This is a genomic window from Streptococcus sp. SN-1 (assembly GCF_041154385.1).
Lineage (GTDB): Bacteria > Bacillota > Bacilli > Lactobacillales > Streptococcaceae > Streptococcus > Streptococcus mitis_CT.
Genome location: NZ_AP028929.1, coordinates 807,401 through 865,071, shown reverse-complemented (window position 1 = coordinate 865,071; position 57,671 = coordinate 807,401). Strand labels below are relative to the sequence as shown.

Sequence of the window (57,671 nt, the reverse complement as noted above, 5' to 3'; positions counted from 1 at the left end):
AAAGATTCTGGATGGTTCAAAGTATAAACAACAGTATAATCGTCTGTTGCTTTTACACCAACAGTAGAAAAATCCGTTGTTTTCCCATTTACATAGTCATCCAATCCTTTAATTGATTCCTGTACCAAATAGAGGGCCTGTGATTTTTTATTTGCTGCATGCTTCAGACCAGTTACAAAGTCTTGAGCCTTGACTTCACCATACTCTTCCCCCTCATTGGTATACCATTTGACACCCTGACGGATTTTATAGGTATAGGTCAAACCATCTTTGGAAACAGTCCAATCTTCTGCAACTGATGGAACAAGATTCCCATATTGGTCATTTTCAAGCAAACCGTCAATAACGTTACCTGTGACCTGTTTAGTGCTGACATTTCCAGAAACTGTATAATCCAGAGTCGAAGGATCTGATGAAAATACATAGGCATAAGTAACTGGTTTTTTTGCTTCTTTATTAGCATTACCAAATGAACACGCTGCTAGGACAGCTGCCGAGAGTACAGCAACTCCTGCTGCTAAGAAAACACGTTTTTTCATAAACAAACTCCTTTGCAATTTGTATAAGATTATTATAGCACTTTTATTAAGTAAATCAATGAAAACATTCTTAATATTATCATGAAAAGAATGTGGAAAATCTCTTGCCAAGCTTGATTTTTTCATACTAGCATTTTTGTGATATAATAGTCTTATCTTTATATAGAGGTAAAGTTATGAAAGAAACTGTTTATTTTGGAACTTATACACGTCGTACTTCTCAAGGGATTTACAAGGCAGACTTTGATACAGAAACTGGTCAGCTTTCAAATCTAGAACTTTTTGCAGCTGAACCAAGCCCAACCTACCTTGCCTTTGACCAGCACCAACATTTATACACTGTTGGTAGTCAAGACGATAAGGGAGGAATTGCAGCCTATCAAACTGACGGGACTTTATTAAATCATGTCGTTGAAGAAGGAGCTCCCCACTGTTATGTTGCCGTTGATGAAAAGCGTAATTTGGTCTATGCAGCCAACTACCATAAAGGACAGGTCCTTGTTTATAAACGTCAGGAAGACGGTAGTCTTCTACTTAGTGATGTGGATCAACACAGTGGCCAAGGTCCACATGAAAATCAAGCATCTCCTCATGTTCACTTTACAGACTTAACACCTGACCACTATCTAGTGACCTGTGATTTGGGTACTGACCAAGTCATCACCTATGACCTTGATCAAGAAGGAAAATTATCTAAGCTCTATACCTATCATAGCCAGCCAGGAGCAGGCTCACGCCATATTATTTTCCATAACCATTATAAAATCGCTTATCTCATTTGTGAACTCAATAGCACTATCGAGGTTCTAATCTACGATGGTGTTGGCGAATTTGAACGCATGCAAATCATTTCAACTCTACCAGACGGTTATGAAGGCTTTAATGGTACTGCTGCTATTCGTCTCTCTAAAGATGGTAAATACCTCTACGCTTCTAACCGTGGTCATGATTCTATCGCAGTATATACAATACTTGCGGACGGTAGCTTAGAGTTGTTAGAAATCGTTCCGACACATGGTCAGACTCCACGTGATTTTGATTTGACACCAGACCAAGAATTTGTCATTGCTGTCCATCAAGACTCTGACAATGCAACCGTTTTTAAACGCAATCCTGAAACTGGTCGTCTAGCAGAACTTTCTAACGACTTCCATGTTCCAGAAGCGGTCTGCATCAGTTTTGCCCCTTAAGAAAACATAAAAAATGAACTTGGTAACTCAAGTTCATTTTTTTCTTATAGTCTTTTTCCGACATTAATACGGTTAATGGCACGTTGCAGTGCAATCTTAGCACGACGTTCTTGATCAATCAAGTTTTTGTCTTGTGCTTCTTCAATTTCACGCTCTGCTCGAAGCTTGGCACGTTCTGCACGACTGATATCGATATCACGAGCACGTTCTGCAGAATCCGCAACGATTGTGATGGTATTATTGGCAATTTCAATAACGCCTCCGTTTACTGCAATCCAGTTCACGTGATCTTCATCATCAATACGCTTTACCTTTACTTCATCAACTGCTAAAACCGCAATCATATTTTCATGTCGTGGCAAGATCCCCATCTCACCATCCAGAGTTCGAACCGATACATAGCTGGCATGGTGATCATAGACGAGACCATCTGGTGTCACGATCTGGACAGTTAACTGAGCCATAGATCACCTCTTAAAATCCCATTTTTTCAGCTTTTGCAATCACATCTTCGATAGAACCTACACCACGGAAGGCATCTTCTGGCAAGTGGTCATGTTTACCATCAAGGATTTCCTTAAATCCACGAACAGTTTCAGCAACTGGAACATAAGAACCTGGCTGACCAGTAAATTGTTCCGCAACATTAAAGTTTTGTGACAAGAAGAACTGGATACGACGGGCACGAGCAACCAAGGTCTTTTCTTCATCAGAAAGCTCATCCATACCAAGGATAGCAATGATATCTTGCAATTCATGGTAACGTTGAAGGACACGTTTTACTTCAGCAGCAACTGCATAGTGCTCTTCTCCAACAATTTCAGGTGCCAAGGCACGTGAGCTTGAAGCAAGTGGGTCAACGGCTGGATAAATACCCAATTGTACCAACTTACGTTCCAAGTTTGTAGTAGAATCCAAGTGAGCGAAGGCTGTTGCTGGCGCTGGGTCAGTATAGTCATCCGCTGGCACATAGATAGCTTGGATAGAGGTTACAGAACCCTTCTTGGTTGATGTAATACGTTCTTGCAATTGACCCATTTCCGTAGCAAGGGTTGGTTGATAACCAACGGCTGATGGCATACGACCCAAAAGGGCAGATACTTCTGAACCAGCCTGAGTGAAACGGAAGATATTATCGATAAAGAGAAGCACGTCTTGGCCTTCTACATCACGGAAGTATTCAGCGATTGTCAAACCAGTAAGGGCAACACGCATACGTGCTCCTGGTGGCTCATTCATCTGACCAAATACCATGGCTGTTTTCTCGATAACGCCTGATTCTTTCATTTCCCAGTAAAGGTCATTCCCCTCACGAGTACGTTCCCCAACACCAGTAAATACTGAAATACCACCGTGTTCTTGGGCAATGTTGTGAATCAATTCTTGAATCAAGACGGTTTTACCAACTCCGGCACCACCGAAAAGTCCAACCTTACCACCTTTAAGGTAAGGGGCAAGAAGGTCGATAACCTTAATCCCTGTTTCAAGGATTTCAGAAGAGGTAGACAACTCATCAAAAGTTGGAGCTTTTTTATGAATTGGCTGACGCTCTGCGTCTTCTGTAAAAGGAGCTTCCAAGTCAATGGTATCTCCCAAAACGTTGAAGACACGTCCCAAAGTTTCTTTACCTACTGGTACAGAGATTGGACGACCTGTGTCCAATACTTCCATTCCACGAGTCAACCCATCTGTTGATTCCATGGCGATAGTACGGACCATACCATCTCCCAACTCCAAGGCTACTTCAAGGACGATTTTTGTTTTTCTTTCGTCATTTTTGTAGACGACAAGTGCATTGTTAATCTCAGGAAGTTTTTCCCCTGCTGCAAACAAGACGTCTACAACGGGACCGATAACCTGAGCAATTTTACCTGAACTCATCTCCTTCTCCTATTCTATATAAGATACTGTCGGTTCCTAGCTCAACTAGGTCCTAATACTCTTCGCAAATCTCTTCAAACCACGTCAGCTCTATCTGCAACCTCAAAACAGTGTTTTGAGCAGCCTGCGGCTAGCTTCCTAGTTTGCTCTTTGATTTTCATTGAGTATAAGTTCATTTTCATACGAGCTGGACTAGAGCCTATTCTAAGGCACTAGCTCCTGCTACGATTTCTGTAATTTCTTGTGTAATCGCCGCCTGTCTGGCACGGTTATACTGAATTGTCAAATCATTAATGACTTTCTTAGCATTATCTGTCGCTGTTTGCATAGCTGTCATACCTGCAGCATTTTCAGCTGTCTTGGCATCGATAATAGCCCCGTAAATCATACTTTCTGCAAACTGAGGCAACAACTGCTCCAAAATTTCTTCTCGACTGGTCTCCAATTCAAAAGTCAAGCTGTACTCTTCATCAGCTTCATTGGGATCCAAGTCAACAATCGGAAGCATTTGTTCCACACGCATTTGACTAGTTAGCGTGTTAACATGGTGGTTGTAGCAGACATAGAGCTCATCAAAAAGTTCATTTTGATACATTTCAACAGTTTTTGAAATAATCTTTCGAACTTCATCAAAGCTAGGCTGATCCGCCAAGCCACGTAGTTCATAAAGAGGTTGAATACCACGAGCCTTAAAGAAGTCAGCTCCCATCCCACCAATACAGATCATTTCAAAACCTGTACCGTCTGGATGATATTCTTCCTTCAACTCCATAACGGCTTTCAGAATAGAGGAATTATAACCTCCCACCAAACCGCGGTCTGAAGTAATGACGATATAGCCTGTCTTCTTAACTGGACGGCTAATCAACATCGGATTGGTTGAACCACCAGCTCCATTTCCATGAAGGATATCTGTCAAGAGCTTGCGAACTTTTTGAGCGTATACTTGGAAGTTGCGAGCAGCTTCTTCAGAACGACCTAGCTTAGCAGCTGATACCATCTGCATGGCATTAGTGATTTGACTCGTATTTTTTGTTGAGGCGATTTTTGTTTTAATATCATTTAGAGATACTGCCATCTGACACCTCTATTCTTATTGGAAGCTGGTTTGATTGAGAAACTCTGTAATCGCAGCATCCAAGACTGCTTCTTCTGGCAAGTCTTTTGTATCACGAATGGTTTCCAAAATCTCTGGATGTTGAGCGTCAAAGAAGGCATGGAACTCTTCCTCGAAACGAACAATATCATCTACTGGAACAGTGTCCAAGAAACCATGTGTCAAAGCATAGAGAATGGTTACTTGTTTCTCAACAGGTAATGGTTTGTGAACAGGTTGTTTCAAGACTTCAACTGTACGACGGCCACGGTTCAACTTAGCCTGTGTTGCCGCATCCAAGTCAGAACCAAACTTAGTGAAGGCTTCCAACTCACGGTATGAAGCAAGGTCGATACGAAGTGTACCAGCAACCTTTTTCATGGCTTTAATTTGTGCAGAACCACCTACACGAGATACAGATGAACCCGCATCGATGGCTGGACGAATACCTGCATTGAAGAGACCATCACCAAGGAAGATTTGTCCATCAGTGATAGAAATCACGTTGGTTGCGATATAAGCAGAGATATCTCCTGCTTGTGTCTCGATAAATGGTAGGGCTGTAATTGATCCACCACCAAGTTCATCAGAAACTTTAGCTGAGCGCTCAAGTAAACGGCTGTGAAGGTAGAAAACATCCCCTGGGAAGGCTTCACGACCTGGAGGACGACGAAGCAAGAGAGACAATTCACGATAAGCTACCGCTTGTTTTGATAAATCATCATAAACGATCAAAACATGCTTGCCTTGGTACATAAATTCTTCCGCCATAGCAACCCCAGCATAAGGAGCTAGGAAGAGCAATGGAGATGGTTGTGAAGCAGAAGCTGTCACAACGATTGTGTAGTCCAAGGCACCGTACTGACGAAGTGTTTCTACTTGCGTACGAACTGTTGATTCTTTCTGTCCAATCGCTACGTAGATACAGATCATATCTTGACCTTTTTGGTTCAAGATTGTGTCAATCGCAATGGTTGTTTTCCCTGTCTGACGGTCACCGATAATCAACTCACGTTGACCACGACCAATCGGTACAAGGGCGTCAATAGCTTTCAAACCAGTTTGCAATGGTTCTGATACAGACTTACGTTGCATAACACCAGGAGCTGGCGCTTCAACTGGACGAGTTTTATCTGTGTGGATTTCTCCAAGACCGTCAACTGGACGACCAAGTGGGTCCACAACACGACCAATCAAACTTTCACCTACTGGGACTTCCATGATTTTACCTGTACGGCGGATTGTATCGCCTTCACGGATATCTGTAAAGTCACCAAGGATGATAATACCGACATCTGTTGACTCCAAGTTTTGAGCCATACCATAAGAGCCGTTTTCAAAAATCAACAACTCTCCACTCATGGCATTTTCAAGGCCGTGAGCACGCGCGATACCGTCCCCGATATAGGTTACAACACCTGTTTCAGTCACATCAAAATTGGGTTTGAAATTTTCAATTTGTTGCTTAATTAAAGCGCTGATTTCTTGTGCGTTAATTGCCAAAAGAACACCACTTTCTATTTCAAATTTTCTTTAACAACTTTAAGTTGTTGTTTAATACTCACATCAATTGTCTTGTGATTGGCAAAAATGACAAAACCACCAATGAGACTTTCATCGATTTGTTCTTTTACACTCCTTACTTTCAGAGACATTTTTTTCTCAATCAAAGGGAGCAAGCGACTCTTTTGTTCATCTGTTAAAGGATGAGCAGAAGTAATCGTCACTTCAAATCGATTTGTTTCTTTTTCAAGTCGGTTCAAGCAATCTACAAGCACATCATAAAAAAGATTTGCTCTGTGGTTGTATGCCAGAACCTGGATCAAGTTTTGCAATAAAGGTGACACTGAGTCTTGGAAGAAAGCAATCGTTTTTTCCTTGTCAGACTCGTCTACTGCCACTTTTTTTAAAAAAGAAGGTAAACCGGTTTCTTCAGCAACTTGCTTGATTTGAGTCAAGTCTGAAAAAATGCGATCTTCTTCTCCTTTTTCAAGTACCAATTGGACAAAAGGCATGCTGTATTTTTCAATTACCTTTACTGTTTTCTTGTCCATTAAGCTTCTCCTATCTGATCGATATACTGATCAATGAGTTCTTTATGGGCATGACCATCAAGGTTTTGTGAGATGATTTTACCAGCCAAGCTGATGGTCAAATCTGCTACCTCACCCTTAACGCTTTGTAAAGCTTCAGCTTTGTTTTGAGCAATTTCTTGGTTTGCTTTTTCTTTTAAGCGTCCTGCTTCTAGTTTAGCATCTGCTAAAATACTAGCCTTACTTTTCTCAGCTGTTTCCTTTGCATTTTCAATGATTGTCTTAGCTTCTTTTCGGCTACCAGCCAATTCATCTTCGCGTTTTTGAGCCAATACTTCCGCTTTTTGACGTGCTTCTTCAGCTCTATCAATATCTGAAGCAATTTTTTCAGCCCTTTCTTCGAAAATGCCTGTAATATTAGACCATGCAAATTTTTTAATCAAGACTAGCAAAAGGATAAAAGAGCCAGCGATTAAAATAAAATTACCAATTAATTCACCTACTGTTACGTGCATCAGTTACTCCTTTCTACTCTTCATCATTAATTTTATTTCCTAGGTACATAGAGGATAGTAGTGTAAAGACATAGGCCTGTACACAAGAAATGAACACGGAAAATGCAGTCCAAACTAAGTTTGTCCCAAATGCGATTGGATACCAAAAAATAGCTTGATGTGAAAGTAATAGAAGCAAGCTTGTCATTACTTCACCTGCAAAGATATTCCCAAAAATCCGCAAAGCAAGAGAAAGGAAATTCGTGATTTCTTCAAGTAGATTCATCGGTGTCATAAATGCAGGAGTTACAAAACCTTTTAGGTATTGTTTAATCCCACGACGACGAATCCCCTCAACATGCGCCATCACAATAATACAGAAAGACAAGACAAGGTCAAATGAAAGATTTGCAGTTGGCGATGTCCAAAGGTTTGTCCCATCTGTTGTTTGAAGTTTAGCCATCAAACCAAGATTATTGGCGATGACCATAAAAAGAAATAAACATAAGTAAAAGAGTGAGTAATCTTTTATGTAGTGGGAACCAAGGTTAGGTTCTGTAAATCCAATTACAAAATCATAGAGATACTCTAGTACATTTTGTTTACCTTTGGGTTTCAAAGTCATATTACGACTTGCCCAATAGATAAATGCAAAAATCAGAAACACAGACAGCAAAGTCAAGGCTGTCAAAGTTAAATCAAAGGTAACAGGACCAATATTGATGGTTGGATTGATACTTTCTTCCATCTAACATTCTCCCTTCTCCAATTTATATTTGGTTATTTAATAATAAATGAGAAGACAAGAGTTACGAAGAAAGTTCCTTCAATAAAGGCAACCCCTAAAAACATCAAGCTACGAAACTCAGCGATAATATCTGGTTGGCGAGCTACTGATTTCAACAAACCATTCATCAATAACCCTTCACCAAGAGATACACCCATACAGGCAAGACATAGACCGAAAAATGTTAAATTCATGATGAATTCTCCTTTTAATTAAAATTTACTTACTTAGTTTAGTCCTAAAAATTCAATTTGTCAACTTTTTACCAACATTGAAAGCGTTTAATGGAAATTATTTACAATTTTACTATTTTTGAGTTTATTATATAGGAAACTTTGGAAAAAACTTGTAATAAATCCGACCATTATCTAGGCCTTTCTGAAAAATGATGAAAAAAATCCGAGATGAAATCTCGGATGGAAATAAATATATTTTCTTTGGCTCTATAATATTTGTAGTGGGTAAATCCCCTATGGATATTATGGAGCCTATTTTGTTGTAGAAAAAAAGTCCCATAAGATCTATAATGAAAAGCGACCAAACTATCATTAGAAAGAATCATATGGAACAGTTATATTTTATCACAAAACTGCTTCCCTAATATTCAAATTATAGACATCATCAATAAGGATACACACAAAGAAATCATCGCTAAACTGGATTATGAGGCTCCATCTTGTCCTGATTGTGGAGGTTTGATGAAGAAATATGACTTTCAAAAACCGTCTAAGATCCCTTACCTTGAAACAACTGGTATGCCTACTAGAATCCTTCTTAAAAAACGCCGTTTTAAGTGCTATCAGTGCTCAAAAATAGCGGTCGCTGAGACTTCTCTCGTCAAGAAGAATCACCAAATTCCTCGTATTATCAACCAAAAGATTGCTCAAAAGTTGATTGAAAAGACCTCTATAACTGATATTGCCCATCAGCTGGCCATTTCAACTTCAACTGTCATCCGCAAACTTAATGACTTCCGTTTTAAGCCTGATTTTTCTTACCTCCCTGAGATTATGTCTTGGGACGAATATGCCTTCACTAAGGGAAAGATGAGCTTCATTGCGCAAGATTTTGACAAACTCAACATCATCACTGTTCTTGAAGGCAGAACACAAGCTATCATTCGAAATCACTTTCTTCGCTATGATAGAGCCGTTCGTTGTCAGGTAAAAATCATTACTATGGATATGTTTAGTCCTTACTATGACTTAGCTAAACAACTTTTTCCGTGTGCTAAAATCGTTCTAGATCGTTTCCACATTGTTCAACATCTAAGCCGTGCTATGAGTCGTGTCCGTGTCCAAATCATGAATCAGTTTCATCGAAAATCCCATGAATACAAAGCCGTCAAGCGCTACTGGAAGCTCATCCAGCAGGATAGTCGTAAATTGAGTGATAAACGTTTTTATCGCCCTACTTTTCGTATGCACTTGACCAATAAAGAGATTCTTGACAAGCTTTTGAGCTATTCAGAAGACTTGAAACACCACTACAATCTCTATCAGCTCTTACTTTTTCACTTTCAGAGTAAGGAACCAGAAAAATTTTTCGAACTCATTGAGGACAATCTAAAGCAGGCTCATCCTCTTTTTCAGACTGTCTTTAAAACCTTTCTAAAGGACAAAGAGAAAATCGTCAACGCTCTCCAATTCCCTTATTCAAACGCCAAATTAGAAGCGACCAATAATCTCATCAAACTTATCAAGCGCAATGCCTTTGGTTTTCGGAACTTTGAAAACTTCAAAAAACGGATTTTTATCGCTCTGAACATCAAAAAAGAAAGGACGAAATTTGTCCTTTCTCGAGCTTAGCTTTTCTTCAACCCACTACAGTTGACAAAGAGCCTTTTCTTTAACCTAATGTTCTTTTAGTAAGTAGGATTAAAGGGAAAGCAACTAGAAAGCTTTCGTCTCCTACATGTTTATTAAGCACGAACTGTGACGCTGGTTCCATCTTCCTTATAAAGATTGATGAGACCTTCTTTAAGAGCGCGAACCATGTCTCCAGCTTGAACGGGTTGAGGCACCTTAATAGTCAAGAGTTCCATTGGATTTGGAGCGCGGTCAATTTTATTGCCTTTGGCATCATGTAAATCTTCGATATACGTTTCAAAATGACGGAAACCTGGGCCGTAAAACTCAACTTGGTCTCCTTCGTTAATAACGTTCCGTTGACGAATAGTTGCTGTTTGTGTCGAATCATCATAAGAAACCACTTCAGCAACAAACTTGTACTCAGGAATTTTACGACGAGCACCAAACAACTGCTCATTTTCAGATGGTGTACCGTAGTAGAAACCTGTTGCCAATTCACGTTGAGCAACCTTCCACATTTCGTCCACCAAATCTTGTTTAATAGCTTCAAACTTTTCAGGACTTTCAAGATATGCATCCACAGCCGCCTTGTAGCAGTTGGTTACTGTTGATACGTAGTGAATAGACTTCATACGCCCTTCAATCTTAAGACTGTCCACTCCATTTTCAATCATATCTGGAATATGGTCAATCATAGACATATCAACGGCTGACATTGAAAATTCTTCAGGAATTTCACCTTTCAAACTCTTGCGTTCTTGACCAAATGGCATATCGTAAAGGTCGTATTTCCAACGACAAGACTGAGAACATCCACCACGGTTGGCATCACGCATACTCATGTGGTTAGAAAGAGTACAACGACCAGAGTAAGAAATACACATGGCTCCGTGGACAAAGGCTTCAATCTCAACATCTGTACGTTTACGAATTTCAGCTAATTCTTCCATTGAAACCTCACGCGCCAAAACGACACGTGTTAAACCCAGTTCTTTCCAGAACTCAAGCGTTTCATAGTTAGTGGCACTAGCTTGGGTAGAGAGGTGGATTTCAAGACCAGGCGCTTCTGTCGCTGCAATCATAATCAAGGCAGGATCAGACACGATAACTGCCGCGATTCCGATATCACGCAGTTTACGGAACCACTCACCAGCACCAGCTTCATTTCCTTCGTGCATAACCATGTTGGCAGCTACATAGACCTTAGCTCCATACTTAGCCGCAAACTGCACGCCTTCTTCCATCTGTTCAAAGGTAAAGTTTCCAGCACGGCTACGAAGACCATAGGCCTGACCACCGATAAAGACAGCATCTGCCCCATACTGAACAGCTACTTTTAGCTTCTCTAAAGTCCCTGCAGGTGATAAAACCTCAGGACGTTTTAATGTTTTTGTCATGTTTTCTCCTATTTGCAATATAAAAGTTTGACGTTTTTCCTTCTCATTTTATAGCAAATAAGTTATAAAATCAAGCCTAGAAAGATTGTTTTGACAATTCTAATCTTTTAGCAGTTGAAACAAGTAGTAAAAGGAGTCGATAAAGTAAAAACCAGTATCCAAAGATACTGGCTAATTAAACTACATGGAATAATCTAGTACTTAAACGACTATTCCCACTCACTAAAAGTCAGATATTGACTATTTAGGATAGTTGATTAAATAGTGATTGATAATACAATCAATGAGTACTATTTGATATTATTTGAGTCCTTTGTTGTTAAATTGTTGTTAGTATTTTCCCTCTCTTACTAATTCTAGTAAGAGTTTTTTTGTTCTTCAAAACTTATCCATCTATTTATCATTGTTTCAATAAGAGGCTGGATATCAAAGCCATATCTTCTTTTTGAAATATATATTAGTCTATTTAATATTACACTAATTTCTTCACATCTAACTTGTTGATGTTCAAGCTCTGTTAAAATATTATATATCTTAGGTTCGATTTTATTATAATAATCTTCAATCAAGCTAAACTATTAGTGTTTACCGTATTATTAGTTATAAATCATATAATTCCGAGATTACATTTGAAATACTAGTTAGCAACTCTTGCGAGTTTTCCCTATTTATTGCTCACAATATAAATTGAAAATAGGCATGAAAAAGACGATAGATTTTTTATTTCTATCGTCTTTAATACTTTATATTCCGTTCGACAAACTGGGAGCTGTCTTTCCGTTGTTATCAAGAAAGTCTCAATTTATCTATATTTTTCCAATCTCAATAACCCTTCTTCGTCCGGAAGAGTAATCCCATTCTTATAATTATATCCCATCTTTAAATAAAAAGGAGTTGCAGTTATAGAAGCTGGAATTTCTACTCTTTTTGCCCGAAGGAAAAATTCATCTTTCTCAAGTGTTTCAATAATCAGTCGCCCCACACCTTTTCCTTGATAATCCGGTAGTACAAAAATAGTGAAAAGACTACTTTCATCTTCTTTATCCCAATATGGTCCTATCGCTCCACACCCAACAATCTTTTCAGCATCACATACCACATAAAAATGCATCCAGTTAGCTCTTTCTAAAATATTTTGTGGTTGCAAATTCTTTACATCATTTTCTATATACTCTAATGAATAATCTTTGATATTAGTAGTTCTTAAAGTTGTTACAACTAATTCCGACACTTTTTCTGCATCTTTAGGTTCAAATCTTCTCACAAACATCTTATTTTTTCCTCCACACCTTCAAATTTATCATATTATACCATATTATACCATATATACCTATTTAAAAGTAGATTAAAGATAAGTATAGTTTATAGTGAAAATTATAGTTTTGTTGTTAAATTGTTGTTAAAATAAAGTAAAAAGCCTTAGAAAGATTGATTTCTAGGCTTTTTTTTACTCATTAACTCTATTCCCACTCAACTGTTGCAGGTGGTTTACTTGTAATATCGTAGACGATACGGTTCACATGATCCACTTCGTTTACGATACGTACTGAGATTTTTTGTAGGACATCCCAAGGAATTTTTGCAAAGTCAGCTGTCATACCATCGATAGAGGTGATAGCACGGATTGCAATTGTGTAGTCGTACGTACGACCGTCACCCATAACCCCAACTGAACGAACACCTGTATTAACTGTGAAGTATTGCCAGATATCGCGGTCAAGACCAGCTTTAGCAATTTCCTCACGAAGGATAGCATCTGATTCACGAACGGTTTCTAGTTTTTCTTCAGTGATTTCACCCATGACACGAATCGCAAGACCTGGGCCTGGGAATGGTTGGCGCCATACGATGTGGTCTGGCATGCCAAGCTCTGTACCAAGAGCACGAACCTCATCTTTATAAAGAGTATTGAGTGGTTCAATCAATTCAAACTGCATGTCTTCTGGAAGACCACCAACGTTGTGGTGTGACTTGATCGTCTGAGCTGTATCCGTACCAGACTCAATCACGTCTGTGTAAAGAGTTCCTTGAGCAAGGAATTTCACATCTTTGAGTTTGCTTGCTTCGTCATCAAAGACATAGACAAACTCATTACCAATGATTTTACGTTTTTGTTCAGGGTCAGAAACACCAGCAAGTTTGTCAAGGAAGCGTTTTGCAGCGTCTGCTTTGACGATATTCAAACCAAACTTACCACCAAGCATGTCCATAACTTGATCTGCTTCTCCTTTACGAAGAAGACCGTGGTCTACGAAGATACAGATCAATTGATCGCCAATTGCTTTTTGAAGAAGAACACCAACAACTGAAGAGTCAACTCCACCTGATAGACCGAGAAGAACACGTTTATCACCGACTGTTTCACGGATTTTTTGAATCTGCATATCGATGAAATTATCCATTGACCAGTCGCCTTTAGCCTTACAGATGTTAAGGGCAAAGTTACGAAGGATATCATTTCCGTATACAGAATGACGAACTTCTGGGTGGAACTGGATACCGTAAATGTGTTTATCTGGATTTTCGATGGCTGCGTATGGACAGTCAGCTGAAGTTCCAGTACGAACGAAATCAGCAGGAATCTCGGTAACTGCATCGCCGTGGCTCATCAATACAGTCTGTTCATCAGGTGTTGATTCAAAAAGCGCTGATGGTGTGTGAGTTAGGGTTGATTGACCGTATTCACGATTTCCAGCGTCACCTGCAGGGACAACTTTTCCGCCAAGTTTATGGGTCAATAACTGCATACCGTAACAAATTCCCAAAATAGGAATTCCGAGTTCGAAGATTTCTGGGTCAATATCGAATGAACCATCTTCATATACAGAGTTTGGACCACCTGAAAGGATGATTCCTACAGGATTGATTTCACGAACTTCAGCAGCTGAAATTTTATGGCTTTTTAGTTCCGAAAAAACACCAATCTCACGGATACGGCGTGAAATCAGCTGGTTGTATTGGCTACCATAGTCCAATACGATGATTTTTTCTACATCTTGCAAATCAGTTGAAATGTTGCTCATCTTTTTCCTTTCTCAAAAGAAATATCTTTTTTCAATATTCTATCACAAATAAGGGTGAATTACCAACTAAACAAGGCGAAGATTGACTTTTTCTAGTTTATTGGGGTACAATAGAGAAAAGATAGAAATGAAGTGAAAAATATGCTACCTGCTTATATGAAAATCCATGATCAGATTAAAAAGGATATTGACGAGCACCGTTGGGCCATTGGTGAGAGACTTCCCAGTGAAAGAGATTTAGCAGAGAAGTTTGAGGTCAGCCGCATGACCCTCCGCCAAGCCGTATCTCTATTGGTCGAAGAAGGAGTTTTAGAGCGCCGTGTAGGAAGTGGCACCTTTGTTTCCAGTACTCGAGTACAAGAAAAGATGCGAGGGACAACCAGTTTTACTGAAATTGTTAAGTCCCAAGGTAAAGTACCCTCTAGCCAGCTCATTTCCTACAGAAAAACCATTCCCAATGAGCAGGAAGTTGCTAAGTTAGGAATTTCTCCTACCGAAAATATTATCCGAATGGAGCGGGTTCGCTATGCGGATCAAGTTCCTCTAGTTTATGAAGTTGCTTCTATTCCTGAAAAATTCATTAAGGATTTTAAAAAAGAAGAAATCACTAGTCATTTCTTCCAGACTCTACAAAAACACGGCTACCGTATTGGCAAATCACAGCAGACCATCTATGCTCGTCTTGCTAAAGAAAAGATTGCCCTCTATTTGGAAGTTGAAAAAGGACATGCTATTCTTGGTTTAACTCAGGTTTCCTACCTAGAAGATGGTACTGCTTTTGAATACGTAAAAAGTCAGTATGTAGGCGAACGCTTTGAATTTTATCTTGAAAACAATTAATACTCTTCGAAAATCAAATTCAAACCGCGTCAACGTCGCCTTGCCGTATATATGTTACTGACTTCGTCAGTTCTATCTACAACCTCAAAGCAGTGCTTTGAGCAACCTGCGGCTAGTTTCCTATTTTGCTCTTTGATTTTCATTGAGTATAAAATACTACGCAAAAACTCTCTGTCACGGACGAGCCTACTGAAAAAGTCATTAAATTGATGGCTTTTTTGTTATACTAGAGATGAGGTGAAATAATGCTTGATAATCAGTTAACTATGGATGTCAGTCCTTATTCTAGTTTGTATGATATCGTGGTTCCTAAAACCCACTTTTTACGTCAGCTAACTGAACTCTGTGATTTTAGCTTTATTTATGATGAACTAGAAAAGAATTATCGTCCCGATTTTGGGCGTAAAGCTTATTCACCGATTATGATGTTCAAATATCTCTTGTTAAAAGATATTTATAAGTTATCAGATGTAGATGTGGTAGGACGTTCCTTGTCAGATATGGCCTTTAAATTTTTTCTTGGTCTAGCTCCTGAGGATTCTGTTATCGAGCCATCCTCTTTGACAAAATTTAGAAAGCTAAGAATTAAAGATGATAAACTGCTTGATGTATTGATTCAGAAGTCTGTTCAAATTGCACTCGAACATAACTTGATTAAGAGTAAAATCCTCATTGTGGATGCCACTCACACCAAATCTCATTATAATCATAAGAAACCCCAAGAAATCCTTAGAGAGCGTTCAAAAGCTTTACGTAAAACAATTTATCAACATTCAGAAGATATCAAAATAGAATTTCCAAAGAAACCTCAGGAAGATAACCTCGAAGCAGAGTTGACCTATACAGAGGAATTAATGGCTGTGGTTGAAAAACACGAGGAACTCTTAGCCCTACCGGCTGTGTCTCAAAAGTTCAATTACCTAAAAGAGGCTGTCGAGGACGACTTAGAACACTTGGAAGCTTCTGTTAAGGAGGAGGCTAGGCTTGGACATAAGACAGCCGACAGCTCTTTCTATGGATATAAAAGTCATATCGCTATGACGGATGAACGGATTATTACTGCTTGTGTGGTCACTTCTGGTGAACAAAGCGATGGGAAATATTTACCTGAGTTATATGCCAAAACAAAGGAAAATAGTCTGGACATCGAGACTATTATTGGTGATGCGGCTTATTCAGGAAAGGACAATATTCAACTAGCTCGCAAAGAAAAGATTCATTTGGTGTCAAAACTGAACCCTTCAGTTTCAAAAGGTTACCGTAAAGAAGAGGATGCGTTTGAATTTAATAAAGATGCAGGGCTATTTGTCTGTCCAGAAGGACACATGGCTGTTCGCAAAGCAAGGACAGGGAAAAAATATCAAAATAAGAATCAAGTTGTCACTCATTACTTTGACATTGAGAAGTGCAAGAGTTGCCTTTCCAAGGAAGGATGTTATAAGGAGGGGGCAAAGTCTAAAACTTATTCAATAGCCATTAAGAGTGACGACCATCTTTTCCAGAAGAAATTTCAGGAAACACCTTATTTTAAAGAAATGGCCAGACATCGCTATAAAATCGAAGCAAAGAATGCCGAACTAAAACAGAGACATGGCTTTGATGTCGCGAGAGCATCGGGTCTTTTCAGCATGGAGTTACAGGCAGCCACAACCATCTTCGTGGTCAATATGAAACGAATTATGACCTTAATAAATACAAAATAACCGAGGAACTCGCTCAAATTAACGAGAGATTCCTCGGTTTTCATTTCATTAAAAGTAAGAGACCTATTTTTTCAGTGGACTCTCACGGACAAAGAGTCTTTTTTATTTTTCTAAGAGTAAATCTTTCAAAGAAATCAGAGTTACTGCAATTAAAATCATTGCCATACCAAGAAAATCAATGAGATAAAATTGTTCATTCATGATTAGGAAGGCAAAGAAAACAGCCGAAATTGGCTCAATTGAAGCCAACAAACTTGACTTGACCGGCCCAATCAGACTGGCTCCTTTTAGAAAGGCTGTATAGGCAAAGACAGTCCCGATAAGGATAATGCCTGCAAAAGCAAGGAGAAAATCAAGACTAGTCGGGATAGTGGCCTGTAGAACCCCTGTAAAAGGAAGGGCGACCAAACCAGCTATGACCATTCCCACACCAATGACCAAACTGCTCCCCCACTTCTTAATCAAGGATATGGGCAAAATAATATACAGAGCATAAGTCAGAGCAGAAAAGAGCCCCCAGAACAGGCCTGCAGGTGTCATGGATAACTGGTCCAACTGCCCATGAGTTGCAATCAGGAAGGTCCCTCCAATGGCTAATATGATGGAAATAATCTCTCCCAGTGTCGGTGCCACCTTATCTTTGATACAGCTATAAATCAAAATCCCGACAGGACAAACATACTGAAGTACAGTCGCGGTACCTGCATTGGTTTCCTGAATAGCAGTAAGATAAGCGAATTGGTTGAGAAAAAGTCCAATCAGAGCAAAAATAAGAAGAGACAGTAAACTCTTTCTATCCTTTAAAAAGGCCAGCATTTTATCCTTTGCAGTGGCATAAGCCAAGAGCATGAGAATTCCACCAGCGATTAAAAGACGCAAGTTGGTCAAAACCAGAGCCGAAATTCCGTGTGCCATCAGGTATTGGCCACTCGTTCCGGACAAGCCCCAAGCAATACCAGCCACAACTGTTAATAGAGTTCCTTTTAAACTATTTGACATGTCTCTCCTTACTCTTCTTTACGAATCAAGTCCATCACTTGGTTGCGGTCTAAAATCCATTGAGCACGCTCATCCTTTTCATAGGTACGATTCGATAGGAAAATAGCCACTTCTTGCTTCTGACGATTCCACATGATAAAGGTACCTGTATAGCCCGTATGGTCTAGCCAATCTCCTTCCAAATTCCATGCCAAAGAACGTTCCTTGTCATCCAAAGGAGAAAAATTTTGACTCAAATTTCTTGCAAAATCATCTGCTAAATAGTGTTCTAAAAAGATTTGTAAATCCTTTACAGTCGAAAATAAACCAGCACTACCTGCATGTCTGCCCAGGAGTCGAGCCTTGGGATCATGTACCATGCCAGCCTCTACACCTCTAACTGTTGGAACAGCAAGCTCAATAGGACCAAACTGAGTTTTCTTCATTCCCCAAGGTTTCCAGACTTGTTCTTGTAAAATCACATCCAAGTCTTGATTAAAGATTCTTTCCAAAATAAAGCCTAAAAGCAAAAAATGGACATCTGAATAAAGAAAGGCTGGCTGACTTCGTCTGTTGAGATGAAACATCGCTTCCTTTAATTCTGAGGCAGTTAAAAGATCACGATTGGGAATAAACGGATCAAGATTTGTAGCATGGGTTAAGAGCTGGCGAATAGTGATGTCTGGATAATCGCTCTCAGGTAAAAAATCGGTTACGGGTCTGTCAATATCTAATTGACCTTTTTCCCACAAAAAGGTAAAAACTGTCCCAACCCCAACAACCTTGCTGACACTAGCTAGGTCATAAACTAATCCTGCCTCAGTCTGCAAGCCATGCTCTGAGTCACTCAAGCCTAAATAGACCTCCGTCCATTGATTGTCCTTAAAATACGCAAAAGAGGCTCCGGGATAAATCCCTGCCTCGATTTGTTCTTCTATTTTTTTAATAATCTTGGTCCACTTCATACTTCTTCAAACCACAATTCAACATTATTTCTATCTTTACCAAGGAAGAATTTTTCAGACTTAGGAATAAAATATTCTGTAGACTCAAACTTCTGGCGAAGACTGGCTATGTCTAATTCATTGACCAAGAACTTAAGCATAGATAAGTCCCAAGTAACCGTATTGTCCACAGTCAAATCCTGCCCCTGAGCTGGGATAAAATCAAGTGATGCCCCCATTTCAGATGATTCCAAGAAACTTTCGATATCAGTTGGGAGATGTAATTCCATAGAAATCTCAAATTTACTCAAAGAAATTGATTCCAAATCTGTTTGAAATTCTGGCTTTTCTCCTACTTCTACTAGACTTGCTCTGTCATCTTCCGCATGAATCAAAATCAAATCATCTTCGGGTGAAAAAATCTCAAAAGCGTAGCCATTTTGACCTTTATATAATCGATGAATCGAATCTGTTTTAGATAAGAGTCCTTCGATTTCTAAGGGATTTTCCACCTTGACAATCAATCTAGCTAGTTTTTTTCTTCCCTCTACCTTACGAGTGCGCATACTTGGAGCTTCTTCTAAAACCAGCTTTTCTAAACCTGTTTGATCACCTAGTGACAGAAAGGCTGATTCTTCTAATAAGGCCTTCATGCCAAGGGTTCCTATATAAAATGTTTCATTTATTTTTCTATTATTAACTTTTAAAGTAGGAATAATCCGTACAATCTGATTTACATTCATAAATTCCTCCAACTCTTTTATTTTAAAGGATTTTAGAATTTTTTACAAGAAATTATGCTCAGATTTACCAATTTTCACCCCATTAAAAATTTTTCTTCAAAAGGCTGACCTAAAACTCCATTTTTAGGGAAACATACAAAAGTCAAAAAATAGATAGGATAAACTGGAATGCTAATCAATGGATTGATAAGAAATAATTGACTGTCTTTGTTGATTTTTGATTACGGAGGAATATTAGAAATAAAAAGAACCAGCTCTTAAAACTGATTCTTTTTACAAGTGAAAAATTAGTTATTTTCAACTTTTTCATCGTATTTTGGTCTTAGTGTTGTACCTGAGTTAACAATGGTACGTTTTTGAACAAGAGGAAGGTCTGTACGATTGTAAACTGTACGCCATTTTTCCCAAACAAGACCTGTTTTTTCTTGGATTTTCACTCTGATATTACGAACATTTCCTTTAAATTGAAGTTCAGTTTGGAAACCAGCAGTTCTGTTTTTACCATTATCTTCCCATTGACGTGAGCGAATGCTTTCAACTCCATCCTTATCATAAGTTACTTCATCCCAGTAAACATAGTAACGAGCGATATAAGCTCCCTTATGGTGTAATTTGAGGTAACCATTTTTATATGAAGTCACTTTAGTTTCAATGTAGTCTGTATTGCTTTGAATTGTGGCTACTTGATTATCTTTCAAGAATGCAGTCTTATAAGAAATTGGAACAGCAGGGTTTTGTGTACTGAAAGTAGCTCCTTCTTGAATCAATTTCTTCAAATCTTCTACTGTACCTGTCACAACACGTGCAGCGCCATCAGCATTCCCGCCTACAATTGAAACTGTTACAGTTGTATTCTTCAAGACACGTGCCCATTCAGAGTCTGGTTTAATAGGCACTCCTTTGATGACAGCATTGATTGCTGCTTTCAACTCTGTACTCTTGCTTGTTGTTTCAAACTTAACATACATTTGACGTCCGTATGAAACGCTTGACACGTATACAGGAGGTGTTTTTCCATCAATTCCACGTGCTTTCAATTGATCAACTGTTACTCCTGGAGCAAATACATCTGATGGATTTTTTGGAGCATCAAAGTTAGCAGTATAGTAAATTTGTTTAAAATCAACAACTTCAACTTGTTTTTCACCCTTGTTCACAGCCTCAAAGTCAATTTTCAAATTAACACCGACTTTTTCAAAATCACTTCCGAATTTTGCTTTCAATTGATTCATGCTGTAAGCAGAAGTTGATTCATACTGCATACGTGCTGGAGCAGGATTTTTCGCAGCATATTTTTCATGCCAACGATTTAACAAGGTATTCACACCTTCCTGCATACCACTTGCAGTTGGATTAGCATCTACATAGCTATCTCCGCCTACCATTCCTGGTAAATCAACACTGATGCTACCTTTGCTACGATCTAAACTAATTTGTTGTGGTTTGTTTTCTAGAAGGTCTTGATTTGCTTTAAATAAAGCACCTAAGAAGATATCTCCGTTACCATTAATGGCAACATCTGCAGAACCATTAGAAAGGTTTTTCTTCACTTTTTCCACAACCACAAATTCATTTCCTTGTTGTTTTGTGCTTGTATTAGTGTAATTTTCTAACGCTTCTCCTTTTCTAGTCAAAATGTTTAATTTATCATAATTTAAACCAAATAAATAGTTATTTAGCTCTGCAGTATAATCTTTTTTATCTTTATTTTCTGTTTTAACTTTGTTTTCTGTTTTCTTATCTGCTACTACTTTTTCTTCTTTTACAGCACGATATACTTCAACTTCTGCCAAACTAAGAGGAGTTTTAGATTTATTTAATTCAATTTTTACATATCGTGCATTAACTCCTGAGAATTGAACATCAACTTTTGGTTGATTATTTAGGGTATCAACATGTTGACGAGTTACTTCCTTACCATCTTTATCTAACAAAATAACATCAAAATTAGATAAACGATCTCCTACATTACTGTCTCCACGATTGTAAATACGAACAGTTCCCACACCTTCTTCTTTTGCTAGATCAACTTTCCACCAAGCATGATCTTCAAAATTTGTATGAGTAACTGAGTGATGTCTGTAAACATTATCTAGATTACCGTCAACCGCTCTAGAAGCATCTGCATCATAATAAGTCGAACTCTGACTTGCAGACTTATGAGCAGCAATATTTTCACCAGCAACTTCAGCAACGCTTGGTTCTGTTGCTTTTACTACATTTGTTTGAAATACAAGGCCAGAACCTAGCAAAAATGTTGCAATGGCAACACCACATACTCCAACGCTACGTTTACGAATAGAATAACGAAATCCTTTATCTTGTTTATTTTGAGACATAAAAAACTCCTATATATGTTTGTACGAATTATTTCTTGAACGCGCTTTCTTGAAACAATAAGAGTATAACATAAAAATATTATAGATGCAATCGTTTTCTTAAAAAAATATTATTTTTTTATTAACCTAGATTGAATAACTGAACATATGTTAATATTTTTACATTCAAATAAAGAGTGGTCTATACCACTAAAAACAAGAAAACGACCAGGCTTAAGTCCCTATAAGTTGGGAATCAGCACTGTTCGTTTTTGTATATATAGTCAAATTCAATTCTTAAATATATAGCTCAACAAATTTCTCAATGCAAAGCTTTTCATTGTTTTTTATCATCTCTTAGATTCAAATTCTTTATAAGGTTCCTGAAGATAAGCATCAAAAACTTCTTCATCTGAAATCGTGTCAGAAATGAAGCTTCCGTTGCTGGTTCGTTCTGACAAATTCAAATCTTGTAATCGACTTTCATAGATCGTTCCTTTATTAGATTGGATAAGCAAAGTTTGATCGTTCCCGTCCACTTCCGTACTGAAGAGATCACCAACAAATCCTTGCTCTGCAACTGCTCCTGCCAAGAAGACACGGTGCGGTTTGTTTTTTAGCTCACGCAAGACTTGTAGTCCTCGTTTAGCACGGCTGGTTGCCGGAATTTCGTCAATAGAAACACGTTTCAAGCTTCCACGTTGGGTCAAGAGGTAGAAAGATGAGGTATTGCAAATAAAGGCAGATTGGAGGACGTCATCTTCTTTCAGATTCATAGCCTTGACACCTGCTGCCTTGGCACCAACAACAGGAACCTCCTCGATATTGAAACGCAGAGCATAACCGTTTCGACTAATCAAGAGAACATCATCCAGTTTAATCTGAGCTACTGCTACAATCTGGTCTGTCTCGTCTTTGAGTTTAGCATACTTGACTGATTTAGATTTATAGGTCCGCCATGGAGTGAATTCTTTACGTTCTACGCGTTTGATTTGACCAAGACGAGTTGCAGCAAAGTAAGTTGTCGCATCATCAAACTGATCTATTACTTCAACATAAAGGATTTCTTCGTTAGTTTCAAAGTTGGTAATGGTTTGGCTCAGATGCTCTCCGATATCCTTCCAGCGAATATCTGCCAACTCATGGATTGGTCGATAGATGACATTTCCAAGACTTGTGAACATCAAAAGATGCTGTGTTGTCTTGACAGCTTGTACAAAGATCAAACGGTCATCATCACGTTTGCCAATTTCTTCCAGCGTTGAAGCTGCAAAAGAACGTGGACTGGTACGCTTGATATAACCTGCCTTGGTCACGCTGACATAGGTATCTTCCTCAGCAATCAGACTAGCTGTATCAATCTCAATTGCTTTCGCAGTGTCTTCTAAAGCACTCAAACGTGGAGTCGCAAATTTCTTCTTGACCTCACGAAGCTCTTTCTTCATGAGATTGTACATGGTCCGTTCATCACCGATAATCGCCGCAAGCATGGCAATCTTTTCACGAAGTTCTGCTTCTTCTTCCTGCAAGACAACTACGTCTGTATTGGTCAAACGGTACAGTTGCAAGGTAACGATGGCCTCAGCCTGCTCTTCTGTAAAATCATAGCTGACCTTAAGGTTTTCCTTGGCGTCCGCCTTATTCTCAGAAGCACGGATAAGAGCAATGACTTCGTCCAAAATCGAAATCACGCGAATCAAACCTTCGACAATATGGAGACGTTTCTCAGCCTTTTCCTTGTCAAAGCGTGAACGCGCCAAAATCACTTCACGACGGTGGGCGATGTAGCTAGACAAGATTGGGACAATACCGACCTGACGAGGTGTGAAATTGTCAATCGCCACCATGTTAAAGTTGTAGTTGATTTGTAGGTCGGTGTATTTGAAGAGATAATTGAGAACAAGCTCCGTATTGGCATCTTTTTTGAGCTCAATAGCAATTCGAAGACCATCACGGTCCGACTCATCACGAACTTCAGCAATACCAGCCACCTTGTTATTGACACGAACATCATCGATTTTCTTGACCAGATTGGCCTTGTTGATTTCATAAGGAATCTCAGTGATAACGATTTGTTCCTTACCACCTTTTAGCTTTTCAATCTCAGTCTTGGAACGAACAACCACGCGCCCTTTTCCAGTTTCGTAGGCCTTCTTGATTTCATCACGACCTTGGATGATAGCCCCTGTAGGGAAGTCTGGCCCAGGTAAGAATTCCATGAGTTTGTCCACCTTGGCCGTTGGATGGTCAATCATGTAAACCGCCGCATCAATAACCTCAGCCAAATTATGGGGAGGAATGTCTGTGGCATAACCAGCCGAAATCCCAGTAGATCCATTTACCAAGAGATTTGGAAAGGCTGCTGGCAAGACAGTTGGTTCTTTCTCCGTATCATCAAAGTTCCAGGCAAAAGGAACTGTCTTTTTCTCGATATCTTGAAGGAGATAACCTGCAATCTCAGACAAACGTGCCTCAGTATAACGCATCGCCGCAGGTGGATCCCCGTCCATAGAACCGTTATTACCGTGCATTTCGACTAGAATCTCACGATTTTTCCAGTCCTGTGACATACGAACCATGGCATCATAGATAGAACTGTCACCGTGTGGGTGAAAATTCCCCATGATGTTACCGACAGACTTGGCCGACTTACGGTAACTCTTGTCAAAGGTATTGCCATCCTTATTCATCGAATAAAGAATACGGCGCTGAACCGGCTTCAAGCCATCACGAATATCTGGCAAGGCCCGGTCTTGAATAATGTACTTGGAATAGCGACCAAAGCGCTCTCCCATGATGTCCTCCAGGGACATATTTTGAATGTTACTCATATAGGATACAGAGCCCTTAAAATACAAAGTGAAAATAGAAAATTCTTGAAGTAAGCAAGCTCACAAGAGAATTTATCTTTTTCACCTAGCATTTAGGGCGTGTTCAACTCCTTTCAAAGAATGTAGAGTAGGTTTTTACAGAAAAGGTGTTCGGTTAAGATATAAAGGGACGATTTGGCTTGCCAAAAATGTCTGTAGAAAAATAGAAAATCGATGTAGGGCTCGATGAAGTCAAGACGATTTGACTTTTTCCGAAAAAATTAGTCCCGTGTTCAGTTACTACAAATAACCAAATGACCCTTTCTGTAGTTTAATGTGTTTAAAATGTGTTGCTTCAGTTAATAAGAAATTTCACATAGCATTCAGGGCGTGTTCAACTCCTTTCGAAGAATGTAGAGTAAATACTATGGAAAAAGAAAAAATATAGAGTAAGTGAATTTCATCCAATTCCTGTATCGTCGTTTCCACTTGAAAAGTCTACTCCACAAATCCTCGTTTATACTTGATATGGCTGGCGATATTACTATCTACATCTTTCTTATCCCAAAGTTGAAGTTCCCATGGGTAATAAAAATTACTTTTATTTTTAAAATAGATATGAATACCGACATAGCCATCTTTATCACGTAAATACCAGTTTTTTAGTCCGTAAATCTCTTGCCAATCATCTAATTTATCCATGACTTGAGCTATCTCTTTGGAACTTAAAATCATACGAGCACCAAAAACATCATTAAGAATTGAATTAACTGGATAGCCCTCTTGACGCTCTGAAAAACGTGTAATTTTATCTAAAATAGACTCAGAAGTTTTGACACGATAAACATAGGCAATATCTTGGACATCCGCTTTCATCAGATAGTCATTAATTGACTCATGTAAATTCAGACGGTAGGCCAAAATCGCTTTCGTCGGAACTTTTGAAAAGGTATGCTTGAGATTGATTTTTTCCACCTTACCCGTTTCAAAATAATCTTTAGAATATTCTTGATGAATACGATTAATCTCTGTAATGAGGCGTTCCACTTTTTCAATCATGAGTCTTCTCCTCTCGCTTTTTCATTTTTCTAGTTATTCCCAAACTTCTTCATTCTTTCCTCAGCATACTCAATCATCTTCTCAGCCACTTCTTTATCGTAGTCAAATCCCAGCTTTTGAGCAAGTCTTTGAGCTTCTCTATGGAAAAGTTGCATCGTAGCCAATAAAGACTGGCTGAGTTTCTCTATACTTGAAAAATCAAGCAGATTTGAGAATTCTTTCTCAGCAGGCAAATACTGAAAGAGGTACTTGTAGTTCTTGCCGATATCGACTTTCCCCCTAGCACTTGCAACCTGCCAAGCCAAAATTTTCAAGAATTCTTGTTGACAAATGCCGTAGAGATGATCAATAGCATAGATGAGCTGATTCCTACAAATCCCTTTGACAACGTAGGCTGACACCCACCAAAATTCATTGCAGGCATTTTCAAAATCTATCGCACTAGCTGGATTTGTCCAAAAGCGTTGAGGACTCGGTGAATAAAGTTCAAACAAACCATTAGGATCTTCTAAAACGGTGAATCCTGCCTCACTATCCACCCACTCTTTAATGCGGTCTTTGGGGCAGAGGGCCAAATCAATCCGATTGCCATCTTCAAAAAGCATGAGATATAGGCGACGGTGACCAAGGGTGACTTCTTGCTCAATAATGCGTTTGCCAAACCGGTCCAACCAAGATAAATCTGTAATCAGCTCGTCCAGATTCTCTACAACATAGACTACATCATAATCTTGAAACTCGTCTTTTGAAGTCTTTTGGTTTGTCCGTGAACCAGACATAGCGACAGCTTTGACTTGTAAAGTTTTGGCAGTCTGTAAAATCAGATCTAGCATTTCTGTTTCAGCTCTCATGTTGATACCCATTCATTAAAAAGTGACTTAAAACACTGTCGCTTCTTCCAGCGTAAACCTGACATTATCCTCAATCCACTTACGGCGTGGTTCGACCTTGTCACCCATGAGGACATTGACGCGGCGTTCTGCGCGTGCTAGGTCTTCGATAGTGACACGGATAAGGGTACGCGTTTCTGGGTTCATAGTTGTTTCCCAGAGTTGATCCGCATTCATCTCACCAAGACCTTTATAACGTTGGAGTGTAGCACCTTTACCAAACTGTTTGCGGAGTTCTTCTAGTTCTCCGTCCGTCCAAGCATAGGCCACTTCTTCTTTCTTGCCTTTCCCTTTTGACATCTTGTAAAGAGGCGGAAGGGCAATATAGACATGTCCTGCCTCAACTAGCGGACGCATATAACGGTAGAAAAATGTCAAGAGAAGGGTTTGAATATGGGCACCGTCGGTATCCGCATCGGTCATGATAATGATCTTATCATAGTTGGCATCTTCAATAGAGAAGTCAGCCCCCACACCCGCACCAATGGTATAAATCATGGTGTTGATTTCTTCATTTTTGAGGATATCCGACATCTTGGCCTTGGCTGTATTGATAACCTTACCACGAAGAGGTAGAATAGCCTGGAACTTGCGGTCACGGCCTTGTTTGGCAGAACCTCCGGCAGAATCTCCCTCGACTAGATAGAGTTCATTCTTAGCTGGATTCTTAGACTGAGCTGGGGTCAATTTCCCAGACAGCAAGCCCTTGTCTTTTTTATTTTTCTTACCATTTCGGCTCTCATCACGCGCCTTACGTGCCGCTTCACGAGCATCACGCGCCTTGATAGCCTTGCGGATGAGGTTAGAAGCCAATTCACCATTTTCCATAAGAAAGAAGGTCAACTTATCCGCCACAATGCCATCCACAACTGGGCGAGCTAGTGGACTTCCTAGTTTGTCCTTGGTCTGTCCTTCAAACTGGAGGTGTTCTTCAGGAACCAAGATAGAAAGAACGGCCGCTAGTCCCTCACGATAGTCTGAACCTTCAAGGTTTTTATCTTTTTCCTTGAGAAGTCCCGTCTTACGCGCATAGTCATTCATGACCTTAGTGATAGCAGACTTGAGTCCTGTCTCATGCGTTCCACCGTCCTTGGTGCGAACATTATTAACAAAGGACAAGATGTTATCTGAAAATCCATCATTGTACTGAAGCGCTACTTCCACTTGAAAACCATTGTCTTCCCCTTCAAAGTACAGAACTGGCGTCAAGGTCTCCTTGTCTTCGTTCAGATAAGAAACAAAGTCTTGTACCCCATTTTCATAGTGAAACTCAACAGACTCATCTGTGCGTTTATCCGTTAGAGACAAGGTCACATTTTTCAAGAGAAAGGCTGATTCATTAAGACGCTCTGAGATGGTATTGTACTTGAAGTCTGTCGTAGAAAAGATGGTCGCATCAGGCATAAAAGTAACCTTGGTACCTGTTTTAGACTTAGGCGCTGTACCGATTTTCTTCAAAGTCATGACAGGTTTTCCACCATTTTCAAAACGTTGCTTGTAGATTGCACCATCACGGGTGATTTCAACCTCCAGCCAACTAGACAGAGCATTTACAACAGAAGAACCAACCCCGTGGAGACCACCAGATGTCTTGTAGCCACCCTGACCGAATTTCCCTCCGGCGTGAAGAATGGTAAAGATAACCTCAACTGTTGGGATTCCCATAGCATGCATACCCGTCGGCATCCCACGACCATGGTCTTGAACCGTTAAACTGCCATCTTTATTGATGGTGACATCAATACGGTCACCAAATCCAGACAAAGCCTCATCAACTGCATTGTCGACGATTTCCCAGACTAGGTGATGGAGACCTGCCCCATCGGTCGATCCGATATACATCCCTGGACGTTTTCGAACCGCATCCAACCCTTCTAGCACCTGAATGGCGTCATCATTATAATTGTTAATATTGATTTCCTTTTTTGACACAAGGAACCTCCTATTCGTTCATCTTTACTATTCTACAAGTTTTCCAAGGATTTTGCAAAATTTTTCTTTCTCCGATGTAACAATTTCAGAAGAGATTCTCTGCCTTTCTTCTTCATTTCATGATATAATAGGAGTATGATTACAATAGTTTTATTAATCCTAGCCTATCTGCTGGGTTCGATTCCGTCTGGTCTCTGGATTGGACAAATTTTCTTTCAGACAAATCTGCGAGAGCATGGTTCTGGTAACACAGGAACAACCAATACCTTCCGCATTTTAGGCAAGAAAGCAGGTATGGCGACCTTTGTGATTGACTTTTTCAAAGGAACCCTAGCAACACTGCTTCCGATTATGTTTCATCTTCAAGGTGTTTCGCCTCTTATCTTTGGACTTTTGGCTGTCATTGGACATACCTTCCCTATCTTTGCAGGATTTAAGGGTGGTAAGGCTGTCGCAACCAGTGCGGGAGTGATTTTCGGATTTGCGCCTGTCTTCTGCCTCTACCTTGCAGTTGTTTTCTTTGGAACCCTCTATCTTGGTAGTATGATTTCGCTATCTAGTGTCACAGCATCTATCGCGGCTGTCATCGGAGTTCTACTCTTTCCACTTTTTGGTTTTATCCTGAGCAATTATGACCCTCTCTTCATCGCTATTATCTTAGCACTGGCTAGTTTGATTATCATTCGGCATAAGGATAATATCACACGTATCCAGAATAAGACTGAAAATCTTGTTCCTTGGGGATTGAACCTAACCAACCAACATCCTAAAAAATAAACGCCAGTTTGAACAGAACTGACGTTTTTTTGTATGCTTATTTTGATTTGATATAGTTGATACCATCTGCTTTTGGTGCGACTGCTTTTCCAAAGAAGGCTGCCAAGACAAGAATTGTCAAGACATAAGGTGCGATTTGAAGATAAACCGTAGGCACTCCTTGTAGGAACGGCAATTGAGATCCGATAACAGCCAAACTTTGTGAAAGTCCAAAGAAGAGACTAGATAACATAGCTCCGATTGGATTCCATTTCCCAAAGATCATCGCAGCAAGGGCGATAAATCCAGGTCCAACAATAGTTGTCACTGAGAAGTTAACTGAGATGGATTGAGCATAAATCGCTCCGCCAATTCCACCTAGGAAACCTGAAATAATAACCCCTAAATATCTCATCTTGTAGACATTGATTCCCAAGGTATCCGCTGCTTGAGGGTGTTCACCGACAGAGCGGAGACGAAGACCAAAACGGGTCTTGAAGAGGATAAACCAAGCAAGGAAAGAGAAGGCAATGGCCAGATAACCGAGTAAACTAGTTGACTTGAAGAAGATATCACCGATAACTGGAATATTGGCCAAGACTGGGAAATCAAAGCGTCCAAAAGTCTGACTTAAGTTATCTGTTTGTCCTTTATTATAAAGCACTTTCACCAAGAAAACAGCCAAGGCTGGCGCCATCAAGTTCAATACCGTACCGCTGACAACATGGTCTGCACGGAAATGAACCGTTGCTGCTGCGTGGATAATAGAGAAGAGACCACCAACCAATCCTGCTACAAGCAAGGATAACCAAGGAGTTGCTGCTCCAAATTGTTCTGCAAATTCAAGGTTAAAGACTACTCCAGAAAAGGCACCCATAACCATAATTCCTTCAAGGCCGACGTTTACCACACCACCACGTTCAGAGAAAACACCACCGATACTTGTAAAGATGAGGGGTGCTGAGTAAATCAGCATAGAAGACACCAAGAGGGTGAGCAAGGTTGTAATAGACATCTTTACTTACCTCCTTTAACTTGTTTTTTCGGTTTGACAAAGCGTTCGATAAGGTAATGAACACTGACAAAGAAGATAATAGACGCTGTTACAATGCTGACAAGCTCAGACGGTACCTGCGCCGCATTCATACCAGGGGCTCCAACTTGGAGAACACCAAATAGGAAGGCTGCAAAGAGAATACCAATTGGTGAGTTTGCCGCAAGCAGACTAACCGCCATCCCGTTAAACCCGACAGCTAATGACGCCCCCTGAACATAAACGTTCTGGAAGGTTCCAAGTCCTTCAACAGCTCCACCAAGACCTGCCAAGGCACCTGAAATAATCATTGATAGGATAATCGTTCTTTTTGCAGAAATACCAGCATATTCTGAAGCATGTGGATTAAGACCAACCGCACGGATTTCAAAACCAAGAGTTGTTTTCTTAAGCATGAACCAAATGACTGCAACGGCAATGATTGCAAAGAAAATACCAATATTCATCCGCGAGTTACCAGTTAACTCAGCCAACCAAGGTGTCTGATAGGTTGCATTAGCCCCGACACGAATCGTCGAATCTGTACTTTGCATAAAGTCTTTAGGGAAGGCATGGATAAAGGCATTCCCTACATACAATACGATGTAGTTCATCATAATGGTTACGATAACCTCTGACGTCCCTAGATAGGCTCTAAGAATACCTGGAATCGCACCGACAATCCCTCCTGCAATCAAGGCAATCACGATGGTTGCTAGAATCATCAAGGGACGTGGCATATCTGGATGCGACAAGGCAAACCAACCACTGAGAATCCAACCAGCCAAGGCCTGACCAGGAAGCCCGACGTTAAAGAAACCTGCACGACTGGCAACGGCAAAACCAAGAGCAATCAAGATTAGAGGCCCCATAGCACGGAAGATTTCTCCAATCCCACGCAGGCTACCAAAGGCTGTGTAGAACAATTCTTCGTAGCCCCAAATAGCATCATAACCGAAGATCCACATGACAATGGCTCCAAGTAAAATTCCTAGGAAGACAGAAATCAAGGGAACCGAAATTTGTTGTAATTTTTTAGACATCACTCTTCTCCTTTCCCAAGTTTCCACCAGCCATCAAGACACCAAGTTCTTGTTTATTGGTTGTTTCTGGTGATACAATACCTTGAATCTTCCCATCGTGGATAACGGCAATACGATCTGAGACGTTTAAAATCTCGTCCAATTCAAAGCTGACAACAAGGACAGCCTTGCCATTATCACGCTCTTCAATCAAGCGCTTGTGGATATATTCAATGGCACCGACATCCAACCCACGAGTTGGCTGGCTGACGATAAGGAGATCAGGATCACGATCAATTTCACGAGCAATAATTGCTTTTTGTTGATTTCCTCCTGAGAGTGCAGCTGCAGGAACAAATTCGCTGGCAGCACGAACATCAAACTCTTCCATTAGCTTTTTAGCATAAGAAGTAATATTTGAATAGTTCAAAATTCCATTTTTACTATGTGGTTCTTTATAGTAGGTTTGAAGGGCAATATTTTCAGAAATCATCATTTCCAAAATCAAGCCATCACGGTGACGGTCTTCTGGAACGTGCCCCACGCTTAGTTCAGTAATTTGTCGTGGATGCAAGCCTACAATTGAATCTCCTTTTAGCTCAATGCTACCAGATTCAACCTTGCGAAGACCTGTGATGGCTTGAATCAATTCAGATTGACCATTTCCATCAATCCCCGCAATCCCAACAATCTCTCCAGCACGAACATCCAAGGACAGATTTTTAACAGCTGGAACACCACGGTTTTCATTGACCACCAAATCTTTGATAGACATGACCACTTCTTTTGGTTGAGAGGCTTGTTTCTCTGTTTTAAAGGAAACAGAACGTCCTACCATCATTTCTGCCAAATCAGCATTGGTAGCCCCTGCGATTTCTACAGTTTCAATTGATTTCCCACGACGTATAACTGTAACGCGGTCAGAAACTGCGCGAATCTCGTCTAACTTGTGGGTGATCAAGATAATTGATTTTCCTTCTTTGACAAGATTTTTCATAATAGCCATCAACTCATCAATTTCTGATGGAGTCAAGACAGCCGTTGGTTCGTCAAAAATAAGGATATCAGCCCCCCGATAAAGGGTTTTTAAAATTTCTACACGTTGTTGGGCTCCAACTGAGATATCTGCCACCTTAGCAGAAGGATCAACAGCTAAGCCGTAACGTTCAGAAAGAGCCTTGATTTCTTTGCTAGCTCCAGCGATATCTAGCACACCATTTTTAGTCAATTCACTACCTAAAATGATGTTTTCAGCCACTGTGAAGGCTTCTACCAACATAAAGTGCTGGTGAACCATTCCAATTCCCAAGCTAGCTGCTTTAGATGGTGAGTCGAGGTTGACAACTTGACCGTTGACCGCGATTTCACCACTGGTTGGTTCAAGAAGCCCTGCTAACATGTTCATGAGCGTGGACTTACCAGCCCCATTTTCTCCTAAAAGTGCATGAATTTCACCTTTTCGTAGGTGCAGGTTGATTTTGTCGTTGGCAACAAATTCACCAAACACCTTGGTAATATCACGCATCTCAATGACATTTTCGTGTGCCATGTGCTCTTCCTTTCAGAGTCTTATTTTATTTCAATAAAACTTGCTAATTTGTCTAGTAGCAAGCTTTACTGAGACAAAATGACTTTGTCTCAACTCTTAAAAAGCGGCCGATGGCCGCTTCCTAAGAAATAACTTCCATCCATTATTTTTCAGGAACTTTTACGCTTCCATCAAGGATTTTAGCTTTAGCATCTTCGACAGCTTTTTTACCTTCTTCTGAAAGGTTTGTCACTGCCAAGTCAACCCCTTTATCTTTCAATGAGTAAACGATCACTTGACCGCCAGGGAATTCACCTTTTTCTGCCTTGTTAGAAATATCTTTTACAGTTGTACCAACTTGTTTCAAAGTAGATACAAGAACAAAGTTTGATTCTTTACCATCTTTAGAAGTGTATTTACCTTCTGCTTCTTGGTCACGGTCAACACCGATAACCCAAACTTTTTCATTTTCAGGACGGCTTTCGTTAAGTGATTTTGCTTCTGCAAAGACACCTGCACCTGTACCACCAGCTACTTGGTAAACAATATCTGCACCAGCTGCGTATTGTGCGGCTGCAATTGTTTTACCTTTAGCAGCATCACCAAATGAACCAGCGTAGTCAACTTGTACTTTGATAGATGGGTCTACTGACGCAACACCAGCCTTGAATCCTGCTTCAAAACGAGAGATAACTTCTGATTCCATACCACCTACAAAACCAACTTGTTTTGTCTTAGTTGTTTTTGCTGCAGCCACACCTGCGAGGTAAGCAGATTCATTATCAGCAAATGTTACACTAGCAACATTCTTTTTATCTTTAATCACATCATCAATCAAAACATAGTTCAAATCAGCATGCTCTTCTGCTGCATCTTTAACTGCATTGTGAAGGGCAAAACCAACACCGAAGATTAGGTTGTAACTTCCAGCCGCTTGTTGCAAGTTGTTAGCATAGTCAGCCTCACTTGTTGATTGGAAGTAAGTGAAACCTTTATCTTTTGAAAGGTTGTGTTCTTTACCCCAAGCCTGCAAACCTTCCCAAGCTGATTGGTTGAATGATTTGTCATCAACACCACCAGTATCAGTGACGATTGCTGCTTTTGTCTTCACATCAGAAGATGAATCTGCCTTACGAGAAGAGCGGTTACCACATGCAGCAAGTCCAACTGCTGCCACTGCAACTAGACCAAGGCCTAGCCATTGTTTCTTGTTCATTACTGAACCTCCTAAATAAGATGTGCAACGATGTTGCAAGTATGGATTGATTGGCCACAAGGACCGTGCCACTCAGAGAGCGACTCAGACTAGTTTAAGTCTGTAAAAGAATATGGAAGTAATTCCCCGACCGTCATCTCGACCGTCGATTTATCTTTTGCGACTAAGGTCACTTTTAGATCTTGTTCAAAAAATTCGACCATTACTTGGCGACAAGCACCACATGGTGAGATTGGTTTTTCAGTTTGACCATAAACAATCAGCTCTGAAAATTCTCTTTGTCCTTCAGATACAGCCTTAAAAATGGCTGTTCTCTCACCGCAATTGGTCAAAGGATAGCTAGCATTTTCGATATTCACTCCCGTATAAACACTTCCGTCTTTTGCCACTAAAACTGCTCCAATAGGAAAGTGAGAATAGGGGACATAGGCATGTTTGCTGGTTTCAATTGCCAGTTCAATCAACTCAGTAGTCGCCATCTGCCAATTCTCCTTTTAGAATTGCTACCCCAGCTGATGTTCCAATACGGGTCGCCCCTGCTTCAACAAAGGCAAGAGCATCTGCATAAGAACGAGCGCCACCAGCAGCCTTGACTCCCATTTCAGGTCCAACTGTTTCACGCATTAATTGAACATCTGCTACCGTCGCACCACCAGTTGAAAAGCCAGTAGATGTTTTAACAAAATCAGCTCCAGCTTTTTGAGCTAATTGGCAAGCCACAACTTTTTCTTGGTCTGTCAGAAGGCAAGCTTCAATAATGACTTTCACTAACTTGTCACCACTTGCTTCCACTACTGAGCGAATATCTGACTCTACCAAGACCAAATCACCTGATTTGAGAGCTCCAACATTGATTACCATATCAATCTCGTCTGCACCATTTTGGATAGCTTCTTTGGTTTCAAAAGCTTTCACGGCCAAAGTTGTTGCTCCCAAAGGGAAACCTACTACTGTGCAGACCTTGACATCTGAGCCTTCAAGCCCTTTTTTAGCATGTTCAACCCAGGTCGGATTAACGCAAACACTGGCAAAGTCATACTCTCTAGCTTCAGACAACAAACGATCAATTTGATTTTCTGTCGCATCTTGCTTTAAAAGCGTATGATCGATATATTTATTTAATTTCATATTCGGATTCTCCTGCGGTTTATGAGATGATTTCTATAATTTCTCGTAAACTTTGCACCCTATCATTTATTTTAACATATTTTTGAAAATCTGTAACTAGCTGAGGAGAAATTTTTCCATTTGTGTATACTTTTGCAACAATTTCTCCCTTTTGAACGGAATCTCCAACTTTCTTTTCAAAAACAATTCCTGTTTCATAGTCTAAGGCATCAGACTTGACTGCACGGCCTGCCCCCAGTCTCATAGCATAAAGCCCAAATTCCATAGCTGGAAGAGCTGAAATGACACCCGTTTCCTGGGCAGGGATTTCCACCACATGTGACACATTGACTGGACGATAGAGGTCTTCCAAGTCTCCACCTTGGGCTTGGACCATCTCCTCAAACTTAGCAAGCGCTTGTCCATTTTCAAGATGTTGGCGGACTTCTTCAACTGTCTTATTTACATTTGCCAGTCCAAGCATAATTTGAGCCAACTCACATATGAAGTGGGTAATATCCTGACGGCCTTGACCTTGTAAAATCTCCAATGCTTCAAGGATTTCCAGACGATTTCCAATCGCTCGTCCCAAGGGCTGGCTCATATCGGTAATCACTGCTACCGTCTTCCGACCAACTGCCTTACCAAGTTCCACCATAGTTTGAGCCAACTCACGCGCCTCATCAACCGTCTTCATGAAGGCACCCTCACCGACAGTCACGTCTAGCAAAATAGCATCCGCCCCTGCAGCAATTTTCTTGCTCATCACCGAACTCGCAATCAAAGGAATCGTGTCGACAGTTGCTGTCACATCACGTAGGGCGTAGAGAAGCTTATCAGCTTTAACCAGTTGGTCTGATTGCCCAATGACCGATACACCAATATCCTGAACCTGACGAATAAAATCCTCTTGACTGCGTTCCACTTGATAGCCCTTGATAGACTCCAATTTATCAATTGTTCCACCAGTATGGCCGAGACCACGACCACTCATTTTGGCCACAGGAACACCAAAGCTTGCAACAAGAGGAGCCAAAATCAAGGTCACCTTATCACCAACACCCCCAGTAGAATGCTTGTCAACCTTAACCCCTTCAATAGCTGATAAATCAAACTCTTGGCCTGTCTGAACCATATTCATAGTTAGGTCAGAGATTTCTCGTGTCGTCATTCCTTTAAAATAAACAGCCATAGCAAAAGCAGACATCTGATAATCAGGAACAGTTCCTGACACATAGCCTTCTACCAGCCATTCAATTTCACTCGAAGTCAGTTCTTGACCATCTCGTTTCTTTTGGATTAAATCAACTGCTCTCATTCTTTCACACTTCTAAGGATATAGTATCCCTTATCTTTTTTGACGATTTCACAATTGCCAAACACCTCTTCCATCTTGGACTTAGCACTTGGGGCCCCTTGTTTTTTCTGGATAACGATTGTTAAATCCCCACCAGTTTCCAAAAAATCTTTACTTTTCTCAATGATTTCATGAACCACTTGCTTGCCCGCACGGATAGGAGGATTGGAAATGACATGGTCAAATGTGCCTTCAACTTGTTCATAGATGTTGGACTGGAAAATCGTCGCTTCTACTTTATTTCGTTCAGCATTTTGTCGCGCCAAATCCAAGGCACGATTATTGATATCGACCATGGTAGCCTGAACGCCATAAGCCTTAGCTAAAGACAAGCCCAAAGGTCCGTAACCACAGCCTACATCCAGGACAGTTTCTCCTTGGTTGACCTCTAGACACTTGAGCAAGAGTTGACTGCCAAAGTCAATCATTTTCTTGCTAAAAACACCCGCATCCGTCAAAAAGGTCATTTTTTCTCCCAACAAATCCACTCTCAACTCATGAATGTCATGAGCAGCGTCAGGATTTTCTGCATAATACATTTTACTCATGAAACTATTTTACCATAATTTGCCTTAAATTGTAAATCGTTTACAAATTGATAAAAAAACGAAAAAGACTGAAGAAAGCTAGTAAGTAAAACATTTTCTTCAATCTCTTTCAACACTTATAAATAATAAGCCATTTAGAACTAGAAATATCATAATCAGGATAAAACAACAAATTTATCATCTATAATTAGGCTCATTTTTATGACTATTGCTTAACCTTCAAATACTTTATTATCAACAAAATTCCCAACAGGATGTTTAGATAAAAGCCCAACTGATAAGTTTGTGTCAAGATTTCCAAACTTGTCCAAAGGCGTATCAAATCTTCTAGCGACATGCGGAAGAAATAACCCTCTGTAGCAATCCACAAAATCAAAAATAGATAACTACCAGCAGCAAGCCATTTCGTCCACCGTTTTTTTAGGAAGAAAGCAATCAAGAGCGAACAGATAAAGACAGCTGTTACAATAGCATGTTCCATCAAAAAAGTAAAACCGTAATAGGTTTCCACAAAACGTCTACCATTATCCGCATTCGCTCCTTTTAAAAAAGGTAGTGCAAAACTTAAAATAAAACAGAGTTCCAATGTGTAACGTTTTAAGATTTTCATAGTACACCTCCTATAAGTTCTAACCCTCAAAGCCCCCTTTATTAGCTTATAAATCAGTAGAAAGTAGCTCCTACTTCATCTATAAATTGGTCAACCTCTATCTACCTCTATCTACCTCTATCTACCTCTATCTACCTCTATCTACCTCTATCTACCTCTATTATACGATATTGGCTTACTATCATCAAGAAACCGCTTTATTTTTTTAGCTTTTTATGGTATGATAGACAAAATATCTAGGGGAAAACAAATGACCAACGAATTTTTACATTTTGAAAAAATCAGCCGCCAGACTTGGCAATCGTTACATCGAAAGACAACACCTCCTTTGACAGAAGAGGAATTAGAATCCATCAAGAGTTTTAATGACCAGATTAGCTTGCAGGATGTTACCGATGTCTATCTCCCCCTAGCCCATCTCATCCAGATTTACAAGCGTACCAAGGATGATTTGGCCTTTTCAAAAGGAATTTTCCTTCAACGTGAAAGCAAATCCCAGCCTTTTATCATTGGGGTTTCTGGGAGTGTTGCCGTTGGAAAATCCACAACTAGTCGCCTACTTCAAATCCTACTGTCCCGTACACTTACAGATGCTAGGGTTGAATTGGTAACAACTGACGGCTTTCTCTATCCCAACCAGACCTTGATTGAACAAGGGATTTTAAATCGCAAGGGATTTCCTGAAAGCTATGATATGGAAGCTCTTCTCAACTTCCTGGATCACATCAAAAATGGACAAGATGTAGATATTCCTGTCTATTCTCATGAAGTCTACGACATCGTACCCGAGGAAAAGCAAAGCGTCAAAGCTGCTGATTTTGTCATTGTTGAGGGAATAAATGTCTTTCAAAATCCACAAAACGAGCGTCTCTATATCACCGACTTCTTTGACTTTTCCATCTATGTTGATGCTGCAGTCGATGACATCGAGAGTTGGTATCTGGACCGTTTCTTGAAAATGCTGAGCCTAGCCCAAAACGACCCTGATAGCTACTATTATCGTTTTACTCAAATGCCGATTGGGGAAGTGGAATCCTTTGCACATCAAGTCTGGACCAGTATCAATCTCACAAATCTACAAAATTATATTGAACCAACCAGAAATCGTGCAGAAGTGATTCTTCATAAAACAAAGAACCATGAAATCGATGAAATTTACTTAAAAAAATAATTTTCCCTTGTCAAAACGTAAGTTTTCAGATATAATGGTATAGTTAGTAAATATGGAGGTAAGAACATTGGCAAACATTAAATCAGCTATCAAACGCGCTGAATTGAACGTTAAACAAAACGAAAAGAACTCAGCTCAAAAATCAGCTATGCGTACTGCTATCAAAGCTTTCGAAGCAAACCCATCTGAAGAACTTTTCCGTGCTGCTAGCTCAGCTATCGATAAAGCAGAAACTAAAGGTTTGATTCACAAAAACAAAGCAAGCCGCGATAAAGCTCGTCTTTCAGCTAAACTTGCTAAATAAGAAACAGTCCATAGAGGCTGTTTTTTTGTCCCAAAATAGGAAAAGGTAGAAAATGAAAATCGCAATTATCGGATATTCTGGTGCTGGTAAGTCAACTCTAGCAGAAAAGTTGTCTCACTACTACTCCATCCCAAAACTTCACATGGACACACTCCAATTTCAACCTGGTTGGCAAGACAGCGACCGTGAATGGATGTTGGATGAGATGAAAAATTTTCTCACCAAGCATGAAGCCTGGGTCATCGATGGGAATTATTCTTGGTGTTATTACGAAGAAAGAATGCAGGAAGCTGACCAAATCATCTTTCTTAATTTTTCGCCATTAACCTGTCTCTTTCGAGCCTTTAAACGTTATCTCACATACCGAGGCAAGGTCAGAGAAAGTATGGCGGCTGGTTGTCAAGAACAATTTAATTGGGAGTTTATCCGATGGATTCTCTGGGATGGACGGAGCAAATCCGCTAAGGAACGCTACAAGTGGATTCAAAAAAACTATCCATATAAAGTGGTCATCCTCAGATCACAAAAAGAGATATACCAATTTCTAGATAAGAAAAGGAAGTCCTCCAATTCATAAAGAAGGACTTCCTTTTTGGCTATAATTATTCTGCAATCAAGGTTTCCAAACCAACCTTCATCATATCGGTGAAGGTATTTTGGCGTTCTTCTGCAGTTGTGTCTTCTTCTGGATTGACCAAGCTATCAGAAATGGTCATGATAGCAAGGGCGTCAACATGGTATTGAGCTGCCAGATAGTAAAGTGCTGCTGCTTCCATTTCCACAGCCTTGACTCCCCATTTACCAAGCTCGATGTTCTTTTCAAAGTAGTTTGAATAAAAGACATCAGATGATAAAACGTTCCCAACGTGGGTTGTCATACCAAGTTCTTTAGCGATATGGTAGGCCTTATCCAACAAATCAAAGCTAGCGATTTGTGGGAAATCGTACTGTGGCCAGTCATTACGAACTATGTTTGAGTTAGTTGCAGCTGCCTGCGCCAAAACCAATTCACGGACGTGAACGTCTTCATTCAAAGAACCGGCAGTTCCCACACGGATCAATTTTTTCACATCGTAGTCAACAATCAACTCACGCGCATAAATCGAAATAGATGGCATCCCCATCCCAGTTCCCATAACAGATACACGGTGGCCCTTGTAAGTACCAGTGTAGCCAAACATGTTACGCACTTCGTTAAAACAAACAGCATCTTCAAGGAAATTCTCCGCAATAAATTTAGCACGAAGAGGATCCCCAGGAAGAAGAATTTTATCAGCAATTTCACCCTGCTGAGCAGCAATATGGATAGACATAATTTATGATACAAAGAGCGACAAGAAAACGACTGAAAATTAGGAATCTGACGAGAAGTCCTGATTTCTCAGTCAGATTATCTATTTTCCGAGTTTTCCGCTCGTGTTCAATTAGAACACCTCACTCTACCTTTCTTTTTTTATATTAAGGATAGCGACAGACAACAAAGTAAAAATAGGAAACTGACGAAGCATCTCCGATGCTAGACAGTTTATCTTTTTTACACAGTTCTCCGCTCGTATTCAGTTCAATGAATACAGTTAACCCATCCTTTCTGTATTCTAAAATTTATAATCAGAAAGATACCAAACCCGTCAAAAAGCAAAGGGAAAATAGGAGTTGGGTGCAGTGAGCGATGCTCGCTAGACCAACTATCTTTTTCCCACTGCTTTTAGGGTGGGTTCAATTCCTTTCTTTCTTAATTTTGATGATATTGAGAAGATTAGATCGGCTTCAATTCAAACCCGAACTCCCCTTCTCTTCTGAGTTTTTAGAAAAGTTTTCCGCTCGTGTTCAAATCAGAACACACGCTCTACCTTTCTTTTTTTATTTTTATATTTCATAGCTAGGAAAAATCGGATTCAATCATGACTCCGATAAGCCTACTTCTTTTTTATTTCAAACAGTTATTGATAAATTGACAATAGTTTTTAACCTTTTAAGATAAATCTTTGATTAGAAGAAACGGTCGTTCTCTATCTTATTACTCTATTCTTTGACTTCTGACACAGTATGTTAGCCCAAGAAAAACGGTCTAATATTTTTGCAAATTCATAGGCTAAAACAGCTGTTACTAAGAGATACGGAAGAGAATCTATACCTAGCCCAGTGAAACCTATAACTAATCCGGTTGCAGAAATGGGCGCCCTCAAGGTCACAGATAAAAAGCAAACAGATCCCAAAAGTAAAACGGTTAGCTGACTGTCCAAACCTAGAATCACGCCCAAGAGACCAGCTCCAGCCATCCCCAAGGCAAAAGATGGCGTAAGAGTACCACCATAGGCCCCTGCCCAAAGGATAATAAGAACGACCAGTGCTTTTAGGAAAAACATGAGAAGCACTGTTTGACCACTGCTACCATTTAAAATTTCCTGAGCCATCATACGTCCATTTCCAAGTAGATGTGGAAAATAACTTGCCAACCCAGCAAGAAAAAGAAAAGCTGTAGGCAATGTGAGAAGTACTCGTTTATCTTTTATCCTGTTTGAAGACACTTCTTTACTCAAGCGGCCAAAAAGCCAAGCTAGTGGGCTTAAGAAAAGAAGTAATAAGGGAATAATCCATATTTCCTTTAATGACCATGTAATGGCTGGAATATGGTAGAGAGCCTGATCTGAAATAACCCAGCCTGCTATATAGGTTGAGACATAGGTAGTCAAACCGACTAAGATAAATCGTTTAATAGATAGAGCAATTCCTAGAGTTTCAAAAACAAAGAAGACACTTGTTAATGGAACCTGATAGACAGCTGCTAAACCAGCGCCAGCACCACAAGCAAGGAGAAAGATCTGATCCTTCTTAGAGAGAGAACATATTTTTCCAATTGGTCCTGCAAATAGAGTTCCAATCTCTCGTGGCGCAGCTTCTTTACCAATAGGTGCTCCCCCTCCAACTGCAATAATCTGCCAAATTGAATGAAATAGCTGTTTTAAAAAATGAAGTTTGTATTGTGAACTCTCATCCTTCATCTGTGCTTTAATGGAAAAAATCTGTGATTTTTTTTGCAAGAAATACCAGACCAAGGATGAGCTGACACCTACGATTATTAAACTTAATCCTATCCGCGATGAGGAAACTCCATCTGTCAAGAATACAGTTTGATGCTCTGATTGACCAAAAGCTATCCCCTCTATTATCTTTAAAAGATAATGTAGAAAAATACCAGATAAACCTGAAACTATTCCTTGCAAAATGACTGCTAGAAATAATTTAAGATTATAAGGGATTTTCTGAAAATTACTCCTCAATTCTTTTAACATAGTAATAATTCAGCAAAAACGGCTTTAAGTAAGCCTTTAAAATCACCTTTAACACACTCAGCCACTTCTATAACCTCTTCGTGGTTAATCTCTTATTTGAAACCAGTAGTATAGTTAGTAATACATAAACTTCCTAGAAGTTTCAAACCTGAGTAGGCTACAACAATAACTTCAGGAGCAGTTGACATTCCGACCACATCTGTTCCAAGCATCTTATAGGTACGAATTTCTACTCGTGTTCAAATCCAAACACGCGCTCTACCTTTCTGTTTATACTCTTCGAAAATCTCTTCAAACCACGTCAACGTCGCCTTGCCGTATATATGTTACTGACTTCGTCAGTTATATCTGCAACCTCAAAGCAGTGCTTTGAGCAGCCTGCGGCTAGTTTCCTAGTTTACTCTTTGATTTTCATTGAATATTAATTTTGTTCTTTCACAGAGAGCTACCTGAGTTCTATTCAAGCTCAGGTAGTACTTTCTTATAAACTAGACAAACTAACTGTCATTGTACCATCAGATTACAAGACATCATCATCACTCACCTTAGAATTCAATGTTGTTCCCCAGTGAGTAATTTTTCGATGCGGTTGAGCCAGGAGAGGTCTGTTGTCATAGATTGTTTGCCATCTATTCCAGATAAGACCTGTTCTCTTTTCGATCTTAATTCGAAGATTACGCATATTAGACTTAATTGGGAGATTGAGGATAAAGCCTGCGGTCTGATTACGCCCATTCCCTTCCCAAGAACGACTTCGGACAACTGATTGGCCATTTTTATCCACTGTAACTTCTTCCCACGATATTGAATAACGTGCAATATAAGCACCACTATGTTGAATAGTTAGGGTCTTATCTTTTACAGGAGTGTAGTTTAACAGTTGTACAGGCTTAGAAACTTGAGTAGTTACATTATTTTTAGCTACAAATCGAAAAACTTCTACTTCTGCAAGGCTTAGAGCTTGATTTTTTTGACGCAATTGAATGCGAACACGGCGACCTAGTTTACCATTCAACTGGAGATCTAAACTGCTTCCTTCTAAACGAGAAACATATTGTCTAGCAACTTCTGTCCCTTTTTCATCATATAAAATCACATCAAAGTCTGACAGACGTTTAGAAAGTTCTCCATCCCCACGGTTATGAAGGCGAACAAGTCCTACCTGTTCTGTACGACCTAAATCAACTTCCCACCAAGGCTGATTTTCAAATTTTGTATGGGTAATTGATTGCTGGCTATAACTACTATTGGTATTGCCATCCAAGGCACGACTAGCATCTCCTCCAAAATCAGTAGAACTTTGCTTAGCTTGTTTTTTCCAAGCGATATTCTCAGCACGATATACTTGGACTTCTGCAAGACTGAGAGCGTTATATCCATCTAACTCGATGCGTACAAAACGAGCTTTCTTATAATCAATTGAAATCTGAGCGGAACTATCTCGCAAGTATGCAATGCGCTTTCTTTCAATTTCTTTTCCAGAACTATCCAAAAGAATCACATTAAAATTAGTCAGTCTATCTTGAGCAGCATCTGTTCGATTGTAAATATTAATCTGGCGAATCGTTTCTTCCTTATCTAAATCGACTTGCCACCAAGGTTTTGATTGAAAATCTGTATGAGTGACAGAATTATGTCCGTAATTTCCATCTAATTTCCCATCAACTGCTCTTCTAGCATCTCCTCCAAAAGCTGTCGAACTTTGAGTTACTCGTTTCCCTAGAGCTATATTTTCAAGAGGTTCAGCGCTTGGTTGACTAGATGACAGAGGGACTTGTTGTTTCTTAAAGAAATAAACTTTATCCAATTTCGGATCACGATAACCATGTTTATCAAGCGTATCACGTTTTCCAATATTAAAATTCGGGATAGCATTCATTCTACTTTCAAAATAACCACGCGAACGGTGCTTGAAACTAGAGTTACCTGTAAAAGTTACAATATCGTTATCATTACGAATCAAAGATGTCACAACATTATCATTATCGACCACATAATGTTTTATTTTACCAGATAGAGCTAACTTACGACTTTCTAAACCTACATCCCAGAAACCATTTTTTGCATTCCAAATAGTTCGAGAAGTAATTACTTTAGGAGCGCTAAATGTCGTAACTTTTTTCAAAACATTATTATAAAAAGTAGGATATTTCTGATAAGCTTCAACTGCTGCTATTTGAGCTAAGTAGCCTCCTAGCGAATGACCTGTCATATACAGATTTGTAATGCTGGAATCCTGCGCCAATTCTTTTACAACATTACGGATATCATCCGCTTGTGCAGGTTTATTTCCTCCAAACAAAACAAAATCTGTACTTAAATCTTTCGCATCATTCAGTCTTGTCCCTCTAATAGATAACATTTGAACTGTATGATCCTTTAGATAAGGAAGATCACTCTTTGTTTCAAATAGATAAGCATCCAAACCACTAGCTGTATGGTAAGCTTTTTTCATCTTCCAAAACGGGGCTAACTCATTGTGCATCATCTTATATTCTTGACGATTCAAATAGAGACTCGGAAATGGATTCTTATGATCTAGAATTTTTTCGATATAGTCATCATCACGATAGGACAACTCCATAAAGAGAAGAGCGTCTCGATCTGTAACATACCATTGTTTCTTATTATCATCTTCCCCATCTGCTAATCCATCTCCATCACTGTCTGCTAGTAATGGATGACTATTATATCCCAAATAGTCCTTACCATCTTTATGATAAACATAAAGTTCATCCTTATTTTTGATACCATCCTGATCATCATCACCTTCTAAATCAAGGACTTTTCCACCATAAAGAGAATTGTCAAATAAATCATTTTCTGAGTGCAGTTCCCCTTTGGAGATTTTCAAAAGATCTTCTGCTGTCACAGGACGAGAAGTTGTAGCCTCATCCTTTACATTTTCCTCTTTATTCACGTCTTCAGGAACTAGAGCAGGCTCTGTTTTATGAGATTCTAGTTTTTCTTCCTTGTGATTTTTAAGGACTTCTTTTGTTTCTGGAGCTGGTTGGATAACTTCAGCCCTTTCCTCTATAAGAGGTGTTTCCTGTTTTTTATCAGGATTTTCTAGTTTTGTCGGACTATCCGTTGCATTTACTACTAAAGGAGTTTCATTTTTCACAACTGGACTTCCTTCATTGGCAGAAATTCCTGTCGGTGCTAAAAAAGCAAATCCAACTGCAACAGATACAACTCCAATACTTAATTTTTTTATACCAAAACGCATAATTCGTTGATCAATTCTCATTTATTCATATATCTTTCTATTATTTTCACCCTCTTTACCAACAATATTCTCCAATCAGCTAATCTCCTTTAGCATCAAGATTTCATTTTTATACTTTGTTAGCAAGAATTTGAAGAGGTTTATAAAAGTATAGGAACCTCATTCATTTTTCATTTCATAATTCTATATGGAAATTAATTGTTTCATTTATCTTCCAGCTTACAGAAATACTTTCCTACTCATTTTCTTTCTCATAGCTCAGCAAGAATCGCTTTAAGCAATCCTTTAAAGTCACCTTTGACACGTTCAGTCACTTCTACAACTTCCTCGTGGTTGAGTTCTTCTTGGAAACCAGCAGCATGGTTAGTAATACATGAAATACCGAGAACTTTCAAGCCAGAGTGGGCTGCCACAATAACTTCAGGAACAGTGGACATACCAACTGCATCTGCTCCCAATGTCTTATAGGCACGAATTTCTGCAGGTGTTTCATAAGTCGGACCAGTTACACCGATATAGACACCTTCATCAAGCTTGATACCGAGTTTTTTAGCCACTTCATGGGCAGTAGCACGGTATTCTGGTGTGTAGGCTTTAGACATATCAGGGAAACGTGGACCAAAGTCATCCAAGTTTTCACCCATCAATGGGTTTTGACCTGTCATGTTGATATGGTCTGAGATAGCCATCAAAGTACCAGGACCATAGCCAATACCGCCAGCTGCATTGGTTACAATGACACCTTCGCATCCAAGAACTTTCATCACACGTACTGGGAAAGTCACGACTTCAAGAGGATTTCCTTCATAGAAATGGAAACGACCTTGAAGAGCCAAGACCTTGCGACCTGCAAGGTCACCATATACCAATTTACCAGCATGACCAACTACTGTAGAGCGGCCCCAGTTTGGAATGTCTGCATAGTCTACTACAACTGGATTTTCGATTTCTTCTGCCAATTCTCCAAGTCCTGATCCAAGGATTAGACCGAACTCAGGTGCTTGGATTCCTTTATCTTTCAGAAAAGCAGCTGTTTCTTGGATCTTATCTAAAAATGTCATTGTGTGTCTCCTTTATTATTTTTTAGCATTTGACCGATTTTGTCAAAAGTTTTAGCATTGCGAATGGTGATGTTGCGATAAAAAGGCATCTTGAGCAAGTACTTATGATAGGCAGTTGCATAGTAGGATTCCTCTGAGATTTTCCCCCAGAAAATCCCAAGTCTTCCAAAATGAACCACTTCATCTTTCAGTTCCAAACTGTTCACTTTCTCGATGACTTGATCCACATCCAAGCTCTCCGTGTAGAAGAGCACATCCTTTCGTGCCAAATCTTTGGTCCACCATTCAGGCAGATTTTCAAGTTCCGCTTCAAAGTCCTCAAGACTCAGCAAGGAAAAGCTCTGAATAAATGGATAATGGATTTCAAAGAAAGCCTCTAACTTTTCAACCAATTGGGCTTTGGGAGCTGTCGAAGTAAAGAAAATGTTGCCACTGTTGATGTAGGTTTCAACCTTTTCCAGTCCCAACTCTGTCAGTTCTTGACGAAGTTGCGCCATGACAACTTTATTCTTCCCACCGACATTAATGCCCCTAACCAGTAAAGCATAGTGTGTCATCTTATACCAATTTATCTAAGAAACTTTCCCCAATCATGGCAGTTTCCACACCAAAGTTATCCGCAACTGTCGCTGAGATATCTGCAAAATGTCCAACTGGAATGACACCATTTCCCTTAAAGCTAGGGCTGTAAGCTAAAAGTGGGATATATTCGCGAGTGTGGTCTGTTCCTGCGTAAGTTGGGTCATTTCCATGGTCCGCAGTAATCAAGAGAAGGTCGTTCTCTCTCATAGCTGCGATAATTTCAGGCAAGCGCTCATCAAACTCATGCAAGCAATCACGGTAACCGTGAGCATTACGACGGTGGCCGTAAAGGGCATCAAAGTCCACCAAGTTTGTGAAAGAGAATCCTTTTTCAAACTCAGCCAGTCCCATAGTCTTCAATAGTGTATCAATTCCGTGGCTGTTTGACTTGTTGTGTCCCATATCATGGTTGATACCAGCACCGTTAAAGATATCGTTTATTTTTCCAACGGCATAAGTATCGATACCAGCTTCGTTCAATTTATCCAAAACAGTTGGTGCAAATGGAGAAACGGCTAAGTCACGACGATTTGCTGTACGAGTGAAGTTACCTGGCTCACCAACATATGGGCGGGCAATGATACGACCTAGAAGAGCAGGACGCTCAAGGGTAATCGAACGAGCGTATTCACAGATACGGTACAATTCATCCAAAGGAATGATATCTTCGTGGGCAGCAATTTGCAAAACAGGGTCAGCTGAAGTATAGATAATCAACTCTCCAGTTTCCATCTGACGTGGTCCGAAATCATCGATAACAGCCGTACCTGAGTAAGGTTTGTTAGCTTCACGAATGATCTTACGTCCTGAAAATTCTTCGATTTTTGTTAGGATTTCTTCCGGAAATCCATTCCAGAACGTATCGAATGGCTCGGTAATGTTGAGTCCCATGATTTCCCAGTGACCAGTCATAGTATCCTTACCAAGGGATACTTCTTCCAATTTTGTTGCATATCCTGTTGGATTTCTTTCAGCTGGAACAGTCTTCAGAGGAGTTTCGCGAGGAATATTTCCTAGACCGATTTTAGCCATGTTTGGCACATTCAAACCAACGGTTTTAGAAATGTGTCCCAGTGTGTCAGAAGCTCCATCTGGAACCCCTGCATTGACAAAGTTATTAGCATCTGGTGCAGCACCGATTCCTACAGAATCTAGTACCACCAAGTGAATACGATTAAATTTTGACATAGTGTATCTCCTTATTATTTTAGTTATCTTGCTTTTGTTGAAGTTAAAATCTGAACCCCGTCTCGTCCAGCAACGATGACCTTATCCACCATTTGGTTGAATAAGCCGTGCTCTACAACACCAACGATATGGTCCAATTCTTGCCCGAAGGCAATTGGATCTTCAATGACATCTAAGGCAAGGTCAATGATAAAATTCTGCATATCCGTCACAAAACGTTGGCCATCTTTTTCACGGAAACTTGGTTTGTAGCCAGCTCGCTCAAAACGACGAAAGACCTGTTCTGCGCCATACTGAACCACTTCTACTGGCAATTTAAAAGCACCTAGTTTCTCGACTAGCTTGCTTTCATCCACCACCCAAATGTATTCTTTTGAGGGCGTTGCAACAACCTTCTCCATCAGGAGGGCACCACCACCGCCTTTGATTCCATTAAACTGACTATCCACTTCATCCGCCCCATCAACCGTCACATCAACAACATCTACTTGGTCAATAGACTTGAGCGGGATATTAAGCCCTTCAGCCTGTTTACTGGTCACACTAGAAGTCGTTACAGCTGTAACCTGCAACCCCTCTTCCTTGATACGACGACCAATTTCTTCTACAAAATAGTAAGCAGTAGAACCCGTTCCCAGTCCGACAACCATCCCATCATTTACAAATTCAGCGGCCTTGATACCTGCCATTTTCTTCAGATTTTCCACTCAAACACCTCCATTAAAGAGCTATTTCTATTATACCATGTATCCGTTTTTATTTCATGGATACACTAGAAAAACCCGAACATTTTTATGTCCACCTTGTTTTGGTGGTTAGAATCTTAGTTATGAGAACTTGTAGATAAAAACAGGTCCTAGCCAAAAGCAGCAACAGTTGATTTTTTATCATAAACATGATTAAATAGTTAAGTACAGAAAAGGAGAAATAAGATGAACCCATTAGATTTGTTTAATCAAGTAAAAGAGTTAATCGAAACAAAAGATTTCGAAGCTGCTAAGACATTCGTTGCAGAAAATCAAGAACAACTTGGAGAATACTTCTCTCAAGCTCAGCAGTTGATTTCTGGTTCAGAAGGTCTAGATGGCCTCGTTAGCAAGATTAAAGGATTTTTCTAAAAATATAAGAGGCTGGCAAAACTCAATTTCAGTAGAAAATGAAATTAATTTTCCCACAATAAAACGCATAGTGTCAAATTTTTTGTAAATCTGATACTATGCGTTTTTATAATTAACTATGTTCGGTGATAAACTTGTAGGCTTCTTGACCAGCGATAGCTCCATCTCCAACTGCTGTTGTTACTTGGCGAAGGTCTTTCAAGCGAACATCTCCAACCGCAAAGATACCGTCAACTGCAGTTTTCATATGGTTATCTGTCACAATCCAACCAGCCTGATCTTGGATATTCAATTCTTTAACAAAATCACTAAGAGGGTCCAAGCCAACATAGATAAAGACGCCACCGAAGGCTTGTTCTGTCACTTGACCTGTTTTCACATTTTCAAATACGACAGATTCTACTCGGTTTTCACCCTTGATTTCCTTGACTACAGAATCCCAGATAAAGCTGATTTTCTCATTCGCAAAGGCGCGGTCTTGTAAAACCTTTTGAGCACGAAGTTGGTCACGACGGTGAACAATGGTAACAGTCTTGGCAAAACGAGTCAAGAAGAGGGCTTCTTCAACAGCTGAATCTCCACCACCAACTACCAACAAATCTTGGTCACGGAAGAAAGCACCATCACACACAGCACAGTAAGAAACACCACGACTGTTCAGTTCTTCTTCTCCAGGTACTCCCAAAGGACGGTGTTTAGAACCAGTTGCTACGATAACTGTACGTGTTTCATATGTTTGGTCATCGGTCATCACTTTCTTAAAATCACCATGGTCTTCGACATTTTCAACATAACCATAAATGTGCTCAACACCAAGATTTTCAAGCGGTTCAAACATCTTTTCTGCCAATTCTGGTCCACTGATATTAGCGTATCCTGGGTAATTTTCGATATCCGATGTATTGTTCATCTGACCACCTGGTAAACCACCTTCAATCAAGGCTACTTTCAGATTGCTTCGAGCAGCGTATAAGGCCGCAGTCATCCCTGCAGGTCCAGCACCAATAATAATAGTATCGTACATATAAATTCCTTCTTTCTTGTTGTAACTATCTTTATTCTAACTCTTTCTTGTTAATCATGCAAGGATTATGCCTTAAAAACAAGAATTAAACTCATAACCGCAAAGGATAATACTGGAACAACCAAGACCCCTATCATAATCATATCATAGAGATGGGCTTGGCGAGCCTTGGCTGTCTTATCCACTCCCGACATGGCTCTCAGTCCAATCCAAATCCCTAAAAAAATCAGGACGAGGATGGTGGTCAAGATCAAACTCTCGAAATATAAAGAAAATAGTTGCAGTAGCATGATTTCTCTCATTTCTATCTTTTTTAAAGAGTAAACTCAGCTAGTCCAGCTAACTGAGTTTTCCTTTATCTATTATATCAAATATAAGTTCGTTTGTAACTAGCGAAGAATTCTTTTGTCCGCTCTTCTTTAGGATGGTGGATAATCTCATCTGGTGTTCCAGACTCGATAATTTTCCCCTTATCTAAGAAGAGAATCTTATCAGCCACTTGGGCTACAAAGGACATGTCATGACTGACCAAAATCATGGTTTGACCTGACTTAGCAGCATCTGCAATAGATTTTTCTACTTCACCGACCAATTCTGGGTCAAGGGCTGAAGTTGGTTCGTCTAAGAGCAAGACATCTGGTTTCATAGCAAGCGCACGCGCTAGGGCAACCCGTTGCTTCTGTCCACCTGATAAATGGCGAGGGTAATGGTTTTCACGGTCAGAAAGCCCAACCTTAGCCAACTCTTCCTTGGCAATCTTAGTCGCTTCTTGATCAGACAATTTCTTGACAACAACCAAGCCTTCTTTCACATTATCAAGTGCTGTGCGGCGTTCAAACAAATTAAACTGTTGAAAAACCATAGACAGCTTACGGCGTAGGGCAAGGATTTCTTCTTGAGTGATTTTAGAAAAATCAACTGAGAAATCATCAATCTGAATAGAGCCACTGTCAGGTGTTTCAAGATAATTGAGACTGCGAAGGAAGGTTGATTTTCCAGCTCCTGAAGAACCAATCAAGGCTACAACCTCTCCTTTTTGGATATCCAAGTTCAGATGATCCAAGACAGTCTGTCCTGAAAAGGATTTGCTTAAATTCGAAATCTTAATCATTAACGAAGGTCTCCTTTCACATCTGTTTTCACTGTATCGGGTGCAGAAATAGCCATTTTTCTCTCGATGAAACGACCGAGGCTTTCAATTCCGATATTGACTACCCAATAAACAAGGGCAACGGAGATAAAGCGTTCAAAGTAACGATAATCAGCTCCACCTAGAATCTGAGCTTGGGCAAAGACTTCCACAACACCCGCACTAAAGGCTAGGGAAGTTCCCTTGGTCAATCCGATTAGAGAATTGATTAAGGTTGGAGTCGCCACAACTGCTGCATTTGGAATAATTACGCGACGATAAACTTGTGCTCGGGTCATGCCCAGACTGCGTGCCGCCTCAATCTCACCAGGATTGACTGAGAGAATGGCTGCACGAATGGTTTCACTGGCATAAGCTGCTTCATTGAAGGCAAAGGCGACAATTGCAAAAGCAGCGGCTGGAATCGCATTGATATTGAAACCAGTTCCCCATTGCTGATTGAGAGCTTTCAAAGCCAAAGGAATTCCGTAGTAGGTCAACATGAGTTGAACCAAAATCGGTGTCCCTTTTAAGAAACTAACAAAGAAGGCCTGTAAGGGGTATAAAATCTTGACACGATTGATTTTCACAATGGCAAAAAGAAGTGCCAAAACCAAGCCAAAAAGGGCACCACCAATTGTCAACATAATCGTTGTTGGAAGTTGTTGGACAATTCTTGGAATTCCATCAAAGACCGAACGCAGGCTAAACAGCTTGCCATCCGGAATCAATTGCATCAAGTTTTGGTACCAATCTGATGCTAAAATCGTTGTAACATTCATAAAAACATCCTCTCCTGATAATGATTCATTCTACCATACTTCTGCCGTCAATGAAATTATTTGCTACGGTCAGGTACAGACTTTGTCTACCTACTAGTTTATCATACTTTGAAACAGGGAGGCTATATATTTTATCTATCAAAGAGATAAGTAAAAACTATTTCAATCCCAATTTTTCGTAAGGTTTTCGATAACCGATCTGCTTAACAGTTCCATTTTCTACTAAAATGGGTCGTTTTAACAACATACCGTCACTTGCTAGCAACTCAGCCGCTTCTTGGTTTGACAGGCTTCCTACCTTATCTTTCAGCCCTAATTCACGGTATTTGATCCCACTGGTGTTGAAAAATTGCTTCAACTCGAAACCTGAAGTCTCTAACCAGTTTAAAATAACTTCTTGGCTAGGTGTTTCTTCAACGATGTGAACAGCTTTGTATTCTACACCGAGTTGATTTAATTCTTGTTTTGCTTTTTTACAAGTTGAACATTTTGGATATTCGATAAATTCTAACATGTCTTTCACTTTCTATTGTTTATCTCTTTAAAATCTACGCCTTCATGCTCCAAGAGCCAAGCTTTCTTTTCCACTCCTGCAGCATACCCTGTCAGACGCTTGCCAGCCCCCAGCACCCGATGACAAGGTACTAGGATAGACCAAGGATTGCGCCCCACTGCTCCACCAATTGCTTGAGCAGAAGCCACTTGTAGCTCTTGGGCTATTTGTCCATAGGTCACTGTCTGACCATAAGGAATTTCCTGTAAATAGGACCAAACTCGCTTTTCAAAATCCGTTCCGATTGGAGCCAAGGGCAAGTTGGATAAATCATGAGACTTGCCTTTAAAGTAAGCATCTAAGCAAGCAATAACTGGATCTAAAATGGGATGACTAACAACTGCTTCTATCGTCTCATCTCCTAGTCCCCTCTCAAAATGCTTCTGCTCCTGCACCCAAATGCCATACAGATATTGCTCGTCGGCAACCAAAGACAAGGTTCCTATTGGCGAAAAGTAGAGCTTTTTTACGTACTTCTTTTGCATTATTTCTTCAATTTTTGATAGGCCAAGCGTTCGCCATCAACCGGCACCTTTCCAACCCGTTTAAAACCAAGTTTTTCAAAAATATATTGCATAACCTTGTTTTCAGCATGCGTATCTGAACGAAAATCCAGATAATCAAATCCTTCAATTAAGCCCTCTAAAAAGGTTTGAGCAACGCCCTGTCCCTGGACATCTGCTGCCACAGCGATACGGTGAAAGACTAGGTACTCTGACTCACCAGCTTGCCAGTTTCCCTCATAAATGGCTTCATATGCTGCCTCTGGACTCTTAGTCACAGCAGCATAAGCTAGTAGTTCTCCCTCTTCCAAGGCTACGTATGCTTGACCTGAGATAATATCATCTATGATAACATCTGCATTTGGATAACCATTTTGCCATTGGTCACTACCAGCATCTGCTAAACATTTTTTAGCATCCTCCATCACCTGCATGATGGCATCTACTTCATTTGGAAAAGCTAAACGAATCTCCATCTTTTCTCCTCATTTCTGACTAGTTTCTCCCATCATAGCATAATTTAAGCCTTTTCACAAGCAGTTAAAACTTGACTTTCTGTTTTTATTATTTTATAATCTAGTTATTAAAGCTAGATAAAAAGGAGTTAAAAATGAAAACTACCTTTTCCTACCCAAAATGGGCAGAAATTCCAAACATTGACCTCTATCTGGACCAAGTTTTGCTCTATGTCAATCAGGTATGCGCCCCTATCTCTCCTGATAAAGATAAGGGCCTGACAGCATCTATGGTCAATAATTATGTGAAACATGGTTACCTAACAAAGCCTGACAAGAAAAAATACCAACGCCAACAGATTGCCCGTCTGATTGCTATCACAACCCTCAAGTCGGTATTTTCTATTCAAGAAATAGCCCAGACACTTAATACTCTCCAAAGTCAAGCAAGTTCAGAGCAACTCTACGATGCTTTTGTGGACTACATGAACCAAGGAATTGACCCAGCTAACCCTATCATCCAAACCAGCTGCCAAACCGTTAAACTCTATCATCAAACTCTAGCCTTAATCCATCATACTCAAGAGGAGGAAATCTAATGAATACAAGCCTAAAACTCAGCAAACAACTCAGTTTTGGAGAGGAAATTGCTAATAGCGTGACCCATGCCGTAGGTGCAGTCATCATGCTCATCTTACTACCTATTTCATCCACCTATAGTTATGAGACACACGGATTTTTATCATCTATAGGCGTTTCCATTTTCGTTATTAGTCTCTTTCTCATGTTCCTCTCATCCACCATTTACCACTCTATGGCCTATGGTTCGACCCACAAATATGTCTTGCGAATCATCGACCATTCTATGATTTATGTTGCCATTGCTGGCTCATACACGCCCGTCGTCTTGACCTTAATGAATAACTGGTTTGGCTATCTGATTATTGCCACCCAATGGGGAACGACCATCTTTGGTATTCTCTATAAAATCTTTGCTAAAAAAGTCAATGAGAAATTCAGCCTTGCTCTTTACCTGATTATGGGCTGGTTGGTTCTGACTATCATTCCTGCCATTATCAGTCAAACGACACCAATTTTCTGGAGTCTCATGGTAACTGGCGGACTCTGTTATACAGTTGGGGCTGGATTTTATGCAAAGAAAAAACCTTATTTCCACATGATTTGGCATCTCTTTATCCTAGCTGCGTCCACACTCCAATACATCGCCATTGTTTATTACATGTAAAAATAGGTTAGGAGAAAAAATCCTAACCTATTTTTTATTCTCTATGATGTTTTATACCCAATCAAAAAAAGTACTCTAGTCCATTTTATAGTACCTACTAGCGTGCCGTCAATTATGGGATACTGCTTCCCTGATAGTATGTAAATCAGAATAGTTATACTCTTCGAAAATCTCTTCAAACCACGTCAGCGTCGCCTTACCGTACTCAAGTACACCCTGTGGCTAGCTTCCTAGTTTGCTTTTTGATTTTCATTGAGTATTAAATCATAATCATCCGTTAATGAACCGTACCTAACGAATCAAGACAGACAAATGGTCACATAACAAAAAAAACGTTTTGCAACGTTTTTTTGACTGTAATTTCTTTAAATGCATTTTTGCCTAAGGTAAATTATTCCCTGCTGCAAGATAAATTTCATACCATTCTTTTCTTGTTAAGCTAAAGTTTGCCGCTTGGCTAACTTCTCTCAAGTGCTTAGGATTTGTTGTTCCTACCACTGCCTGCATTTTTGCTGGATAACGCAATATCCAAGAAATGGCAATAGTTGAAGAGGTTACTCCATATTTAATAGCTAAACGATCAAGTACTTGATTTAAAGCTTGAAATTTCTCATTTCCAACAAAATTCCCTTTAAAATACCCAAATTGTAAGACAGACCATGCTTGAATGACCACATCGTGTAATTTGCAATATTCAAAAATGCTGCCATCTCGCATAGCTGCTTGACTATCTTCCATATTAACATGAAAACCTGATTCGAATCCTGGAGTAAAAGCCGCACTCAATTGTAACTGATTAACAGCTAACGGCTGCTTGACATCTTTTTTAAGCAACTCCATCATCATAGGATTTTGATTAGAAACTCCAAAATCTCGAACCTTACCTTGTTTATAAAGAAGATCAAAGGCTTCTGCTACTTGGTCAGACTCCATCAAAGCATCTGGTCGATGAAGGAGCAAGCTATCTAGATGATCAATCTTCAATCTTTGCAAAATTCCGTCTACTGATTTTATAATATAGTTCTTAGAAAAATCAAAATAGGTAAATTCTTCAATGCGAATGCCACATTTTGACTGAATCCACATTTCTTCTCTTAAATCTGGACGATTTTTTAGGACGAGACCTAACAGTTCTTCACAACGACCACGACCATAAATATCAGCCAAGTCAAAAGCATTGATTCCAACAGAAAGTGCTGTTTCTACAAGCTCTTCAACTTCTTTTACAGACTTATCTTCTATTCTCATCATTCCGAGAACAATTTCTGATAATTCTTTGTCATCTTGACCAAGAGTTATGTACCTCATCAAATTTTTCTCCTTTAATTTCTAACATTCTTCCCTTCATTATAACAAAAAACCGCTTTGCAACGGCTTTTTGACTATATTTCACTCCATTTTATCTTCTTAAACCCACGGAAAAAGAGAAAGATACCAATAAAGAGAACAGCTAAAGGAATAATCTTTGTAAGAAAAACATTTGAAATTCCCATCCACTCATAGTAACGGAGCAGAGAACCTACAATAAGCTGGGCAACAATCATACTGTTAAAGGGACGAAAAAAATCTTCTTTCCAATTCCAAATACTGATGACTAGAGAAAGCGTAAAAACAAGGAAACTATCCCAGGGAGCAGGAAGATAAAATGCTCCTTCTTGTACAAAACTTCCTATTCCTACATATCCCAGAACAACTAGCAGAACAAGAATCCCAACGACAATATAGGTGCCAATTTTCATTTTAGGAGAATCTTGAACTAAGCCCCAACGTAAGATTGTGGCCACAAGTCCAAATCCAATCAGAAAAATAAGAAGTTGCCCTAAAAATGTAAGCAAATTGACTGTTAAGAGAGGACCTTTAGAAAAATCACTTAGTAGCTGATAATAACGTAATACCGCTAAGACAAGAATTGGCGTCAAAAGGGACTCCTTGATAGAACTGCGAGGTACTTCCCTGAGCATCTCTTTCATTAATTTTTTAGGATTCTTACCTAGATACTCCTCTGCACTCATGCCATCTCGTTCTGCTTCTGAGAAATCTAACATCATCAAATAAATCTGCTCTCTGAGATAGTCCTCATCATAGAGAAATCCAGCAAGATTAAAACTATCCCACAGCTCCTCAAAATACTGCTGATTCTCCTCAGAAAACTCATGCAACAAAGCGCTTGTTTCTTCGTAATACTTCATTTTCTTCATGGTTTAACCCCCATTCTTAATTCCTTCTACTTTTTGACTCAAATCGTCCCATTGTTGCCAAAAGACCGAGACACGCTCTTCTCCTTCTTTGGTTAACGAAAAATACTTCCGATCTGGACCATCTGGCGACGGGCGCATGTCGCCTCTTATCCATTGATTTTTTTCTAACTTTTGCAACAAAGGATAAATA

The 57,671-nt window shown here is 39.8% G+C and carries 56 protein-coding genes and 2 pseudogenes (2 of these 58 running past the window's edge); 11 read left to right on the top strand and 47 right to left on the bottom strand.

Translation table 11 applies throughout. The annotated features are described in order from the left end of the window. Positions 1 to 539, bottom strand: partial view of a peptide ABC transporter substrate-binding protein gene (locus ACAM22_RS03855; protein ID WP_369606966.1) — the beginning only. Its footprint begins 1,444 nt before the window's first position; 539 of the gene's 1,983 nt are visible here — the first part of the coding sequence; it begins with the start codon at positions 537 to 539; its stop codon lies off the left edge, out of view. A 176-nt stretch (positions 540 to 715) separates the two neighbouring features. Here ACAM22_RS03855 and ACAM22_RS03850 point away from each other — a divergent pair, with 176 nt between their 5' ends. Continuing rightward, positions 716 to 1,729, top strand: coding sequence for a lactonase family protein (locus tag ACAM22_RS03850; protein WP_261074938.1), 1,014 nt, complete (start codon positions 716 to 718; stop codon positions 1,727 to 1,729). A 44-nt stretch (positions 1,730 to 1,773) separates the two neighbouring features. Here the strand turns inward: ACAM22_RS03850 and ACAM22_RS03845 are convergent, their stop codons facing one another. The 8 genes from ACAM22_RS03845 to ACAM22_RS03810 form a co-directional block, all read right to left on the bottom strand. After that, entirely contained in the window at positions 1,774 to 2,193 is a 420-nt protein-coding gene (locus ACAM22_RS03845) for a F0F1 ATP synthase subunit epsilon (RefSeq protein ID WP_000068043.1), read from the bottom strand. Between the two features lie 10 nt (positions 2,194 to 2,203). Beyond that, complete coding sequence (atpD, locus tag ACAM22_RS03840) at positions 2,204 to 3,610, bottom strand: F0F1 ATP synthase subunit beta (protein WP_000094357.1); 1,407 nt, start codon at positions 3,608 to 3,610, stop codon at positions 2,204 to 2,206. A gap of 199 nt (positions 3,611 to 3,809) precedes the next feature. Then, a complete protein-coding gene (locus ACAM22_RS03835) occupies positions 3,810 to 4,688 on the bottom strand; it encodes a F0F1 ATP synthase subunit gamma (RefSeq protein ID WP_000301221.1) in 879 nt (292 codons plus the stop codon). 15 nt (positions 4,689 to 4,703) lie between these two features. Continuing rightward, complete coding sequence (gene atpA / locus ACAM22_RS03830) at positions 4,704 to 6,209, bottom strand: F0F1 ATP synthase subunit alpha (protein ID WP_000996629.1); 1,506 nt, start codon at positions 6,207 to 6,209, stop codon at positions 4,704 to 4,706. 14 nt (positions 6,210 to 6,223) lie between these two features. Further along, positions 6,224 to 6,760, bottom strand: coding sequence for a F0F1 ATP synthase subunit delta (locus tag ACAM22_RS03825; protein ID WP_000359034.1), 537 nt, complete (start codon positions 6,758 to 6,760; stop codon positions 6,224 to 6,226). Next, complete coding sequence (gene atpF / locus ACAM22_RS03820; protein ID WP_261049333.1) at positions 6,760 to 7,254, bottom strand: F0F1 ATP synthase subunit B; 495 nt, start codon at positions 7,252 to 7,254, stop codon at positions 6,760 to 6,762. Before atpF ends, ACAM22_RS03825 begins: the two co-directional genes overlap by 1 nt. A 13-nt stretch (positions 7,255 to 7,267) precedes the next feature. Further along, positions 7,268 to 7,981 (bottom strand): F0F1 ATP synthase subunit A, encoded by a 714-nt coding sequence (gene atpB / locus ACAM22_RS03815; protein ID WP_049532250.1) that lies wholly within the window; start codon positions 7,979 to 7,981, stop codon positions 7,268 to 7,270. A gap of 32 nt (positions 7,982 to 8,013) precedes the next feature. Beyond that, positions 8,014 to 8,214, bottom strand: coding sequence for a F0F1 ATP synthase subunit C (locus ACAM22_RS03810; RefSeq protein ID WP_001054557.1), 201 nt, complete (start codon positions 8,212 to 8,214; stop codon positions 8,014 to 8,016). A 368-nt stretch (positions 8,215 to 8,582) separates the two neighbouring features. Here ACAM22_RS03810 and ACAM22_RS03805 point away from each other — a divergent pair. Beyond that, positions 8,583 to 9,828 (top strand): annotated as a pseudogene (locus ACAM22_RS03805) (ISL3 family transposase). A 113-nt stretch (positions 9,829 to 9,941) separates the two neighbouring features. On the opposite strand, the gene ACAM22_RS03800 reads toward ACAM22_RS03805, so the two are convergent. The 3 genes from ACAM22_RS03800 to guaA form a co-directional block, all read right to left on the bottom strand. Continuing rightward, a complete protein-coding gene (locus ACAM22_RS03800) occupies positions 9,942 to 11,228 on the bottom strand; it encodes a U32 family peptidase (protein WP_020900641.1) in 1,287 nt (428 codons plus the stop codon). A gap of 802 nt (positions 11,229 to 12,030) precedes the next feature. Further along, positions 12,031 to 12,498 (bottom strand): GNAT family N-acetyltransferase, encoded by a 468-nt coding sequence (locus ACAM22_RS03795; RefSeq protein ID WP_048788724.1) that lies wholly within the window; start codon positions 12,496 to 12,498, stop codon positions 12,031 to 12,033. 190 nt (positions 12,499 to 12,688) lie between these two features. Beyond that, positions 12,689 to 14,251 carry a glutamine-hydrolyzing GMP synthase gene (gene guaA / locus ACAM22_RS03790; RefSeq protein WP_000065711.1) on the bottom strand — a complete coding sequence of 521 codons (1,563 nt, stop codon included), beginning with the start codon at positions 14,249 to 14,251 and terminating at the stop codon, positions 12,689 to 12,691. Between the two features lie 141 nt (positions 14,252 to 14,392). Here guaA and ACAM22_RS03785 point away from each other — a divergent pair, with 141 nt between their 5' ends. Together ACAM22_RS03785 and ACAM22_RS03780 are read left to right on the top strand one after the other, a co-directional pair. Further along, a complete protein-coding gene (locus ACAM22_RS03785; protein ID WP_261052475.1) occupies positions 14,393 to 15,091 on the top strand; it encodes a GntR family transcriptional regulator in 699 nt (232 codons plus the stop codon). Positions 15,092 to 15,336: 245 nt separating this feature from the next. Further along, complete coding sequence (locus tag ACAM22_RS03780) at positions 15,337 to 16,794, top strand: IS1182 family transposase (protein WP_101786106.1); 1,458 nt, start codon at positions 15,337 to 15,339, stop codon at positions 16,792 to 16,794. Between the two features lie 102 nt (positions 16,795 to 16,896). On the opposite strand, the gene ACAM22_RS03775 is transcribed toward ACAM22_RS03780, so the two are convergent. The 8 genes from ACAM22_RS03775 to parE all read right to left on the bottom strand — a co-directional run bounded on the left by ACAM22_RS03775 (position 16,897) and on the right by parE (position 28,468). Then, positions 16,897 to 17,793, bottom strand: a complete 897-nt coding sequence (locus ACAM22_RS03775; RefSeq protein WP_261052473.1) for a DMT family transporter — start codon at positions 17,791 to 17,793, stop codon at positions 16,897 to 16,899. 8 nt (positions 17,794 to 17,801) lie between these two features. Next, positions 17,802 to 18,737 carry a serine hydrolase domain-containing protein gene (locus ACAM22_RS03770; protein WP_261023833.1) on the bottom strand — a complete coding sequence of 312 codons (936 nt, stop codon included), beginning with the start codon at positions 18,735 to 18,737 and terminating at the stop codon, positions 17,802 to 17,804. Beyond that, positions 18,734 to 19,459 carry a CppA N-terminal domain-containing protein gene (locus tag ACAM22_RS03765; protein WP_203175504.1) on the bottom strand — a complete coding sequence of 242 codons (726 nt, stop codon included), beginning with the start codon at positions 19,457 to 19,459 and terminating at the stop codon, positions 18,734 to 18,736. The genes ACAM22_RS03770 and ACAM22_RS03765 overlap by 4 nt, the downstream gene beginning before the upstream one ends. A gap of 287 nt (positions 19,460 to 19,746) precedes the next feature. After that, positions 19,747 to 21,798, bottom strand: a complete 2,052-nt coding sequence (locus tag ACAM22_RS03760; protein WP_203175502.1) for a thiol-activated cytolysin family protein — start codon at positions 21,796 to 21,798, stop codon at positions 19,747 to 19,749. A 329-nt stretch (positions 21,799 to 22,127) separates the two neighbouring features. Beyond that, positions 22,128 to 24,608 (bottom strand): DNA topoisomerase IV subunit A, encoded by a 2,481-nt coding sequence (gene parC, locus ACAM22_RS03755; protein ID WP_369606965.1) that lies wholly within the window; start codon positions 24,606 to 24,608, stop codon positions 22,128 to 22,130. Positions 24,609 to 25,085: 477 nt separating this feature from the next. Beyond that, the gene (locus ACAM22_RS03750; RefSeq protein ID WP_203175498.1) at positions 25,086 to 25,646 is read right to left on the bottom strand and encodes a GTP pyrophosphokinase; all 561 of its coding nucleotides are present in this window, start codon (positions 25,644 to 25,646) and stop codon (positions 25,086 to 25,088) included. 29 nt (positions 25,647 to 25,675) lie between these two features. Beyond that, positions 25,676 to 26,497 carry an aminoglycoside 6-adenylyltransferase gene (locus ACAM22_RS03745; RefSeq protein WP_369606964.1) on the bottom strand — a complete coding sequence of 274 codons (822 nt, stop codon included), beginning with the start codon at positions 26,495 to 26,497 and terminating at the stop codon, positions 25,676 to 25,678. A gap of 27 nt (positions 26,498 to 26,524) precedes the next feature. After that, positions 26,525 to 28,468: a DNA topoisomerase IV subunit B gene (gene parE / locus ACAM22_RS03740; RefSeq protein WP_261052469.1), complete on the bottom strand. Its 1,944-nt coding sequence runs from the start codon at positions 28,466 to 28,468 to the stop codon at positions 26,525 to 26,527. 135 nt (positions 28,469 to 28,603) lie between these two features. Here parE and plsY point away from each other — a divergent pair, with 135 nt between their 5' ends. After that, the gene (gene plsY, locus ACAM22_RS03735; protein ID WP_101776742.1) at positions 28,604 to 29,245 is read left to right on the top strand and encodes a glycerol-3-phosphate 1-O-acyltransferase PlsY; all 642 of its coding nucleotides are present in this window, start codon (positions 28,604 to 28,606) and stop codon (positions 29,243 to 29,245) included. Between the two features lie 37 nt (positions 29,246 to 29,282). Here the strand turns inward: plsY and ACAM22_RS03730 are convergent, their stop codons facing one another. The 9 genes from ACAM22_RS03730 to ACAM22_RS03690 all read right to left on the bottom strand — a co-directional run bounded on the left by ACAM22_RS03730 (position 29,283) and on the right by ACAM22_RS03690 (position 37,645). Next, complete coding sequence (locus ACAM22_RS03730; RefSeq protein ID WP_033677420.1) at positions 29,283 to 30,239, bottom strand: ABC transporter permease; 957 nt, start codon at positions 30,237 to 30,239, stop codon at positions 29,283 to 29,285. A gap of 2 nt (positions 30,240 to 30,241) precedes the next feature. Further along, a complete protein-coding gene (locus ACAM22_RS03725; RefSeq protein WP_261052452.1) occupies positions 30,242 to 31,300 on the bottom strand; it encodes an ABC transporter permease in 1,059 nt (352 codons plus the stop codon). Beyond that, entirely contained in the window at positions 31,293 to 32,828 is a 1,536-nt protein-coding gene (locus tag ACAM22_RS03720; protein ID WP_101784721.1) for an ABC transporter ATP-binding protein, read from the bottom strand. The genes ACAM22_RS03725 and ACAM22_RS03720 overlap by 8 nt, the downstream gene beginning before the upstream one ends. 142 nt (positions 32,829 to 32,970) lie before the next feature. Next, entirely contained in the window at positions 32,971 to 34,023 is a 1,053-nt protein-coding gene (locus ACAM22_RS03715; RefSeq protein ID WP_369606963.1) for a BMP family protein, read from the bottom strand. An 89-nt stretch (positions 34,024 to 34,112) separates the two neighbouring features. After that, positions 34,113 to 34,502, bottom strand: coding sequence for a cytidine deaminase (locus ACAM22_RS03710; protein WP_000246089.1), 390 nt, complete (start codon positions 34,500 to 34,502; stop codon positions 34,113 to 34,115). Further along, entirely contained in the window at positions 34,489 to 35,151 is a 663-nt protein-coding gene (deoC, locus tag ACAM22_RS03705; protein ID WP_265472059.1) for a deoxyribose-phosphate aldolase, read from the bottom strand. Before deoC ends, ACAM22_RS03710 begins: the two co-directional genes overlap by 14 nt. 19 nt (positions 35,152 to 35,170) lie before the next feature. Continuing rightward, positions 35,171 to 36,448 carry a pyrimidine-nucleoside phosphorylase gene (locus ACAM22_RS03700; protein WP_369606962.1) on the bottom strand — a complete coding sequence of 426 codons (1,278 nt, stop codon included), beginning with the start codon at positions 36,446 to 36,448 and terminating at the stop codon, positions 35,171 to 35,173. Then, complete coding sequence (locus tag ACAM22_RS03695) at positions 36,445 to 37,035, bottom strand: class I SAM-dependent methyltransferase (protein WP_080710088.1); 591 nt, start codon at positions 37,033 to 37,035, stop codon at positions 36,445 to 36,447. The genes ACAM22_RS03700 and ACAM22_RS03695 overlap by 4 nt, the downstream gene beginning before the upstream one ends. A gap of 205 nt (positions 37,036 to 37,240) precedes the next feature. Further along, positions 37,241 to 37,645 carry a hypothetical protein gene (locus ACAM22_RS03690; protein WP_023943001.1) on the bottom strand — a complete coding sequence of 135 codons (405 nt, stop codon included), beginning with the start codon at positions 37,643 to 37,645 and terminating at the stop codon, positions 37,241 to 37,243. 250 nt (positions 37,646 to 37,895) lie between these two features. Between ACAM22_RS03690 and coaA the strand changes: the two genes are divergently transcribed. From coaA to ACAM22_RS03675, 3 genes are all read left to right on the top strand, one after another. Beyond that, the gene (coaA, locus tag ACAM22_RS03685) at positions 37,896 to 38,816 is read left to right on the top strand and encodes a type I pantothenate kinase (protein ID WP_020902939.1); all 921 of its coding nucleotides are present in this window, start codon (positions 37,896 to 37,898) and stop codon (positions 38,814 to 38,816) included. A 67-nt stretch (positions 38,817 to 38,883) separates the two neighbouring features. Further along, positions 38,884 to 39,120, top strand: a complete 237-nt coding sequence (rpsT, locus tag ACAM22_RS03680) for a 30S ribosomal protein S20 (protein WP_001274000.1) — start codon at positions 38,884 to 38,886, stop codon at positions 39,118 to 39,120. Positions 39,121 to 39,172: 52 nt separating this feature from the next. Next, on the top strand, positions 39,173 to 39,697 hold the full coding sequence (locus tag ACAM22_RS03675; protein ID WP_203175488.1) for a DNA topology modulation protein: 525 nt from the start codon (positions 39,173 to 39,175) through the stop codon (positions 39,695 to 39,697). Positions 39,698 to 39,722: 25 nt separating this feature from the next. Here ACAM22_RS03675 and deoD read toward each other — a convergent pair whose 3' ends face one another. The 8 genes and pseudogenes from deoD to rpiA form a co-directional block, all read right to left on the bottom strand. Continuing rightward, positions 39,723 to 40,433 (bottom strand): purine-nucleoside phosphorylase, encoded by a 711-nt coding sequence (gene deoD / locus ACAM22_RS03670; protein WP_203175487.1) that lies wholly within the window; start codon positions 40,431 to 40,433, stop codon positions 39,723 to 39,725. A gap of 696 nt (positions 40,434 to 41,129) precedes the next feature. Further along, positions 41,130 to 42,413: a chloride channel protein gene (locus tag ACAM22_RS03665; protein ID WP_261052440.1), complete on the bottom strand. Its 1,284-nt coding sequence runs from the start codon at positions 42,411 to 42,413 to the stop codon at positions 41,130 to 41,132. After that, positions 42,407 to 42,643: pseudogene (locus ACAM22_RS03660) on the bottom strand (purine-nucleoside phosphorylase); the annotation flags it as partial. The gene ACAM22_RS03665 and the pseudogene ACAM22_RS03660, both read right to left, overlap by 7 nt. 290 nt (positions 42,644 to 42,933) lie before the next feature. Further along, positions 42,934 to 45,663 carry a thiol-activated cytolysin C-terminal domain-containing protein gene (locus ACAM22_RS03655; RefSeq protein ID WP_369606961.1) on the bottom strand — a complete coding sequence of 910 codons (2,730 nt, stop codon included), beginning with the start codon at positions 45,661 to 45,663 and terminating at the stop codon, positions 42,934 to 42,936. A gap of 230 nt (positions 45,664 to 45,893) precedes the next feature. After that, entirely contained in the window at positions 45,894 to 46,703 is an 810-nt protein-coding gene (locus tag ACAM22_RS03650) for a purine-nucleoside phosphorylase (protein WP_101782592.1), read from the bottom strand. Further along, positions 46,700 to 47,260 carry a DUF1697 domain-containing protein gene (locus tag ACAM22_RS03645; protein WP_101782591.1) on the bottom strand — a complete coding sequence of 187 codons (561 nt, stop codon included), beginning with the start codon at positions 47,258 to 47,260 and terminating at the stop codon, positions 46,700 to 46,702. Before ACAM22_RS03645 ends, ACAM22_RS03650 begins: the two co-directional genes overlap by 4 nt. Position 47,261: 1 nt before the next feature. Next, the gene (locus tag ACAM22_RS03640; RefSeq protein ID WP_369606960.1) at positions 47,262 to 48,473 is read right to left on the bottom strand and encodes a phosphopentomutase; all 1,212 of its coding nucleotides are present in this window, start codon (positions 48,471 to 48,473) and stop codon (positions 47,262 to 47,264) included. 23 nt (positions 48,474 to 48,496) lie between these two features. Beyond that, complete coding sequence (gene rpiA / locus ACAM22_RS03635; RefSeq protein WP_261024907.1) at positions 48,497 to 49,180, bottom strand: ribose-5-phosphate isomerase RpiA; 684 nt, start codon at positions 49,178 to 49,180, stop codon at positions 48,497 to 48,499. A gap of 225 nt (positions 49,181 to 49,405) precedes the next feature. On the opposite strand from rpiA, the gene ACAM22_RS03630 reads away from it, so the two are divergent. Continuing rightward, positions 49,406 to 49,591, top strand: a complete 186-nt coding sequence (locus tag ACAM22_RS03630; protein WP_001068559.1) for a hypothetical protein — start codon at positions 49,406 to 49,408, stop codon at positions 49,589 to 49,591. A gap of 112 nt (positions 49,592 to 49,703) precedes the next feature. Here the strand turns inward: ACAM22_RS03630 and trxB are convergent, their stop codons facing one another. From trxB to ACAM22_RS03595, 7 genes are all read right to left on the bottom strand, one after another. Next, a complete protein-coding gene (gene trxB / locus ACAM22_RS03625) occupies positions 49,704 to 50,615 on the bottom strand; it encodes a thioredoxin-disulfide reductase (protein WP_000272298.1) in 912 nt (303 codons plus the stop codon). A 65-nt stretch (positions 50,616 to 50,680) separates the two neighbouring features. Beyond that, positions 50,681 to 50,905 (bottom strand): DUF4059 family protein, encoded by a 225-nt coding sequence (locus ACAM22_RS03620; protein WP_000926599.1) that lies wholly within the window; start codon positions 50,903 to 50,905, stop codon positions 50,681 to 50,683. 77 nt (positions 50,906 to 50,982) lie between these two features. Beyond that, the gene (locus ACAM22_RS03615; RefSeq protein ID WP_000590982.1) at positions 50,983 to 51,726 is read right to left on the bottom strand and encodes an amino acid ABC transporter ATP-binding protein; all 744 of its coding nucleotides are present in this window, start codon (positions 51,724 to 51,726) and stop codon (positions 50,983 to 50,985) included. Continuing rightward, complete coding sequence (locus ACAM22_RS03610; protein WP_369606959.1) at positions 51,726 to 52,526, bottom strand: amino acid ABC transporter permease; 801 nt, start codon at positions 52,524 to 52,526, stop codon at positions 51,726 to 51,728. The genes ACAM22_RS03615 and ACAM22_RS03610 overlap by 1 nt, the downstream gene beginning before the upstream one ends. Positions 52,527 to 52,683: 157 nt before the next feature. Further along, positions 52,684 to 53,040 carry an arsenate reductase family protein gene (locus ACAM22_RS03605; protein ID WP_369606958.1) on the bottom strand — a complete coding sequence of 119 codons (357 nt, stop codon included), beginning with the start codon at positions 53,038 to 53,040 and terminating at the stop codon, positions 52,684 to 52,686. A gap of 5 nt (positions 53,041 to 53,045) precedes the next feature. Continuing rightward, entirely contained in the window at positions 53,046 to 53,564 is a 519-nt protein-coding gene (locus tag ACAM22_RS03600; protein WP_369606957.1) for a methylated-DNA--[protein]-cysteine S-methyltransferase, read from the bottom strand. Then, positions 53,564 to 54,058, bottom strand: a complete 495-nt coding sequence (locus ACAM22_RS03595; protein WP_369606956.1) for an N-acetyltransferase family protein — start codon at positions 54,056 to 54,058, stop codon at positions 53,564 to 53,566. Before ACAM22_RS03595 ends, ACAM22_RS03600 begins: the two co-directional genes overlap by 1 nt. 134 nt (positions 54,059 to 54,192) lie before the next feature. Here ACAM22_RS03595 and ACAM22_RS03590 point away from each other — a divergent pair, with 134 nt between their 5' ends. Both ACAM22_RS03590 and ACAM22_RS03585 read left to right on the top strand, forming a co-directional pair. Then, entirely contained in the window at positions 54,193 to 54,636 is a 444-nt protein-coding gene (locus ACAM22_RS03590) for a DUF1836 domain-containing protein (protein WP_369606955.1), read from the top strand. Continuing rightward, the gene (locus ACAM22_RS03585) at positions 54,636 to 55,283 is read left to right on the top strand and encodes a hemolysin III family protein (protein WP_369606954.1); all 648 of its coding nucleotides are present in this window, start codon (positions 54,636 to 54,638) and stop codon (positions 55,281 to 55,283) included. The genes ACAM22_RS03590 and ACAM22_RS03585 overlap by 1 nt, the downstream gene beginning before the upstream one ends. 381 nt (positions 55,284 to 55,664) lie before the next feature. Here ACAM22_RS03585 and ACAM22_RS03580 read toward each other — a convergent pair whose 3' ends face one another. From ACAM22_RS03580 to ACAM22_RS03570, 3 genes are all read right to left on the bottom strand, one after another. Further along, entirely contained in the window at positions 55,665 to 56,591 is a 927-nt protein-coding gene (locus ACAM22_RS03580) for an aldo/keto reductase family oxidoreductase (RefSeq protein WP_153192483.1), read from the bottom strand. 74 nt (positions 56,592 to 56,665) lie between these two features. Next, positions 56,666 to 57,481: a hypothetical protein gene (locus ACAM22_RS03575; protein ID WP_153192485.1), complete on the bottom strand. Its 816-nt coding sequence runs from the start codon at positions 57,479 to 57,481 to the stop codon at positions 56,666 to 56,668. Positions 57,482 to 57,484: 3 nt separating this feature from the next. Next, on the bottom strand, positions 57,485 to 57,671 hold the 3' portion of the coding sequence (locus ACAM22_RS03570) for a PadR family transcriptional regulator (RefSeq protein ID WP_049495225.1). The gene runs 134 nt beyond the window's last position; only the last 187 of its 321 coding nucleotides appear in the window; its start codon lies off the right edge, out of view; its stop codon occupies positions 57,485 to 57,487.

Bases quoted from the DNA above. Each gene is read 5' to 3' on its own strand.
- ACAM22_RS03850 (WP_261074938.1), top strand. From the start codon at position 716: ATGAAAGAAACTGTTTATTTTGGAACTTATACACGTCGTACTTCTCAA.
- ACAM22_RS03845 (WP_000068043.1), bottom strand. From the start codon at position 2,193: ATGGCTCAGTTAACTGTCCAGATCGTGACACCAGATGGTCTCGTCTAT.
- atpD (WP_000094357.1), bottom strand. From the start codon at position 3,610: ATGAGTTCAGGTAAAATTGCTCAGGTTATCGGTCCCGTTGTAGACGTC.
- ACAM22_RS03835 (WP_000301221.1), bottom strand. From the start codon at position 4,688: ATGGCAGTATCTCTAAATGATATTAAAACAAAAATCGCCTCAACAAAA.
- ACAM22_RS03825 (WP_000359034.1), bottom strand. From the start codon at position 6,760: ATGGACAAGAAAACAGTAAAGGTAATTGAAAAATACAGCATGCCTTTT.
- atpF (WP_261049333.1), bottom strand. From the start codon at position 7,254: ATGCACGTAACAGTAGGTGAATTAATTGGTAATTTTATTTTAATCGCT.
- atpB (WP_049532250.1), bottom strand. From the start codon at position 7,981: ATGGAAGAAAGTATCAATCCAACCATCAATATTGGTCCTGTTACCTTT.
- ACAM22_RS03810 (WP_001054557.1), bottom strand. From the start codon at position 8,214: ATGAATTTAACATTTTTCGGTCTATGTCTTGCCTGTATGGGTGTATCT.
- ACAM22_RS03800 (WP_020900641.1), bottom strand. From the start codon at position 11,228: ATGACAAAAACATTAAAACGTCCTGAGGTTTTATCACCTGCAGGGACT.
- ACAM22_RS03795 (WP_048788724.1), bottom strand. From the start codon at position 12,498: ATGTTTGTGAGAAGATTTGAACCTAAAGATGCAGAAAAAGTGTCGGAA.
- guaA (WP_000065711.1), bottom strand. From the start codon at position 14,251: ATGAGCAACATTTCAACTGATTTGCAAGATGTAGAAAAAATCATCGTA.
- ACAM22_RS03785 (WP_261052475.1), top strand. From the start codon at position 14,393: ATGCTACCTGCTTATATGAAAATCCATGATCAGATTAAAAAGGATATT.
- ACAM22_RS03780 (WP_101786106.1), top strand. From the start codon at position 15,337: ATGCTTGATAATCAGTTAACTATGGATGTCAGTCCTTATTCTAGTTTG.
- ACAM22_RS03775 (WP_261052473.1), bottom strand. From the start codon at position 17,793: ATGTCAAATAGTTTAAAAGGAACTCTATTAACAGTTGTGGCTGGTATT.
- ACAM22_RS03770 (WP_261023833.1), bottom strand. From the start codon at position 18,737: ATGAAGTGGACCAAGATTATTAAAAAAATAGAAGAACAAATCGAGGCA.
- ACAM22_RS03765 (WP_203175504.1), bottom strand. From the start codon at position 19,459: ATGAATGTAAATCAGATTGTACGGATTATTCCTACTTTAAAAGTTAAT.
- ACAM22_RS03760 (WP_203175502.1), bottom strand. From the start codon at position 21,798: ATGTCTCAAAATAAACAAGATAAAGGATTTCGTTATTCTATTCGTAAA.
- parC (WP_369606965.1), bottom strand. From the start codon at position 24,608: ATGAGTAACATTCAAAATATGTCCCTGGAGGACATCATGGGAGAGCGC.
- ACAM22_RS03750 (WP_203175498.1), bottom strand. From the start codon at position 25,646: ATGATTGAAAAAGTGGAACGCCTCATTACAGAGATTAATCGTATTCAT.
- ACAM22_RS03745 (WP_369606964.1), bottom strand. From the start codon at position 26,497: ATGAGAGCTGAAACAGAAATGCTAGATCTGATTTTACAGACTGCCAAA.
- plsY (WP_101776742.1), top strand. From the start codon at position 28,604: ATGATTACAATAGTTTTATTAATCCTAGCCTATCTGCTGGGTTCGATT.
- ACAM22_RS03730 (WP_033677420.1), bottom strand. From the start codon at position 30,239: ATGTCTATTACAACCTTGCTCACCCTCTTGGTGTCTTCTATGCTGATT.
- ACAM22_RS03725 (WP_261052452.1), bottom strand. From the start codon at position 31,300: ATGTCTAAAAAATTACAACAAATTTCGGTTCCCTTGATTTCTGTCTTC.
- ACAM22_RS03720 (WP_101784721.1), bottom strand. From the start codon at position 32,828: ATGGCACACGAAAATGTCATTGAGATGCGTGATATTACCAAGGTGTTT.
- ACAM22_RS03715 (WP_369606963.1), bottom strand. From the start codon at position 34,023: ATGAACAAGAAACAATGGCTAGGCCTTGGTCTAGTTGCAGTGGCAGCA.
- ACAM22_RS03710 (WP_000246089.1), bottom strand. From the start codon at position 34,502: ATGGCGACTACTGAGTTGATTGAACTGGCAATTGAAACCAGCAAACAT.
- deoC (WP_265472059.1), bottom strand. From the start codon at position 35,151: ATGAAATTAAATAAATATATCGATCATACGCTTTTAAAGCAAGATGCG.
- ACAM22_RS03700 (WP_369606962.1), bottom strand. From the start codon at position 36,448: ATGAGAGCAGTTGATTTAATCCAAAAGAAACGAGATGGTCAAGAACTG.
- ACAM22_RS03695 (WP_080710088.1), bottom strand. From the start codon at position 37,035: ATGAGTAAAATGTATTATGCAGAAAATCCTGACGCTGCTCATGACATT.
- ACAM22_RS03690 (WP_023943001.1), bottom strand. From the start codon at position 37,645: ATGAAAATCTTAAAACGTTACACATTGGAACTCTGTTTTATTTTAAGT.
- coaA (WP_020902939.1), top strand. From the start codon at position 37,896: ATGACCAACGAATTTTTACATTTTGAAAAAATCAGCCGCCAGACTTGG.
- ACAM22_RS03675 (WP_203175488.1), top strand. From the start codon at position 39,173: ATGAAAATCGCAATTATCGGATATTCTGGTGCTGGTAAGTCAACTCTA.
- deoD (WP_203175487.1), bottom strand. From the start codon at position 40,433: ATGTCTATCCATATTGCTGCTCAGCAGGGTGAAATTGCTGATAAAATT.
- ACAM22_RS03665 (WP_261052440.1), bottom strand. From the start codon at position 42,413: ATGTTAAAAGAATTGAGGAGTAATTTTCAGAAAATCCCTTATAATCTT.
- ACAM22_RS03655 (WP_369606961.1), bottom strand. From the start codon at position 45,663: ATGAGAATTGATCAACGAATTATGCGTTTTGGTATAAAAAAATTAAGT.
- ACAM22_RS03650 (WP_101782592.1), bottom strand. From the start codon at position 46,703: ATGACATTTTTAGATAAGATCCAAGAAACAGCTGCTTTTCTGAAAGAT.
- ACAM22_RS03645 (WP_101782591.1), bottom strand. From the start codon at position 47,260: ATGACACACTATGCTTTACTGGTTAGGGGCATTAATGTCGGTGGGAAG.
- ACAM22_RS03640 (WP_369606960.1), bottom strand. From the start codon at position 48,473: ATGTCAAAATTTAATCGTATTCACTTGGTGGTACTAGATTCTGTAGGA.
- ACAM22_RS03630 (WP_001068559.1), top strand. From the start codon at position 49,406: ATGAACCCATTAGATTTGTTTAATCAAGTAAAAGAGTTAATCGAAACA.
- trxB (WP_000272298.1), bottom strand. From the start codon at position 50,615: ATGTACGATACTATTATTATTGGTGCTGGACCTGCAGGGATGACTGCG.
- ACAM22_RS03620 (WP_000926599.1), bottom strand. From the start codon at position 50,905: ATGCTACTGCAACTATTTTCTTTATATTTCGAGAGTTTGATCTTGACC.
- ACAM22_RS03615 (WP_000590982.1), bottom strand. From the start codon at position 51,726: ATGATTAAGATTTCGAATTTAAGCAAATCCTTTTCAGGACAGACTGTC.
- ACAM22_RS03610 (WP_369606959.1), bottom strand. From the start codon at position 52,526: ATGAATGTTACAACGATTTTAGCATCAGATTGGTACCAAAACTTGATG.
- ACAM22_RS03605 (WP_369606958.1), bottom strand. From the start codon at position 53,040: ATGTTAGAATTTATCGAATATCCAAAATGTTCAACTTGTAAAAAAGCA.
- ACAM22_RS03600 (WP_369606957.1), bottom strand. From the start codon at position 53,564: ATGCAAAAGAAGTACGTAAAAAAGCTCTACTTTTCGCCAATAGGAACC.
- ACAM22_RS03595 (WP_369606956.1), bottom strand. From the start codon at position 54,058: ATGGAGATTCGTTTAGCTTTTCCAAATGAAGTAGATGCCATCATGCAG.
- ACAM22_RS03590 (WP_369606955.1), top strand. From the start codon at position 54,193: ATGAAAACTACCTTTTCCTACCCAAAATGGGCAGAAATTCCAAACATT.
- ACAM22_RS03585 (WP_369606954.1), top strand. From the start codon at position 54,636: ATGAATACAAGCCTAAAACTCAGCAAACAACTCAGTTTTGGAGAGGAA.
- ACAM22_RS03580 (WP_153192483.1), bottom strand. From the start codon at position 56,591: ATGAGGTACATAACTCTTGGTCAAGATGACAAAGAATTATCAGAAATT.
- ACAM22_RS03575 (WP_153192485.1), bottom strand. From the start codon at position 57,481: ATGAAGAAAATGAAGTATTACGAAGAAACAAGCGCTTTGTTGCATGAG.